57 protein-coding genes and 1 pseudogene (2 of these 58 running past the window's edge) are annotated in these 57671 nt (G+C 33.1%); 48 read left to right on the forward strand and 10 right to left on the reverse strand.

The genetic code is table 11. From position 1 onward, the window contains the following. The 3 genes from Q1W72_RS11880 to Q1W72_RS11890 all read right to left on the reverse strand — a co-directional run. Window positions 1-225: the beginning of a fasciclin domain-containing protein gene (locus Q1W72_RS11880; protein ID WP_302135465.1), read on the reverse strand. Its footprint begins 333 nt before the window's first position; 225 of the gene's 558 nt are visible here — the first part of the coding sequence; it begins with the start codon at window positions 223-225; the stop codon falls past the left edge of the window. A gap of 67 nt (window positions 226-292) precedes the next feature. After that, window positions 293-1525: a hypothetical protein gene (locus tag Q1W72_RS11885; protein WP_302135466.1), complete on the reverse strand. Its 1233-nt coding sequence runs from the start codon at window positions 1523-1525 to the stop codon at window positions 293-295. A gap of 3 nt (window positions 1526-1528) precedes the next feature. Then, entirely contained in the window at window positions 1529-2122 is a 594-nt protein-coding gene (locus tag Q1W72_RS11890) for a Crp/Fnr family transcriptional regulator (protein WP_302135468.1), read from the reverse strand. Window positions 2123-2388: 266 nt separating this feature from the next. Between Q1W72_RS11890 and Q1W72_RS11895 the strand changes: the two genes are divergently transcribed. The 6 genes from Q1W72_RS11895 to Q1W72_RS11920 all read left to right on the forward strand — a co-directional run bounded on the left by Q1W72_RS11895 (window position 2389) and on the right by Q1W72_RS11920 (window position 9539). After that, window positions 2389-4203, forward strand: a complete 1815-nt coding sequence (locus tag Q1W72_RS11895; protein WP_302135470.1) for a hypothetical protein — start codon at window positions 2389-2391, stop codon at window positions 4201-4203. Between the two features lie 128 nt (window positions 4204-4331). Then, window positions 4332-4673 carry a hypothetical protein gene (locus Q1W72_RS11900; RefSeq protein ID WP_121343361.1) on the forward strand — a complete coding sequence of 114 codons (342 nt, stop codon included), beginning with the start codon at window positions 4332-4334 and terminating at the stop codon, window positions 4671-4673. A gap of 136 nt (window positions 4674-4809) precedes the next feature. Continuing rightward, the gene (locus Q1W72_RS11905; protein ID WP_302135472.1) at window positions 4810-5592 is read left to right on the forward strand and encodes an MbnP family protein; all 783 of its coding nucleotides are present in this window, start codon (window positions 4810-4812) and stop codon (window positions 5590-5592) included. Between the two features lie 58 nt (window positions 5593-5650). Next, window positions 5651-6691 carry a cytochrome-c peroxidase gene (locus Q1W72_RS11910; protein WP_302135473.1) on the forward strand — a complete coding sequence of 347 codons (1041 nt, stop codon included), beginning with the start codon at window positions 5651-5653 and terminating at the stop codon, window positions 6689-6691. Between the two features lie 160 nt (window positions 6692-6851). Then, window positions 6852-7811 carry a transporter gene (locus tag Q1W72_RS11915; RefSeq protein WP_302135475.1) on the forward strand — a complete coding sequence of 320 codons (960 nt, stop codon included), beginning with the start codon at window positions 6852-6854 and terminating at the stop codon, window positions 7809-7811. A gap of 204 nt (window positions 7812-8015) precedes the next feature. After that, window positions 8016-9539, forward strand: a complete 1524-nt coding sequence (locus Q1W72_RS11920; RefSeq protein WP_302135477.1) for a DUF4394 domain-containing protein — start codon at window positions 8016-8018, stop codon at window positions 9537-9539. A gap of 158 nt (window positions 9540-9697) precedes the next feature. Here the strand turns inward: Q1W72_RS11920 and lysS are convergent, their stop codons facing one another. Continuing rightward, complete coding sequence (lysS, locus tag Q1W72_RS11925) at window positions 9698-11407, reverse strand: lysine--tRNA ligase (protein ID WP_302135478.1); 1710 nt, start codon at window positions 11405-11407, stop codon at window positions 9698-9700. A gap of 254 nt (window positions 11408-11661) precedes the next feature. Between lysS and Q1W72_RS11930 the strand changes: the two genes are divergently transcribed. Continuing rightward, window positions 11662-12426 carry a hypothetical protein gene (locus tag Q1W72_RS11930; RefSeq protein ID WP_302135480.1) on the forward strand — a complete coding sequence of 255 codons (765 nt, stop codon included), beginning with the start codon at window positions 11662-11664 and terminating at the stop codon, window positions 12424-12426. A 108-nt stretch (window positions 12427-12534) separates the two neighbouring features. Beyond that, window positions 12535-13254: a lipoyl(octanoyl) transferase LipB gene (gene lipB, locus Q1W72_RS11935; protein ID WP_302135482.1), complete on the forward strand. Its 720-nt coding sequence runs from the start codon at window positions 12535-12537 to the stop codon at window positions 13252-13254. Between the two features lie 7 nt (window positions 13255-13261). Here lipB and Q1W72_RS11940 read toward each other — a convergent pair whose 3' ends face one another. After that, window positions 13262-13921, reverse strand: a complete 660-nt coding sequence (locus Q1W72_RS11940) for a ribonuclease HII (protein ID WP_302135484.1) — start codon at window positions 13919-13921, stop codon at window positions 13262-13264. Window positions 13922-14119: 198 nt separating this feature from the next. Between Q1W72_RS11940 and Q1W72_RS11945 the strand changes: the two genes are divergently transcribed. The 4 genes from Q1W72_RS11945 (at window position 14120) to Q1W72_RS11960 (ending at window position 20274) form a co-directional block, all read left to right on the forward strand. Beyond that, window positions 14120-15589 carry a SusC/RagA family TonB-linked outer membrane protein gene (locus tag Q1W72_RS11945; protein ID WP_302135486.1) on the forward strand — a complete coding sequence of 490 codons (1470 nt, stop codon included), beginning with the start codon at window positions 14120-14122 and terminating at the stop codon, window positions 15587-15589. A gap of 50 nt (window positions 15590-15639) precedes the next feature. Next, on the forward strand, window positions 15640-17256 hold the full coding sequence (locus Q1W72_RS11950) for a TonB-dependent receptor (RefSeq protein WP_302135489.1): 1617 nt from the start codon (window positions 15640-15642) through the stop codon (window positions 17254-17256). 17 nt (window positions 17257-17273) lie between these two features. Then, window positions 17274-18731, forward strand: coding sequence for a RagB/SusD family nutrient uptake outer membrane protein (locus tag Q1W72_RS11955; RefSeq protein WP_302135491.1), 1458 nt, complete (start codon window positions 17274-17276; stop codon window positions 18729-18731). Between the two features lie 277 nt (window positions 18732-19008). Continuing rightward, window positions 19009-20274 (forward strand): site-specific integrase, encoded by a 1266-nt coding sequence (locus Q1W72_RS11960; protein ID WP_291100823.1) that lies wholly within the window; start codon window positions 19009-19011, stop codon window positions 20272-20274. 81 nt (window positions 20275-20355) lie between these two features. On the opposite strand, the gene Q1W72_RS11965 is transcribed toward Q1W72_RS11960, so the two are convergent. Next, entirely contained in the window at window positions 20356-20577 is a 222-nt protein-coding gene (locus tag Q1W72_RS11965; RefSeq protein ID WP_139256882.1) for a hypothetical protein, read from the reverse strand. Between the two features lie 386 nt (window positions 20578-20963). Between Q1W72_RS11965 and Q1W72_RS11970 the strand changes: the two genes are divergently transcribed. The 9 genes from Q1W72_RS11970 (at window position 20964) to Q1W72_RS12010 (ending at window position 28314) form a co-directional block, all read left to right on the forward strand. Next, on the forward strand, window positions 20964-21356 hold the full coding sequence (locus Q1W72_RS11970) for a single-stranded DNA-binding protein (RefSeq protein WP_072938866.1): 393 nt from the start codon (window positions 20964-20966) through the stop codon (window positions 21354-21356). A 43-nt stretch (window positions 21357-21399) separates the two neighbouring features. Further along, a complete protein-coding gene (locus tag Q1W72_RS11975; RefSeq protein ID WP_302135497.1) occupies window positions 21400-22473 on the forward strand; it encodes a DUF932 domain-containing protein in 1074 nt (357 codons plus the stop codon). A gap of 53 nt (window positions 22474-22526) precedes the next feature. Then, complete coding sequence (locus Q1W72_RS11980; RefSeq protein WP_302135498.1) at window positions 22527-22730, forward strand: hypothetical protein; 204 nt, start codon at window positions 22527-22529, stop codon at window positions 22728-22730. A gap of 4 nt (window positions 22731-22734) precedes the next feature. Next, on the forward strand, window positions 22735-23337 hold the full coding sequence (locus Q1W72_RS11985; RefSeq protein WP_302135500.1) for a PRTRC system protein E: 603 nt from the start codon (window positions 22735-22737) through the stop codon (window positions 23335-23337). Window positions 23338-23364: 27 nt separating this feature from the next. Next, window positions 23365-23583, forward strand: coding sequence for a PRTRC system protein C (locus Q1W72_RS11990; RefSeq protein ID WP_037438461.1), 219 nt, complete (start codon window positions 23365-23367; stop codon window positions 23581-23583). Between the two features lie 17 nt (window positions 23584-23600). Continuing rightward, complete coding sequence (locus tag Q1W72_RS11995) at window positions 23601-24770, forward strand: hypothetical protein (protein WP_302135510.1); 1170 nt, start codon at window positions 23601-23603, stop codon at window positions 24768-24770. Next, window positions 24767-25486 carry a PRTRC system protein B gene (locus tag Q1W72_RS12000; protein ID WP_302135512.1) on the forward strand — a complete coding sequence of 240 codons (720 nt, stop codon included), beginning with the start codon at window positions 24767-24769 and terminating at the stop codon, window positions 25484-25486. Before Q1W72_RS11995 ends, Q1W72_RS12000 begins: the two co-directional genes overlap by 4 nt. Further along, entirely contained in the window at window positions 25486-26292 is an 807-nt protein-coding gene (locus Q1W72_RS12005; RefSeq protein WP_072938844.1) for a PRTRC system ThiF family protein, read from the forward strand. Before Q1W72_RS12000 ends, Q1W72_RS12005 begins: the two co-directional genes overlap by 1 nt. A 486-nt stretch (window positions 26293-26778) precedes the next feature. Then, window positions 26779-28314: a SulP family inorganic anion transporter gene (locus tag Q1W72_RS12010; RefSeq protein ID WP_073075561.1), complete on the forward strand. Its 1536-nt coding sequence runs from the start codon at window positions 26779-26781 to the stop codon at window positions 28312-28314. Between the two features lie 199 nt (window positions 28315-28513). Here the strand turns inward: Q1W72_RS12010 and Q1W72_RS12015 are convergent. Next, a pseudogene (locus Q1W72_RS12015) lies at window positions 28514-28792 on the reverse strand (transposase); the annotation flags it as partial. 276 nt (window positions 28793-29068) lie between these two features. Here Q1W72_RS12015 and Q1W72_RS12020 point away from each other — a divergent pair. The 19 genes from Q1W72_RS12020 (at window position 29069) to Q1W72_RS12105 (ending at window position 49546) form a co-directional block, all read left to right on the forward strand. Beyond that, window positions 29069-30295: a site-specific integrase gene (locus tag Q1W72_RS12020; protein ID WP_302135517.1), complete on the forward strand. Its 1227-nt coding sequence runs from the start codon at window positions 29069-29071 to the stop codon at window positions 30293-30295. Window positions 30296-30437: 142 nt separating this feature from the next. Then, the gene (locus Q1W72_RS12025) at window positions 30438-31334 is read left to right on the forward strand and encodes an AraC family transcriptional regulator (RefSeq protein ID WP_302135519.1); all 897 of its coding nucleotides are present in this window, start codon (window positions 30438-30440) and stop codon (window positions 31332-31334) included. A 111-nt stretch (window positions 31335-31445) separates the two neighbouring features. Next, window positions 31446-32015, forward strand: coding sequence for a phosphatase PAP2 family protein (locus tag Q1W72_RS12030; RefSeq protein ID WP_302135520.1), 570 nt, complete (start codon window positions 31446-31448; stop codon window positions 32013-32015). A gap of 437 nt (window positions 32016-32452) precedes the next feature. Beyond that, window positions 32453-33508: a glycosyltransferase family 9 protein gene (locus Q1W72_RS12035; protein WP_302135522.1), complete on the forward strand. Its 1056-nt coding sequence runs from the start codon at window positions 32453-32455 to the stop codon at window positions 33506-33508. 105 nt (window positions 33509-33613) lie between these two features. Then, window positions 33614-34279, forward strand: a complete 666-nt coding sequence (locus Q1W72_RS12040; protein ID WP_302135523.1) for an SDR family NAD(P)-dependent oxidoreductase — start codon at window positions 33614-33616, stop codon at window positions 34277-34279. A 46-nt stretch (window positions 34280-34325) separates the two neighbouring features. Further along, window positions 34326-35345 (forward strand): efflux RND transporter periplasmic adaptor subunit, encoded by a 1020-nt coding sequence (locus Q1W72_RS12045; protein ID WP_302135524.1) that lies wholly within the window; start codon window positions 34326-34328, stop codon window positions 35343-35345. A 27-nt stretch (window positions 35346-35372) separates the two neighbouring features. Further along, complete coding sequence (locus Q1W72_RS12050) at window positions 35373-38510, forward strand: efflux RND transporter permease subunit (protein ID WP_302135525.1); 3138 nt, start codon at window positions 35373-35375, stop codon at window positions 38508-38510. Window positions 38511-38611: 101 nt separating this feature from the next. Next, window positions 38612-39892 (forward strand): TolC family protein, encoded by a 1281-nt coding sequence (locus Q1W72_RS12055; protein ID WP_302135526.1) that lies wholly within the window; start codon window positions 38612-38614, stop codon window positions 39890-39892. A 46-nt stretch (window positions 39893-39938) separates the two neighbouring features. After that, complete coding sequence (locus tag Q1W72_RS12060; protein WP_302135528.1) at window positions 39939-40556, forward strand: hypothetical protein; 618 nt, start codon at window positions 39939-39941, stop codon at window positions 40554-40556. 45 nt (window positions 40557-40601) lie between these two features. Beyond that, window positions 40602-41102, forward strand: a complete 501-nt coding sequence (locus tag Q1W72_RS12065; protein WP_302135529.1) for a hypothetical protein — start codon at window positions 40602-40604, stop codon at window positions 41100-41102. A 145-nt stretch (window positions 41103-41247) separates the two neighbouring features. Then, window positions 41248-42012, forward strand: a complete 765-nt coding sequence (locus Q1W72_RS12070) for a patatin-like phospholipase family protein (RefSeq protein WP_302135530.1) — start codon at window positions 41248-41250, stop codon at window positions 42010-42012. 69 nt (window positions 42013-42081) lie between these two features. Further along, window positions 42082-42972 (forward strand): lysophospholipid acyltransferase family protein, encoded by an 891-nt coding sequence (locus tag Q1W72_RS12075; RefSeq protein WP_302135531.1) that lies wholly within the window; start codon window positions 42082-42084, stop codon window positions 42970-42972. Between the two features lie 12 nt (window positions 42973-42984). Then, complete coding sequence (locus Q1W72_RS17035) at window positions 42985-43221, forward strand: FAD-dependent oxidoreductase (RefSeq protein WP_367881660.1); 237 nt, start codon at window positions 42985-42987, stop codon at window positions 43219-43221. A 25-nt stretch (window positions 43222-43246) separates the two neighbouring features. After that, window positions 43247-44245, forward strand: coding sequence for an NAD(P)/FAD-dependent oxidoreductase (locus Q1W72_RS12080; protein ID WP_367881682.1), 999 nt, complete (start codon window positions 43247-43249; stop codon window positions 44243-44245). Between the two features lie 153 nt (window positions 44246-44398). After that, window positions 44399-45217 carry a phospholipase A gene (locus tag Q1W72_RS12085; protein ID WP_302135532.1) on the forward strand — a complete coding sequence of 273 codons (819 nt, stop codon included), beginning with the start codon at window positions 44399-44401 and terminating at the stop codon, window positions 45215-45217. A 55-nt stretch (window positions 45218-45272) separates the two neighbouring features. Beyond that, a complete protein-coding gene (locus Q1W72_RS12090; protein WP_302135533.1) occupies window positions 45273-46121 on the forward strand; it encodes an RteC domain-containing protein in 849 nt (282 codons plus the stop codon). Window positions 46122-46132: 11 nt separating this feature from the next. Next, window positions 46133-46714, forward strand: a complete 582-nt coding sequence (locus tag Q1W72_RS12095) for a TetR/AcrR family transcriptional regulator (protein WP_302135534.1) — start codon at window positions 46133-46135, stop codon at window positions 46712-46714. A gap of 52 nt (window positions 46715-46766) precedes the next feature. After that, window positions 46767-48038, forward strand: coding sequence for a T9SS type A sorting domain-containing protein (locus Q1W72_RS12100; protein WP_302135535.1), 1272 nt, complete (start codon window positions 46767-46769; stop codon window positions 48036-48038). Window positions 48039-48466: 428 nt separating this feature from the next. Beyond that, window positions 48467-49546, forward strand: coding sequence for a serine hydrolase (locus tag Q1W72_RS12105; RefSeq protein ID WP_302135536.1), 1080 nt, complete (start codon window positions 48467-48469; stop codon window positions 49544-49546). Window positions 49547-49983: 437 nt separating this feature from the next. Here Q1W72_RS12105 and Q1W72_RS12110 read toward each other — a convergent pair whose 3' ends face one another. From Q1W72_RS12110 to Q1W72_RS12120, 3 genes are read right to left on the reverse strand one after another with little or no spacing between them, the layout of a single operon-like run. Next, a complete protein-coding gene (locus Q1W72_RS12110) occupies window positions 49984-50577 on the reverse strand; it encodes a glutathione peroxidase (protein WP_302135537.1) in 594 nt (197 codons plus the stop codon). Between the two features lie 11 nt (window positions 50578-50588). Then, window positions 50589-51011 carry an organic hydroperoxide resistance protein gene (locus Q1W72_RS12115; protein WP_302135538.1) on the reverse strand — a complete coding sequence of 141 codons (423 nt, stop codon included), beginning with the start codon at window positions 51009-51011 and terminating at the stop codon, window positions 50589-50591. Between the two features lie 6 nt (window positions 51012-51017). After that, window positions 51018-51449, reverse strand: coding sequence for a MarR family winged helix-turn-helix transcriptional regulator (locus tag Q1W72_RS12120; protein ID WP_302135540.1), 432 nt, complete (start codon window positions 51447-51449; stop codon window positions 51018-51020). 195 nt (window positions 51450-51644) lie between these two features. On the opposite strand from Q1W72_RS12120, the gene Q1W72_RS12125 reads away from it, so the two are divergent. The 8 genes from Q1W72_RS12125 to istA form a co-directional block, all read left to right on the forward strand. Further along, a complete protein-coding gene (locus tag Q1W72_RS12125) occupies window positions 51645-51938 on the forward strand; it encodes a helix-turn-helix domain-containing protein (RefSeq protein ID WP_302135542.1) in 294 nt (97 codons plus the stop codon). Between the two features lie 8 nt (window positions 51939-51946). Further along, a complete protein-coding gene (locus Q1W72_RS12130; RefSeq protein ID WP_302135544.1) occupies window positions 51947-52792 on the forward strand; it encodes a transcriptional regulator in 846 nt (281 codons plus the stop codon). After that, on the forward strand, window positions 52722-53390 hold the full coding sequence (locus Q1W72_RS12135) for an ATPase (protein ID WP_302135546.1): 669 nt from the start codon (window positions 52722-52724) through the stop codon (window positions 53388-53390). The genes Q1W72_RS12130 and Q1W72_RS12135 overlap by 71 nt, the downstream gene beginning before the upstream one ends. A gap of 93 nt (window positions 53391-53483) precedes the next feature. After that, the gene (locus Q1W72_RS12140; protein WP_302135548.1) at window positions 53484-54098 is read left to right on the forward strand and encodes a hypothetical protein; all 615 of its coding nucleotides are present in this window, start codon (window positions 53484-53486) and stop codon (window positions 54096-54098) included. A 171-nt stretch (window positions 54099-54269) separates the two neighbouring features. Next, the gene (locus tag Q1W72_RS12145; RefSeq protein ID WP_302135550.1) at window positions 54270-55295 is read left to right on the forward strand and encodes a CBASS cGAMP-activated phospholipase; all 1026 of its coding nucleotides are present in this window, start codon (window positions 54270-54272) and stop codon (window positions 55293-55295) included. A 1-nt stretch (window position 55296) separates the two neighbouring features. Then, window positions 55297-56295, forward strand: a complete 999-nt coding sequence (locus Q1W72_RS12150) for a CBASS cGAMP synthase (RefSeq protein ID WP_302135552.1) — start codon at window positions 55297-55299, stop codon at window positions 56293-56295. Beyond that, window positions 56295-56705, forward strand: coding sequence for an E2/UBC family protein (locus tag Q1W72_RS12155; RefSeq protein ID WP_302135554.1), 411 nt, complete (start codon window positions 56295-56297; stop codon window positions 56703-56705). Before Q1W72_RS12150 ends, Q1W72_RS12155 begins: the two co-directional genes overlap by 1 nt. A 113-nt stretch (window positions 56706-56818) precedes the next feature. Beyond that, window positions 56819-57671: the 5' portion of an IS21 family transposase gene (gene istA, locus Q1W72_RS12160; RefSeq protein ID WP_158730039.1), read on the forward strand. The gene runs 695 nt beyond the window's last position; 853 of the gene's 1548 nt are visible here — the first part of the coding sequence; the start codon lies at window positions 56819-56821; its stop codon lies beyond the right edge, outside the window.

The raw sequence follows: 57671 nt of genomic DNA on the forward strand, positions 1-57671 counted from the left end.
TAATTCTGCTGCTTTTACGGCTGTTACAAGTGTGGAGTGATCTTTGCTTCCGGAAGCTACCTGAACAATATTTGGATTAGAAGTTTCATCAATCACCGCTGACTGTCCACCACCTTGGGTTGCTGTATTTTCTGTTGTTGATTCAGATGCAGCTTCACTATTTTGTTTGCAGCCAAAAATGGTAAATACACAAACAGCTACTACTAATTGAATTGATTTTTTCATAATTAAGGTTACTTTGGTTTTATATAGCAAAGTACTTAATTATCAAATGTTTATTATATGCGTTCAATCATAAAGGAGGGTTATTTTTAACTTTTTTGATGGAAAAATAGGTAGTAAACCCGATTCCTAAAAGCAAGATTAATGCAACTATAAAAAGAAGTTCATTTACGTACGGAATTATGGTATAACTGAACGATGCAACACCTTGAATGGCTAAAACCAACTCATTTAATAAAACGCCAATGGAAAATAGAACCAGGCCAATTTTTATCTTTTTAGTAATGAAAATCAAATGACTGGCATAGATGTAAAACAACAAGAACAACGTGATTACCGCCAATAAAACCAAGTGTAAATAGGCGATTACAATTGGCCTGAAGCCAAAGGCAAGCTGGCTTAACGATGGGATAGTTGAACCCAATTGCAGTATGAATTTGATGCTTAATGCCAAACAGGAAAAGAGTAAAATGTAGCGCAACAATGGGGCAAAATTTTTCAAATACTCTTTTTGTTTTTGTATTAAAATTAAAAGAAGTTTAAACCAGGCAAAAACCTGAATTATTGCAGCAAAAACTGTGATGACATAAAGCCAAATCGGTAAATCGAGCCAAAGTGTGGATAAAAAATAAGCAGGAATACAAGAAATAGCAAATAGTTTAAAGGAAGTTTCGTAAAAAGGATGTTCTGATTTTTTTAGATTTAAAAAGCCAAAAAATAAACCAATACAAGCAAAGAAAAACCAACCGTTATATTGAAAATGAAGAAAATAATAAATAGATGCTAAATATAAATCCTGTATGACATTTTTACTGGCCATCATGTAAGCCAAGTAAAAAGTGCCGAAAGAGGAAATAATATTAAAAACTACGGCGGCTTTAAACCAGTTTATTGAAGCAAAATCGGTATCCAGTTTTTTTAAATCTTTAATGTAATAATAGCCAAAAACATAGGATACCAGAATCGATGCCGTTGAGAAAAATATGGAAATCATTCCGTATCCCTGAATAATAAAAAAAATCAGCATTCCATAGGAACAAATTAGATTGGCTATGATTATTTTTTGATATTTATTTGCTTGAAAATCAGTGGTTTTTTTTTGAAGATAATATGTCATCAATGTCATCAAAGTATGACTGATCCATCCTGAAAATGCAAAATGAGAATGGGAATGTAAGATGTTTTTTTGATTGAAATAAGGGAATTCAAAACCAATTTTATAACGCATTAAAACGCCAAGTGAGGCAACGATACAAAGATTTAACAAGGAGAATTTAAGCCAAAACTGTATGTTTAATTTCATTTTTTAATAAAATATTTTGTGATTGATGATGTCAACTTTGTTGCAATCATTCATTTTTGAAAAAACGCGAATCACCGTTTCGACTCTTAAACCGGTAAAATTTGCAATTTCCTGACGCGTATAGGGAATCAATACTTTACTGCCATTACATTCTGATTTTCTTTTGTGTGTATTCAAAAAGGCTAGAATTCTAAACTCCGGTTTCTGGTTGATGATCTCTTTTGAAGTATTGGATTTTGAATGAATTTTATTGGCAAGTAAAACCAAAAATGCTTTCTGTATTACGGGATATTCGTCAAGAATTTTCAAAAATTTATCCTTTGATAATTTTATGATAGTGCTGTCCTGAATGCAAATCGCTTTAGATGGATACGGCTGATCAATAAACAAAGGAGGTTCTCCAAAACTTTCTCCTATACAAAAAAGTCCTTGTGTGAACTCTTTTCCTTCGTCATTTGAGTTAAACATTCTCACGCTGCCACCAATGATTTGATAATAAAAATGAGCTATTTCATCTTCCTGAAAAATAACTTCATTTTTTTTGTATTTTTTGGCAACAGCTCCCCATGAAAACAATAAATCGATGTCTATTTGCATAATTAAATTGGAATTAATAATAGTTTATTAGCAATAAAAAAAGGCAAAAATTTGCAACGAATACAAATATAATTTTTATAAAATCAATAGTAATATGATTGAAATCATAAAATATCATCAGAAAAAAGTATTTGTTTAGTGAAAATTCACATAAAAAAATAATGGCTAAAGTATTTCATTAAAGTAGCATAGCATATGATATTTATCAGTTTTTATAGTTTTTTGTTTCTCGACTTTTGTGGTTTATTTATTAAATCATTTTTAGCATGACAAAAAATAATCCGCTTCATACTTTTCATATCCCGGTTATGGGACTTGCTTATACGATTGATAGTCCTATACGAGTGGCGAAGTATGGAATTTCATCTGTGATTTCAATTATGGATGATGAACTTATCGAAAAAATGAATGCTTTTTACAGTAAGAAATTCGATTTGCCGTATCAGGAAATTACCCAAAAAATACATGATTATCGTGCAGAACGCATTACTTCTTATTTGAATTTGGTAGACAAAATCGTAAAAGAAAAATTTGAAAATTTCAAAACGGAACTATCCGAAAGCAAATCATCTTTGGAAAATTACATCGCCATGCTGCCCAACAAATCAGAGATTAAATCAGGTTTGCAAAACTTGATGGAAGACGGTTTTGCTTTCAAAGAAAACATCAAAAATTATCTGGAGAAAAATCTTTATCCGGGCGATATTGATGTCAATATTATGACCAAATTGGATAAGGATAATTTCATCAAAGACGAACAATTACCAATTATTTTTAATGATGCACATGCCGCGCTGCGTGGGTTTGTCAATAGTACATTAGAATCTTCGGTAGTTTTATCGGCGGGGATGAATCCAAGATTATACAGCTATTTCGAAAGTTTTTCAGCTTTCTTTCCAGATTCGAATAATGCATTGAAAAAGAAAATCACGCTGAAAGTAAGCGACTTTCGTTCGGCGATGATTCAAGGGAATTTTCTGGCTAAAAAAGGACTTTGGGTTTCTGAATATCGAATCGAATCCGGACTGAATTGCGGCGGGCATGCTTTTGCTACCGAAGGCTATTTGTTAGGACCGATTCTGGAAGAATTCAAACAGAAAAAAGAGCAATTGATTCAATCAGCGCATGAGTTGATGGTAAAAGCCTTGGGACAAAAAGAAATGCATGTTCCGGAACAGCCTTTGGATTTAAAAATTACCGTTCAAGGCGGAGTTGGAACTGCTGAAGAACACGATTTTCTATTGGACCATTATGATGTGGATTCTGTGGGTTGGGGTTCGCCTTTTTTATTGGTGCCAGAGGCAACTTCAGTTGATCAGCACACCAGAGCATTATTGGCTGGAGCCAAAGAAGATGATTTGTATTTAAGTCATATTTCGCCATTGGGAATTCCTTTCAATACGTTACGAGGAACGACGAATGAAAAATTGAAATTGAAACGAATTGAGGAAAGCAAAGCGGGAAGTTCATGTCCAAAACGATTTTTGGCGCTAAGCAAAGAATACGATGCGAAAGGAATTTGTACATCTTCCAAAAAATTTCAAGATTTGAAACTGGAAGAATTGCTTCTTGAAAAAGATATTTTACCAGCAGAAGTTTTCGAAAAAAAGAAAAACAGTATTACGGAGAAAGCCTGTCTTTGTGTAGGTTTAGCCAATGCTTCGTATCTTGAAAATGACATTAAAATTAAAGGTCAGGCGCAAGGAGTAATCATTTGTCCCGGACCTAATATGGCATATTTTGATCAAGAAGTTTCACTGTCTAAAATGGTGCAGCATATTTATGGAAACGCATCGGTATTGTCGGTCACTAATCGACCAAATCTATTTGTCAAAGAGTTAAAAATGTATTTAGATTATCTGAAGAATGAAATTGTATCCGTTTCTGAAGAAATAACTTTGGGACAAATTAAAAAATGGAATTCATTTAAAAATAATTTGCTGCAAGGAATTGAATATTATGAAGATTTATTCTCAGCAACTCCTTTTTTCGAAAGTTCTAAAAAAGAGATATTTAATCAATTTAATTCCTATAAATTAGAATTATTTGAGATTGAAATCCCCGAATTGAAATTGGCATAAAGCCTCCAAATATTTGTTTTTAAATAGAATGATTTTTACAGGATTATTCTATTTAAAAATATTTTTTTTGCTCAATGATGTTGTAAATTTGCACCGTGAAAAAAATCATATTCATAATTGTATTAATCATGCTAGTAAAGCCCATTCTGCCGGTTTTAGAGTATGTCGTGAATTATGAATACATTTCAAAAGTGCTTTGTATCAATAAGGATAAACCTAAAATGCAATGTAACGGAAAATGTCATTTGATGAAAGAATTGGCCAAAGCTTCTGATGCTGAAAAACCACTTTCTTCGGATAAAAAAGGAACTACTCCAATACTTGATGTACTTATTTTTGAGGAAATTAAATCTTTTGTAATTGTACCCGTTTGTTTTGCCACCAAAGAAAAAATAAACCCATACTATTCTAATTTATACTTTCACTTGAATAGTACTTCTGTTTTTCACCCACCCACTTTCATTTCTTAAATTTTTATGCACGTAGTGTGCTTTTATTAATCCGTTTTTATACAACGGATGAGATTCTGTTTGCTTTTTTTGGAAAAAAATGGTCCAAAAACGGCAGGCAAATCAATACCTATATTTAAAATAAAAAACCTAAGAAATGAAATTTCAATTAAAAAATATACTAGCTGTAATGGCTATCGCAGTTACCTTATTCTCTTGTTCAAATGATGATGATAATGAAATGATTACTGGAAACGGAAATCTTAAATTAGAATTCGATAACGTGTACAAATCGGCTAATTTTGCTATGAATACAAATTATACAAACGCTAATGGTGAAGTCATTGCGGCATCAAAAGCGATGTACATTGTGAGTAATATTGTCTTGACAAAAGCAGACGGAACGACTTTTATCTATCCAAAAAACCAAAGTTATTTTATTGTAGACGAACTGACAACAACAACTTTGACGTTGAATCTTTCCAATATCCCTGCCGGAAATTATACTAAAGTAAAATACGGAATTGGAGTTGATAAAACACAATGGGAGGCAGGAGCAACTGGTCAAGGAGATTTCTTGGCAACAGCCCAAGCGGCCGGAATGATGTGGTCTTGGAGCGCCGGTTATAAGTTTGTGGCTTTCGAAGGAACTTTTACTTCATCTACGGTGCCATCGGCTACGCAATTTAAACTCCATACCGGACAAACCGGAACGGATTATAACTACACTGAAGTTACTTTAGATTTTCCTGAAAATGCTTTGGTGAGAACTACAATTACGCCTCAAGTTCACATTATGGCTGATTTGTCACAACTTATTGATGGAACCAATAAAATCAATTTTTCAGAATCTGCAACCGTGATGGGTGGTGCTAAATTAGCGTTAGTCACCGCTAATATTTCCTCGATGTTTACAATAGACCACGTTCATAACGACTAATTTTCAAACTGATAGCGGTTGGATATCAAAGTCTGACCGCTTTTAAAAAATATAAAAAATGAAAGCAAAATATATCATATTGCTCATTTTTCCGTTGCTGTGGTCTTGTTCTAATGATGAAGGCAATGACTATCAGGATATTCCTTTGGATTTTCAAGTTCCTGCAAATTTCCCGCCTTTGGCATATGATTTAGCGAATAATCCACCTACTGAAAAAGGGTTTGAACTCGGGAAAAAGCTTTTCTATGACGGTCGATTAGCTTCAGATGGAATAGTTTCCTGTGGGTTTTGTCACATTCAAGAAGATGCATTTACGCATCACGGCCACACTTTGAGCCACGGAGTAGATGACGCTATTGGAACGCGAAACACGCCACCAATCCAGAATTTAGCCTATCAGACCACTTTTATGTACGATGGAGCAACATCACATTTAGATTTACAGCCTATCATTCCGTTCACAAGTCCTATCGAAATGAATGGCGATTTTGCCAAAGCCATCACGATGATGAAAAGTGATTCAGAGTACCAAAAGCTATTCAAAGTGGCTTTTTCTGATGGACAAATCAATTCCGAAAACATGCTCAAAGCGTTGGGGCAATTCATGGTGATGATCACTTCCTCTAATTCCCGTTTTGATAAGTATCGCCGTAATGAATCCGGAGGAACGCTCACTCAAGACGAGCAGGACGGTTATGCAATTTTCAACCAGAAATGTTCCAGTTGTCACGCCACGGATTTATTTACCGATAATTCTTTTATAAACAATGGTTTGCCAGTAGATCCCGCGTACAATGATGTTGGTCGTTTCCGTGTTACTGAGTTGCCTCAGGACAAGTATAAATTCAAAGTGCCAAGTCTTCGAAATATAGAAAAAACAGCGCCTTATATGCACGACGGTCGCTTATTTTCATTAGAAGCCGTTTTGGAACATTACAATTCTGGGGTAGTCAATTCAGCTACTTTAGACCCAATTTTAAATAAAAATGGGTCGCTTGGAATTCCTTTAACAGCAACCGAAAAATCAAAAATAATTGCTTTTCTAAAAACACTGACAGACACGCAATACCTAACGGATAAACGCTTTTCCGAATATTAATTTTAGAAGCTATTTCCTGCTGTACACTACAAGTCCTCGCTACAAAAGCCGTTTTTCTATGTCCTGAAAAGAGCTTCCCTTGGTCGCTTTTTCAGGACAAGAAAAACAAGTCTTTTCCGCTCCGGGCTTTCCGTTTCCATCAGGGCTAAAAACAACAAACATGAAAAAATACACACTACTATTGCTACTGCTTTTTCAATTGGCAAACGCCACAGAAAAAGACAGTTTAAACGCCATAAATCCATTTACAAAATACCATTCCTTTCTTGAAGAAGAAGATTTTTGTGATGCCTGCGGCTGCTCAGCCAGCGGAGGAAGCATGGGATTTGCCTCGATGTTAAATACTAATTTCGTCGGAATTCGGTATTTCAATCAACAATACAAATCCATGGATGGTTTGTACAGCAATTCGCCTTGGTACAAAGAAAACTTCAACACTGTTCAGGTTTGGGGCCGAATTCCGGTTAGTGAAACAGTTCAGGTTTCGGCATTAATACCGTATCATTTTCATGAAAGAGAAACGGCAACAGGTAATAAAAGCATCAATGGAATTGGTGACATCACCGTTTTGGCGATGTATCGCTTGTATCAAACCCATAAGGACAGCACTTTTTTGGTACATACGTTGCAATTGGGAGGTGGAATAAAAGCGCCAACCGGAAAGTTCAATGAAGCGAATTCCGGAAGTATAAATCCAAGTTTTCAGGTAGGAACAGGAAGTTGGGATTATCTTTTGGCAATTGAATATGTCGTAAAAAGAAAGCAGTTTGGTTTGAACTCCATGCTGAATTATGTGATAAAAACAGAAAATCAAAAGAGTTACCGTTTTGGAAATCAGATCAATTATGCAGGAACATTTTTTTATTTATACGAGAAAAATAGCTTTTCTATTGTTCCACAACTTGGTTTTGCAGGGGAAGTCTATGAAAGCAATTACCAGCACAATCAAAAATTAAGAAATACAAACGGTGATATTTTTTTTGGGAAAGTTGGTTTCGAAGTAGGGAAGGAAAGACTTTCTTTTGGGGCCAATGCAATGTTGCCTATCAATCAAAACCTTACCGGCGGCAATGTTGAAGCAAATTATCGATGGAGTGTAAATTTTAATTATAGTTTGTAAAACAAAAAAGAGTTTGATAAAATTTTAATTATCGCTATTATGTTCTCAAAATGATCTGAATCTTTTTATACGCTACAATTTGAAGGAGCTTTTTGGTCTTATAATCCGTTTCAATTTAGATAGTTATTTGAAATTTTTTTTCAAAATTTTAAAACCATAATGAAGTACGCTTCGTATGTAATAACATAACTAAATAAATAAACGATGAAAAACAAACAACTTAATTTAGGATTTGCTACCATTTTTGGATTAGCACTGTTATCTTTTACCGCAATTTCATGCAATGATGATAACAATGATATGATAATGCCTGCTGTTATTGCACCGGATGTTAATTTTACGGCATTGGCCAGTAATAATACCATTCTTACATTCAATGCGAGAAATTTAGGAACTCCAACTTCAACTACTCCAATTGTTGGTTTGGCTGCATCAGAGACTATTGTAAGTATTGATTATAGACCTGCAACTGGACAATTGTATGCATTAGGTTCCTCTAGCCGTCTTTACTTTATCAATGAAAAAAGCGGAGTGGCAACGGCACTAGGCGCAGCATCTTTCTCGCCTGTACTTGCGGGAGGAAATGCCTCATTAGATTTTAATCCTACAGTAGATAGAATTCGTTTGGTAACAGATTCAGGTCAAAATTTAAGATTGCATCCAGAATTAGGAACCGTTGTGGTAACTGATGGTATTATTAATGGTGGTGTAAATGCTAAAATTGGTGCTGTAGCATATACCAATAGTATGGCGGGAGCTACCGCAACTATGTTGTATGATATTGATTTTGAACAAGATAAATTATACATGCAAACGCCGCCTAACGATGGAACGCTTCAACTTGTTGGTGACTTAGGAGTTAACTTTCAAGGTGTAGGAGATATGGATATTTTAGCGGATAATTCTACTGCTCTTGCTGTAACAAACAATGCTAATGTATCCACATTATATACAATTGATTTAGCTACAGGAAAAGCCGTTGATGTTGGTAAATTCACTGCTCCGGTAATAAGTTTAGCATTTAAGACTAATCCAATCGCTTATGCAACAACTACTGGAAATATGTTGGTTCGTTTTAATCCTACAAGCGGGAATAATAATTCTGTAGCATTAACTGGTTTAGCTGCAAGCGAAAGTATTGTAGGTTTAGATTTTAGACCGGCAAATGGAGCATTGTATGCAATCTCAAATCAAAGCAGGTTGTTTTCTGTGAATACTGCAAGTGGAGCATTAACAGTAGTTGGTTCAACATTAGTGCCTGGATTATCAGGTACAGCTTTTGGTTTTGATTTTAATCCAACGGTGGACAGAATAAGATTAGTAAGTAATGCAGGTCAAAACCTACGTTTACACCCAGATTTGGGAACAGTAGTAGCAGTTGACGGTAATTTAAATCCTGGAACACCATTTATAACGGGTGCTGCATATACAAATAATATTGCTGGAGCAACTACAACAGCTTTGTTTGTAATTGACTCACAAACGGATATGTTATTCCGTCAAGACCCACCAAATAACGGTACATTAGTTGCTATTGGAAATTTAGGGGTAAATGTTGATGCAGATAGCGGATTTGATATTGGTGGAAATAGTGCTACTGCTTTTGCTTTATTGAAAGTAAACAGTGTTACTTCTGTATACAGTATTAATATGGCAACGGGTGCTGCAACTAAGGTTTCTGATATAAATATTCAAGCTACAGCAATGGCTGTTGGTTTAGGATTTTAATCGTAAGGTTTTATTTGAATTAGTAAGCCGGCTCTAAAAAGAGCCGGCTTTTTTATGTGATTACATCGTATTTAGTATCGTCTGTAATTTTTTAGTTTATTCTATAAAAAAGGAGCTTAAAATGAAGCTCCTTTTTTTAAATATATACTTGAATAAACTTATTCTTTCAATCGACACGCTTTACTATCGCCATTCACGACAACTTCAGTCATTCCTAAAGAAGATAAATTTTTCATGGCTTTGTCCCATTTTTTACCGCTCAATTCTGATTTGATTTTCAAAAGACCAAACTCCATTTGGTTTTCATTGACTTTCAAAAGATCAATAATTAATTTTTCGTCTTCTTCTAATTCAATTTGAACTTGTTTTTTCTCTGGTCGCATTTGCGGGAACAACAACACTTCTTGAATAGAAGCATTATTTGTCAAATACATAATCAATCGATCCATTCCAATTCCCATTCCAGATGTTGGAGGCATCCCGTATTCTAAAGCTCTCAAGAAATCCTCATCGATAATTCCAGTGGCTTCATCATCTCCTTTTTCAGACAATCTCATTTGGTCTTCAAAACGTTCTCTTTGGTCAATTGGGTCGTTTAATTCAGAATATGCGTTCGCAACTTCTTTACCACAAACCATTAATTCAAAACGTTCTGTCAATTCTGGATTGTCACGGTGTTGCTTACACAATGGTGACATTTCCTTTGGATAATCGGTGATGTAAGTAGGTTGAATATAATTTCCTTCGCATTTAGCGCCAAAAATTTCATCAATCAATTTTCCTTTACCCATGGTTTTATCCACGTCAATTCCCATGCCTCTGGCAGCATCAAATAGCTCTGTTTCACTTTTTCCTGAAATATCAAATCCAGTAAAATGTTTGATAGAATCAGTCATTGTAACTCGTGCGTAAGGCGCTTTGAAATTGATGGTATGTTCTCCAAAAGTCACTTCTGAAGTTCCATTTACGGCAATGGCACAATGTTCCAAAAGGTCTTCGGCAAATTTCATCATCCAGTTGTAGTCTTTGTAGGCTACATATATTTCCATGGCAGTAAATTCAGGGTTGTGTGTACGGTCCATTCCTTCGTTACGGAAATTTTTCGAAAACTCATAAACTCCTTCAAAACCACCAACGATCAATCTTTTTAAGTACAACTCATTTGCAATACGCATGTATAAAGGCATGTCTAGCGAGTTGTGGTGCGTGATAAAAGGGCGCGCTGCAGCACCACCGGGAATCGGTTGTAAAACAGGCGTTTCTACCTCTAAATATCCTTTGTCATTAAAGAACGAACGCATTGCATTGAACAATTTTGTTCTTTTAATAAATGTTTCTTTCACGTGATCGTTCACCGTTAAATCCACATAACGACGGCGGTATCTTTGTTCCGGATCAGCAAAAGCATCATGCGTTTTTCCATCGGCATCTGTTTTTACAACAGGAAGTGGTTTTAAAGCTTTAGACAAAACCGTCAATCCATAAATATGAACCGAGATTTCACCCACTTGTGTTTTAAAAACTGTCCCACGAACCCCAATAAAATCACCAATATCCAATAGTTTTTTGAAAACTACATTGTACATTGTTTTTTCTTCATCAGTCGAAATATCATCTCTGGAAACATATACTTGAATACGTCCTTCAGCATCTTTCAATTCTGCAAATGAGGCCTTTCCCATGATACGTTTACCCATCAAACGACCTGCTAAAACAACCTCTTTTCCTTCGTATTTTTCGAAATCAGCAAGGATTTCGCTAGAATATGCGGTTGTGATAAATTCGGCTGCAGGATAAGGTTCGATGCCTAAATTGCGTAATTCTGTAAGTGCTTCTCTACGTAGAGTTTCTTGTTCGGATAATGCCATTATATTCTGATTTTAAGAGCGCAAAGATACTATATAAGTTCTAAAGTTGCAAAGACAGCAATACATAAAGGGTTTTAGTTTTTTGGAGCAGATAATTTTGTTTTTTCAAGACAACTTGTCCCGATATTCGTTCTATCTTTTTTTCTTGTTGAACAAAAAACAAGAAAAAAAGGATGTCTCTCGAAGCTTCGGGACTATCGGGGTTATTCAACTACTTTTTCTTTTTCAAAACAGCGTGAAAAATAGTACAAATCATGTATATTTGGAAACCAATAAATACTCTGAATTACCAAATGAAAATATACGCTTTACTACTTTTAGTATTCTTTTTAACAAGTTGCCAAGTCACAGAAACCATATATTTAAACGAAGACGGAACCGGAAAAATAGAAACGGTATCACTTCGCGATGAACACAGTTATATGCAATTAGCGGGTGAAAACTACTCCAAAGAAGAAATTTTTAGAGATACCACTTATGTTTTTGAAGATTTGATAGCGAAACATTCCGAAACTTTTTCCAGATTGCCAGCATTTGAAAAAGCCATTTTTCAAAAATTTGCTACGGTAAAAGTACATATTAAGAAAAGCTCTTTCGAGAAAGAATTTCGCACAACAATCACTCAAAACTTTAATAAAATAGAGGAAGTCGCAGACTTATACAAAACCGAGGAATATGCAGATGATATAGAAAATAATTACGCATTGGTTGCCGAAGAACATTATTATAGTGTAAATTATGCTTTTGACGGAAGTCTTTTTAAAAGAATAGTAAAAATTACTGATGCAGTTGAGCTAAAAAAACAGCAGGATAAGATTGAAGGATATAAAACGCAAGTTTCTAAATTTAAAATCACGCAACCTTATCTTCTAAAATATCATTTCCCCAGAAAAATAAAATCGGTGTCCAATTCGAATGCAAAAATCAGTGAAGATAGAAAATCATTGGAATTACAATTTCTAATAGCAGATTGTTTAGTAAATCCTGAGAGTACGAATCTGGAAGTTGTTTTAGAGTAACTTATATTGGAAGTTTTTCTTCTCTGTTACTTCTCTTAAAAACTTTGTACCTTTGCAATTCAAAAATAAGTGGACGAAATAGGATTGCTTCGTTCCTAGCAATGACAAATGAATAAAACCATCCAACTTCAAGATTTAGGAGCCAAAGATTACAAGGAAACTTGGGAATACCAAGAGGAATTGTTTAAAGGAATCGTTGACTTGAAAATTCGAAATCGCAGAGAAGAACTCGACTTAGAAACTCCAAATTACTTTCTTTTTGTGGAGCATTCACACGTTTATACTTTGGGTAAAAGTGGTGATTTAAGTAATTTGCTTTTATCTGAAAAGCAATTGGAAACCAAAGGAGCAACTTTCTACAAAATCAATCGTGGCGGCGATATTACCTATCACGGACCGGGGCAAATTGTAGGGTATCCAATTATAGACTTAGAAAATTTTTTTACTGATATTCATAAATACTTGCGTTTTCTGGAAGAGGCCATTATTCTTACTCTTCAGGAATATGGAATTGCTTGCGGCAGAAGCGAAGGTGAAACTGGAGTTTGGTTAGGTGCAGGAACTCCATTTGCAAGAAAAATTTGTGCTATGGGTGTTCGCGCTTCCCGTTGGGTAACCATGCACGGATTTGCTTTAAACGTAAATGCCGATTTAGGTTATTTTGATAATATCATTCCGTGTGGTATTCGCGGTAAAGCGGTGACTTCATTAAATGTAGAACTTGGCGTAGAAAAAGTTAATGAAGAAGAAGTCAAAGAAAAAATCCTGAAACATTTCTCCATTCTTTTTGAAGCGACTTTTGAGAAATCTGCAATCAAAAATCATTAATCTACAATCAAAAATCAAAAGTATACTGTTCCGGCAATAAGCGAAATGTCATTCGGTGGTATTTTGTAACCCCGTAGATTCGAATTGCTTCTCGGTGTTCTTTGGTAGGGTAACCTTTGTTTTGTTTCCAATTGTACATTGGGAATTCCTCATGAATCCGGTTCATATATTCATCACGATATGTTTTTGCCAACACGGAAGCGGCAGCAATACTCATAAATTTTGAATCTCCTTTAATAATACTAGTGTTGGGGATTGAGTTTAGGATTTCAATTTCGGCATCGGTAAAAATCTTTCCTCCGCGATTTTTAATTCCTCCTTTAGGTATTAATGGACTATTTCCGTCTACAATAATAGATTCAGGTTTTGGGTCTAATTTTAGAATGCTCTCCTGCATTGCTTTTATAGATGCATTCAGAATGTTTATTTCATCGATTATTAAAGGTTCCAGATGAGTTACCGCAAATGAAATGCACTCTTGCTCTATAATAGGTCTTAATTTTTCTCTCGCTTTTTCAGACAGTTGTTTGCTGTCGTTTAGTGTACTGTTTTGAAAATCAGAGGGTAAAATTACTGCTGCAGCAGTAACTGGTCCTGCAAGGCAACCACGACCTGCTTCGTCAGTTCCAGTTTCTAAATTTTGTGTTAAAAAAAAGGGGCTTAACATTGTATTAATTTTGACAAAAATATTGATTTGTGAAGTAATATCAAGATATAATTAAGTAAAAAAAACAAAATATAATGGTTTGTGTGTTTTTTAATGAAAAAGACTGATAAAAATAAAATATTTTAATTCTTGTAAATAGTTGGTTTTTTAAGAAATTATTATGATTTTTGTGAAATAACTAATTCAAAATAAATTAATATGAGATTAAAATTTAAATGGATTTTTACGCTATTGTTAGCGTTATCTATGCAGTTTTCTTTCGCACAAGAGAAAACCATTACTGGTGTTGTTTCGGATAATTCAGGATTGCCTTTACCAGGTGTGAGTGTATTAGTGAAAGGAACTAAATCTGGGACTCAAACTGATTTTGATGGTAAGTATTCTATCAAAGCTTCATCAAGCCAGATTCTAATTTTTAGTTATATTGGGATGGAAGCTCAAGAAATTAAAGCTAGCTCATCATCGATTAATGTAAAACTAAAATCCTCTTCGCAAACTCTTGAAGAGGTTGTAGTGGTAGGTTATGGAACTCAAAAGAAAAGAGATGTTAATGGAGCGATTGCAAAAATTGGGGGGGATAAAGTTAAAAATATACCTGTTCAAAGTTTTGATCAAGCATTGTCCGGAGCGGCATCTGGTGTGAACGTTTCTGCTCCAAATGGAGTTTTAGGTAATCAAGCAGTTATCCGTATTAGAGGTATAAACTCTATCAGTTTAAGCTCTTATCCCCTAATCGTAATAGATGGAGTTCCTTCGTGGAATGGAGATAATTTAAATCAAAGTAGTGCGGCGAATAACCCATTGGCAGATATTAATTCAGCAGATATTGAAAGTATTGAAGTTTTAAAAGATGCTTCATCTGCTGCAATTTATGGATCTAGAGCGGCTGCGGGTGTAATATTAATTACGACAAAAAAAGGAAAAGCAGGAAAAGTTGTAGTTAACTTTGATTCTTCAGTAAGCTTTACAAGTGCTTATAATTTGATTGATCTTCTAGATGCAAAACAATTTACTGAAATTAAAAACGAAGGGCTAGCAAATTTTGGGACGCCTGCAAATGGAACAACTAGAGGGTTTTATACCATGACTGATGCTAGTGGAAAATTGGTAGACACTAATTGGTACGATTACGCGTACAGAACGGGTGTTGCATATAATCATAGTATTAATATTTCCGGAGCAACTGAGAATACAAAATATTACTTGTCTGCAGGTCAATTAGAACAGGAAGGTATGTTTATCAATAATGATTTCAGAAGACAAACGGGTCGCTTTTCTCTAGATCATAAAGTAAACAGTTGGATTACTCTTGGAGGGACTTTTAACTATACTAATTCTAGGACTAACGGGCTTAACACTGGATCTGCAAACGGAGCAGCATTTGCTTCATCAGGTGCTGCAAGATTAGCATTTGTTCAAGCTCCTAATGTTGGACCTTTTAATAACGACGGAACTTATAACTTAAGAGCTAACCAAATTGGTTATGGTAATAATTTAACTGCTCTGCAATTTGGAAATGCAAAATATATAATAGATAATAATACTTTTTCAGCTCAAAATGATCATATTATTTCAAATTTTTATATCGGTTTTAAGCTAGCTAAGGGGTTGAATTTTAAATCTCTTTATGGGATAGACAATCTAATTATTGAAAATAAAGATTTTTAGCTCCTTTACAAGGAGATGGATTTACTGACAAGGGTACTGCAACAAATACAATGAATAGATATTCTAGAAAATCTATACAAAACATATTGGACTACAATCTTACTTTAACCGAAAAACATAATTTTAGTGCTTTATTAGGTTCAGAAAGACAATATTCAAAGACGGATGCATGGGGAGCAACTAGAAAAACGGTTTCAGATCCATTTTTCAATGAATATCAAGGTGGATTTAGTACTATTGTTCCAGCAGGAAATTTGCTTGTGGAAAATTATCTTGAATCTTATTTTGGTCGTGTAAATTACGATTTCGACAAAAAATATTATTTCTCTGTAAATGCTAGACGTGATGGTTATTCCGCCTTTGCTCCAGGAAATAAGTGGGGTAATTTTTATGGAGGAGCATTAGGATGGACTTTATCTGAGGAAAATTTTATTAAAAACTCGGCTATTGCTGAAGTCGTAAATTTATTTAAATTTAGAGCAAGCTATGGTGTTGTTGGTAATAATCAAGGAATAGGTAGTTATGCAGCAAGTAGTTTTTTTAACGCTGGACTAAATGGAACAAATCCAACACTGTCTTACGCACAAGCTGGAAATAAAAATCTATCATGGGAAACAAGTAAAAAGACAGATTTTGGTTTGAATTTTGGTTTGTTTAATGATCGAATTTCAGGAGAGTTTGGCTATTATAGAAATAATATTGATGGATTGATTCTTGAAGTGCCACAAGCTGCTTCAACAGGAATTCCAAATAGATCTATTTTAACAAATGTTGGGAGTATGAATAACAAAGGGATTGAAGCTACTTTAAGTGCAAAAATATTCTCAGAAGGAAATTTCAAATGGAATTCAAGTATTAATTTTACAACTCAAAAGAATGTTGTCACTTCTTTAGATGCAAATAATTCAGATATAATAGTAGCAACATCTCTTGAAAACACCAATATTATTAGAGTGGGTGAATCTATAGGTGATTTTTATATTGTTAAAACAGGTGGTGTGAATCCAGCTAATGGAAGAAGAATTTTTTATTATAGAGATGGTACTGCTGTACAATATGATCATTCTTCACCTGTAGCTTCAAGATGGACAAAAGTGAGTGATGGTTCAGTTACACGTGCTGCGAATCAAGCTGCTGATGCAGTAGTTATGGGGCCGGCATTGCCAAAATATTTTGGTGGTTTTTCTAATACATTTATGTACAAGGGGTTTGATTTAAATGTTTCGATGTATTTTTCTGGAGGGAATTATGTGTACAACGGAACAAAAGCTGGTTTACATGATCAAAGAGTTTGGAATAACTCAGCTGATGTATTGACTCGTTGGAAAAACCCTGGTGATGTTACAGAAATACCAAGAATAGTTTTTGGTGATAACGTGTCTAATGGGTCGTCAATGCCAATCTCAGATAATTTAGAAAAAGGGGATTTTATAAAAATCAGAAATATTGCTTTTGGTTATAGTTTGCCTAAAGATTTAATTAATAAAATTGGTCTTACGAATTTTAGATTTTATTTGAGTGTACAAAATGCATTCACATTTACTAAATATTCCGGTTTTGACCCAGAAATTTCTACAAATGGAAATTCGAATGGCTCACCAAGTGTAGATAGAAACTCTGCACCTATGGCCAGAACATTTTCATTTGGTTTAAATCTAAGTTTATAATTTAAAATAAAAGAACAATGAAAAAAATATATTTAATACTATTTTCTGCAATAGTAATATCGTCTTGTAGTGACACCGATGCATTGTCGCCGGTAAATCAAACAAGAATTTCAGAAGCTAATGCCTTTGAAACCCCTGAAAGAGTACAACAAACAGTTTTAGGATTGTATGCTGGTGTAAAAGATGGGCAATTTTACGGAGGACGATATTTTAATTATCAGGATGTTCGTGGCGAAGAATTTAATAATGATAGGTCAAACGGTGTAACCAATCTATTAACATGGAATTTTGGAATTGCTTCTAGTACTTCTGAAGTTAATAATTTATGGAATGCTGGATATTTAGCCATTAACAGATGTAATGTTGTTATTAAGGGTTTGGAAACTTCTCCAATATCTACTGCTTTGAAAACACAATATACAGCAGAAGCTGCGTTTTTAAGAGCTTTATCTTATTACTCATTAGTGACATTGTATGCAAGGCCGTATTGGGATAGTAATGGTGCTACACCAGGTCTTCCGTTAAGGCTTAACGCTGAGACAAGTAGTGGAAACAGTGATTTGGTAAGATCTAGCGTTGCTGAAATTTATGATCAGATTATTATAGATTTAGATTTTGCTGAAAATAATTTGTTAACAGCTAATCTTGCAGATGGTGTAAATTCTTCAGCATATAACAATACTACCAGAGCTCATAGAAATACTGCAATTGCACTAAAAACTAGAGTCTATTTAAGTATGAGGAAATATGATAAAGTGATTTTGGAGGCTAATAAAATTGTTTCAAACACAGCACCATTTTCTGCGACTAGTGGAGTTCCAAATAGATTGGCTCCAGCAATTGCTTCTGTTTTTGCAACACCTGCATTAACCTCTGAAAATATATTCTCATTTGCATTTAGTCCTACTGATATTCCAGGAACTCAAAACTCTCTTGTAAGTTACTATTCTAACACTGCTGGTACAGGAGAATATTCCTTGATATCTACTGGGATTATTTCAAATTTGGGCTGGAAAACAACTGATGCAAGAAGAGCTTTAAACATTGTTAATGGAGGTAAAACATATCTTAATAAATGGACTAAAAGCACTGGGGATCCAGATTATGTAGCAGTTATTCGTTATTCTGAAATTCTTTTAAATCTTGCTGAAGCTATAGTTAGAGATAACAATTCTATTGACGCAAGAGCAGTAGCGCTTTTAAATGCTGTACGTCAAAGATCTGATGCGACAACGGTATTTACTGTTGCATCATTTACGAATGCCCAAGCTTTGTTAGATCAATTAGCAATAGAGAGAAGAATTGAATTGCTTGGAGAAGGTTTTAGATCATTAGATGTTATGAGACTTGGACAAGATTTTGCTGCTAAAGGTACAGCATCAGCTGTTACTTCAACAGATAATCAATACATATGGCCAATTCCATTGAGCGAACTTTTATACAATAAATTGTGTGTGCAAAATGGTACTTATTAAATATTTTCTTTTATTCTAAAAAAATTAGTAAAAAGCAAAAATAAGCAAAACGATTAAAACCGTTGCTATACAATGCTTTCTAAAAGAGTAGTCTTAGTTTGGAACTCGGTGTCTGATACGTTTTGGTCGTGAAAACACGAAGTTAGGTTACTAATTCGTTACCGATTGATAAAGGTAACTATAGAGTTTAACTAATTATATTTCAGTGTTTTGCACTCTTTTTTACATTCCCTTGTAACTCAAAGTAATTTAATTTTAAACATTAAACATTTGAGTTATGGAACAGACGAAAAAATCTACGTTCAAACTGCTTTTCTATCTGAAAAAGAATGAACCGAAAAAGAACGGTAACGCTCCCATTATGGCACGCATTACCATTGATGGAGCAGCTAAGACTTTGGGAACAAAGTTAGAAATTAACTCCAATAATTGGGATTTAAAGTATGGAAGAGTTGAGGGCAAAAGTGTCAAAGCATTGAGCATTAACCAAAAATTGGATAACATACGGGGACGTATCGACACTATTTATGAAGATATGCTGAAACAGGAGGGTTTTGTCACGGCAGAAAAGCTAAAACTCGCATTTCTCGGTGTTGGTGTTATGGACGATTCCTTACTGAAAGTATTTAAAAAGAACAATGAGGATTTTGGAAAAATGGTGGATAAAGGAGAACGCTCCAAAAGCACCTACTACAAATACAAAATTGTCTATAACCACGTCGCAGAATTTATAAAAAGCAGGTATCATCGTGATGATATGGCGTTTCGGGAATTGACCTGTGATTTTATTAGGGAATTTGATTTCTTCCTTAGAATAGACAAAGAATGCAAACATAATACTGTTTGGGTATATACGATGCCACTCTATCGTGTTGCAGAAATAGCTGTCAAGAATAGTCTTATCAGGATAAATCCTTTTGAAGATTATGAAATCTCTATGAAAGAAAATGACCGTAGTTATCTACTTAAAGAACACGTAGAATCCCTTTTATTACACAATCCTTCAAAACAACATTATGAACTTGTAAAGGATCTTTTTGTATTCAGCTGTTTCACAGGGTTATCTTATATCGATATTAAACAACTTAAAAGGACTAATATACAATCCTTTTTTGATGGTCACGATTGGATTATAAGCCGAAGACAAAAATCTGATGTTGCTTCTAATGTAAGACTTATGGAGATACCCAAACGAATTATTGAAAAATACAAAGGTACTACCAGAAATGATTCTATTTTCCCCGTTCCTACAAACAAAATTTGTAACAGTCATATAGACAAGCTTATTCAGGAATTAAAGATTGTTACAGAACAAAAAGTGACCTTTCACACAGCAAGGCATACATTTGGAACGATGTTTTTAACAGAGGGTGTCCCATTGGAAAGCCTCAGTAAAATGATGGGGCACAAAAATATTTCTACGACACAGATTTATGCTAAGATTACCAGCCAAAAGATAAGTAAGGATATGGATCTGGTATCTCATAAATTCTCTGGTATGGAAGCAGCATTTATTGAAATGGAAAACGAAATTATTGTTTGAAATTTATTCTTTACATACAGATTGAAGCAGGATTTAACCATCCTGCTTTTTTTATGCCCATACTTAATCCTCAAAGCACATTTATTTTCCAACGCAAATCTCACTGCTAATAAAAGAGCTTTGATTGGATACTTGATAAAGCATATTGAAAAAATCTCCCGTCACTATTTCTTGATGATATTTTTTAAATACCCTTTCAGTGGCTTCCCTAGCCACCACCAAAAACAATAGTTGTTTAGAAATTCTCCTGAAAGGATGCAGGTTTTGTAACCACATAGACCATTCCCTAAATGCCTTTTCCATTGGCTTCCACATAAGTTTTATTCAAGAAGCCGGTATGCTGTTTTGTCCCATTTCAAGAGCAAAGGTATTTCCGTGTTCTTAACGCAGAAACAAGGTCTTGCCCTCCGGGTTTGCAAAATAATCTCCACCCATTCGGGTCGTATTTTTTTGACAAAACCTTGTTTCTGCTAAACACGAACCTTTTATGCTCGTGAAACGAAACAAAGCATACTCCGGCTCTTTAGACGAATAAAAAAAATGTCAGAAATGAAAAAATACAGCATTGAAAATGGCAAAAAAAGTGAAACGAAACTTCAGCACCTCCTCTCATTGCCGAATAAATTAAGGCAAAAAAAATCAAGGCAAAAAAATCAAACAAAAATTCAATAACGTAAAAATCGAAAATCATGAACATCACAGGAAGATTGACAAGGGATGCGGAAGTACGCACAACCTCACAGGACAAACAAGTAGTAAATTTTTCAGTAGCCATCAATGACAGCTACAAAAACAAATCGGGCGAACGCATAGAGCAAACAACCTATTTCGACTGCTCTTATTGGATAACTCCAAAAGTAGCCAAGCTACTCACAAAAGGCACATTGGTAGAACTATCGGGAAGAGTAAGCACGAGAGCGTGGACAGGTAATGACGGAGAATTAAGAGCAGGACTTAATTTTCATACCTCACAAATCAAACTGCACGGAGGTAGCAGGAAAGCCGAAACCGTACAGGCTACTGCACAAACCAAAAACAACAAGGTTACAGCACAGGAAACAGCGGACGACCTCCCATTCTAACAACTAGTATTCAATCATTTTTAACATCAAAATTTTAAGTATTATGGCACATAATATCAATTTTAACGAGAGAACAGGACATTATTCATTCTTTAGCGTACAACAAAAAGCGTGGCACAGTTTGGGGCAAATCGTGGAGCAATACCCAACAAGCGAGGAAGCTATCAAATACGCAGGGTTAGATTACGAAGTCGTAAAATCCCCATTATTTACCAAAGGTTCGGGCATTATTGAAACGACTAACGGTATAGAAATAGGCAGTAGCGAATTGGAAGTGCCTAACTATTTCGCCAACATCCGTACCGATAACAATGCAGTATTGGGCGTAGTGGGTAGAGATTACCACATTGTACAAAATCGTGAAGCCTTTAATTTCTTCGATGCTATCGTAGGCGGTGGCGAGGGTATTCTCTATGAAACCGCAGGAGCATTGGGCAACGGAGAACGCATATTTATCACGGCAAAATTGCCCGACTATATCCGTGTAGGCAATGGCGATGATGTAACGGAAAAGTACATTTTCCTGACTACTTCGCACGATGGTAGCGGAAGTATCACAGCCGCATTTACGCCTATCCGTATCGTTTGTCAAAACACCCTTAACGCTTCGTTACGGAATATGACCAATGTAGTCCGTATCAAACACACTTCGGGAGCAAAACAGCGTATAGAGAACGCTCACAAGATTATGGGACTTGCCGACACATTGAGCAATCAATTAGAGGGAATTTTCAATGAGTGGGCAAAGGTAAAGGTAACAGACCGAGAGGTAAGAAAGCTAATCCAATTGGCACTTTGCCCGAATAAAGAAACTTTGGATTTAATCAAAAAAGGTGCGGAAGATGAAATTTCAACCGTGTTCAAAAATACCGTTGAGGACGCATTTGCTTATGCAATGATAAGCGACACACAACAAATGGACACAACAAAAGGCACATTGTTTGGAGCGTACAACGCTGTTACAGGCTACTATCAGAACGTAAGAAATTACAAAAATGACGAAGCCAAGTTGCAAAGCATCGTATTGGGTGGTACTGCCCAACTCAAATCACAAAAAGCATTTGACCTATGTACGGTATTTGCTTTGGACGGAGCAGAAATTCTAAATCTTAATTAAAGAACCCACAGGCTACCGCCTTAAATGGTGGTAGCTTAATATAAACAAGGGATATGAAAGTAAACGATTTAAACGGTTGTCCAATAGAGATAACAGATTTAAAAGAAGCAATAAAAATAGCAAGGAGGTACAAGGAATACCGCCACGAAGACAAGAATTTTTCGGAGTTCGACAAAAGACAAAATGCCTATTGGTCGGATATGTACGAGAAACTGACAGTAATCAAAGAACAATTATCAAACACATTAAAATTATAGAACAATGAACACAAATTTTTTCAATCAGATACAGCAGTTGGACTTTACAGGAGTATTGCAACTGAACATTTCAAAAGGAATAGAAAGCAACCTAATAGTAACGGTAATGCTCAACAACGAACAATGCGGAGATAATGCCAAAAACGGTATTCCTCCATTGACATTCAACGCCACACCGCAGGAGTTTGACGAGGGATTTTTTGAGCAGATAACCGCACCTATCAAAACCGTTTCGGGCTTAATGGTAGATATGGAAAAATTCCTAAAACAATTGGAAGAAGTCAAACGCCAATCGGCTATGGAAAAAGAAAAAGCCGACAAGCAAAAGAAAGAACAGGAAGCCAAAGACAAGAAGTTTAAAGACGGAATGGCAAAGGCTGACGAACTCGAAAAAGAGGGCAAGTTCCGTGAAGCGTGGATAAAAGTTCCCGATATGACGGAGTTCCCTGAAAAAGCGGACGAGATACGCAAACGCAAAACATTATTATCTGACAAGTTTGCCACACCGAACCTTTTCGGAGCAATGGAAGAAGCAACACCTGAACCGTCACAATTGGAAGAGGTTACTGCCGATTACCCCATAGATGAAGAAGATGAAGAAGAATAAAAGTATTAATTCAAAAATCGAAAAATTATGTTATTAGCAACTCAATTAGAACGAGTTTTTATACTCAAAGATAAAGGACAGGACATCAGATTGACCGACCCCGAACCACGTTGGAGCGTGGAGGCAGTAATGAATTTTTACGCCAATATGTACCCTATTTTGACTACTGCAAAAGTATCTGCACCGCAAATCAAAGATGATGCAGTAGAGTACAAATTTGAGAGCGTAATGGGTACGAAAGGTTAAACCAAAATAGTAAAACGATGAATTATGCAACACAACATTATATCGGGAGTTATCAGACTACCCGAACAGAAACGACAACGGCAGTTACACCGACAGTTGGGCGAGTTCGCAAATTGGCTACAAAGACCAAAGGACGCAAACCAAGTGCAGAAAGACAAGCAGAAATCCGTACCAATAGCAATGCTACCAATGGTATTCTAAAGTGTACGTTTCTGCCTAAACTGAAAACGGCACAATCCGTACAGGCTTGTCAGAAAACGGAGAAGGATTTTTACAATTCCCTTTCCCGACTTGCCGAACATTACAGTATTGAACCAATGCAGACAAAAGATTTTGGTTTTCCCTACAATATGGTATTAGCAATGTGGGATATGGAAACCAAAGTAAAACGTGCCAACATCAATTGGGATAGTTTCAAATTGGTACAGAATAGTAAAAAAACATTTTTTGTAAGCAAGGAAAGGCACAATGTGGGTACAACCTTGTATTATATTCCCATTATGCCACTCTTTCAAATGCTCAATGACCCAAAGCGTAAAAAGACCGCACAGCTACTTATATTGGTATGCAGTTATCTGTATCATATTGCCGATGTACCCTATTACAGACAGGAAGACAGCTATTTGTATTGGCTATATGAAATGCAAAAAGACTGGATAGAACAGGACGATGAAACGGACGAATCCGAAACGTATAAAAGTGAGTTAAGAAATGCAGAATATATTGGCGACAGGATAGAACAGAAACTATTTAACCGTATCAATCTAAAGATATTTAAACAGCGTTTGAGCCGATTTAAAAGCCTTGATACGTTCGACAAGGAATGTTGGCAGGTGGCTTGCAATACGTTTGCCCTTTATACTGAATATCCGAACGCAACTATTTTCAGAAATGCACCAAGACCCGAACAAGACCCTTATAATGATGATGATGATGAAAACGAAACTATCGGAATGGAAAAGTATATATCTTTTATTGCCGATACCAAAGGTTGGCTGTATGAAAGCCTTTCGGATAACATCAACAACGAGTTTAACGAGTATGGGGCAATGGAAGAACCAACCATTAGCAAACAATTTGACGGAAGCGAAATAACAGCAACCAATCTTGATTTTGAGAACCGTTTGTTTGCTTTATTGAACGATTTATGTGGGTTGCTATATGACTATAAAACAACAGAAAAATGAACAACGTAAATAACATAGCCGAGAATTTCGGAACATTGTACCATCCAAAATCCGCTTTGGTTTTCTATGAAACCGCAGGAACAGAAACCGATATGTATGTGGAACATTTTGATATGGATAGCAACGGAACGCCTATAAATGCCCACCCATTGACAGTAAAAGAAGCCAACATATTGGCAAAGGCTTTACAGACCGATGAAGAAAAAAGCACAGCCTTTTTAAAGCCAAAGGGAATTTTACCGACTAACATTCTGCATATCAATCCAAGTGAAAAAGGTACGGTACTTTGGTGCACCAAAGCACAGCAACGGCAACTATATTTTGTAAACGGTTTGGGCGTACCTAACGGCAAAGCACAAGTACCACCAATGCTTTGGTTAGCAAGTAAAAGCAGTCTTATGGTATTTGCTTTGACAAATGACAGAAGACCAACCGAGAAAACGCTACTGCATTACGCACCTTTCTTCAATATTTACGAAAAGGGCAATGTATGTATGGGTACTGTTAGTATTGATATTAAAAATTCGGCTTCGGTTGAAGAATTTATACAGGCGTGGGAACATTATTTTTTCAATTCCTATTTCAGCCATTCATTATGCGAAAACGTGACAAGAAAAAATATTGTAACCCTTTGGAAAGACCTAATCAATACAGATAAACCCTTTCCTAAAGAGGTATTGAAAAAGAATAATAAAACCCTTAAAAATCTATTGTGATGAATACTACAAAAACAGCAGTCCATTTTACGGACAATTATTTACTCAATCCTACCAACCCGATTTCGGTAAACCTTATCGGAGCAGGTGGTACAGGCTCAAAGGTATTGACCGCTTTAATGGAAATAAACGAGAGCTTAATAGCGTTAGGACACTCAGGGTTGCAAGTTCGCCTTTGGGACGATGACAGTATTACCACCGCCAATTTAGGCAGACAGCGTTTTGCAGAAAGTGAAACAGGATTATACAAATCCGTTGCTTTAATCAATCGTTGCAACCGTTGGGCAGGTACAAATTGGAAAGCCGAAACGGTAAAATTTGAAAAGGACAACTTTGGCAGACTACCCGAAAAAGCAAGGGCTACTATTACCATTACTTGTGTGGACAATGTACAGGCGAGGTTCGGCGTTGCTGAAATTCTTAAAGAAATAAGCTACCGCAGACACTACCAAGACGAACCAAAATATTGGTTAGACTTTGGAAACAGTCAAGATACGGGGCAAGTAATACTATCTACTATTGGAGCCATAAAGCAACCTCATTCAGAGAAATACGAAACGGTGGCAAGTCTGCCATTTGTTACCGATGAATTTGGCGAATTGCTGAAGCAATCCGAACAAGAGGACAACACGCCAAGTTGCTCACTTGCCGAAGCATTGGAACACCAAGATTTGTTTATCAATTCATCATTGGCACAAATGGGTTGTTCCTTATTGTGGAATTTATTCCGCAGAGGAATGACCGAATACAAAGGATTTTTTCACAATCTGAAAGATTTTCGCACCCACCCGATAAAAGTCGCCTGACCTGACCCCGATTACTCTATCAGGACGGGCGGCAAAAATGCAATTCCTAACTACGGTCGGAAACGCATTTTTGCATTTAAAAAGGTGCAACCACTTTGTTAAAAATCTTCCATTTCATTCTTTCATTTCCCTATTTTTCCAAACAGGTTGCGAGATATTTTCGTGGGATATTCAGTATCCCTTTTTTAGTTTTGAATTGACATCTTTTCTTTCCAAACTGCGACCAAAGAAAAGATTCTGTGTTGTAAAACAAATTTTTTTAGTTTTATTTCGTGTTAAATTGTGTACAATAACTATAAATTGTACTTTTGCACCACTCAATGAAAAGAACAGTACAAATATCATCCCAAGTTACTCCGCCTTGATCTTAGGCTAACTGTTATATTTCCCAATTTTAATTTATTGGTTTCTCTGTCGTACCCGAAGGTTTTACTTGCGTGTACCTACTTTTCTATTTACATTTTACAACTTTAAACATAAATCTTTATGCAGAAAATTATCAATTTGTTTGATTTCAAACAGAAAATTAATTACAAAAATGAAATTCTTGCGGGTCTTGCAGTGGCTATGACCATGATACCTGAGTCTTTATCCTTTGCTATTCTGGCAGGGCTTTCGCCTTTGACAGGGCTTTATGCAGCGTTTTTAATGGGCATTGTTACTGCAATCTTGGGAGGCAGACCCGGAATGGTTTCCGGAGGTGCTGGAGCAACGGTAGTCGTACTTATTGCACTGGCTGCATCACATGGTGTGGAATATCTTTTTGCTGCGGTTATATTAGCAGGTCTACTGCAATTTTCAGTAGGAATTTTTAAGCTGGGTAAATTTGTCCGCTTGATTCCACAACCGGTAATGTATGGTTTCTTAAACGGTCTTGCAGTAATCATTTTTATGGCACAGGTAGCTCAATTTAAAGTTGTTGAAAACGGGATAGAAGGTTGGATGCAGGGACCGGCGCTTTATCTAATGGCTGGATTGACATTATTAACTATAGCTATCGTATTTATATTGCCAAAATTTACAAAGGCGGTTCCAGCATCTTTAGTAGCAATAATAGTTGTCTTTGGTATTGTATATTTTTTCGGCATTGATACTAAAAAAGTAATTGATATCGCCTCTGTAGGAGGTTCTTTACCTTCATTTCATATCCCTGCTATTCCTTTTAGTCTGGAAACATTGAAAATTATTTTCCCTTATGCCTTGGTAATGGCAGGAGTTGGATTGATTGAAAGTCTGTTAACGCTTAATATGGTTGATGAAATAACCAGCACAAAAGGACAATCTAACCGTGAGGCTGCCGCACAGGGCATAGCCAATATCACCAACGGTTTCTTCGGAGGAATGGGTGGATGTGCAATGGTTGCTCAGACTTTAGTGAATATCGGAGCTGGAGGAAGAGCCAGACTTTCTGCAATAGTTGCCGCTATAGCAATCTTATTGATCATTCTGGTTGCAGGTCCTGTAATCGAGCAAATTCCAATGGCGGCATTAGTCGGGGTAATGATGATGGTAGCTATAGGCACATTTGAGTGGGTCAGCTTTCGAATTATTAATAAAATGCCTCGACACGACATTTTTATTGGTATGCTGGTAGCAGTTATAACTGTACTATTACACAACTTAGCTTTAGCCGTTTTGATAGGTGTAGTTATTTCAGCTCTTGTATTTGCCTGGGAAAGTGCCAAACGAATACGTGCAAGAAAGTATGTAGATGAAGATGGTGTAAAGCATTACGAAATTTTTGGCCCGCTGTTCTTTGGCTCAGCTATGGCATTTACAGAAAAATTTGATGTTGTAAACGATCCCGATGAGGTGATAATAGATTTCAAGGAAAGCAAAGTTGTAGATATGTCCGCAATTGAAGCCTTGAATAAAATTACAGAGAAGTATCACAAGGAAGGTAAAAAATTACATTTACGTCATTTAAGCCAAGATTGCAGACAGTTACTTAAAAATGCTGAAACAGTTATAGATGTGAATATTATAGAAGATCCTACCTACAAAGTAATGACTAATAAGTAACATTGGTATAATTAAGTCTACATCGAAAGCTATCAGATTTTTTTCTATAGTTTTCGATGTTTTTTTATGAATTTAAGCCTTTTACTTTTATACTGAGGTTAAATACTAGATTTGAATAAACGCAAAAATGGTTCGGAGGTTATAAGCTAAAGCTAGCCTCTAAAATAAATTATCGGTAAAGAATTAAGCTTCCCCTTGTTTATTCCGTTACTTCCTGAAACGGAATGATTTGATACTGGTGTTCTGACTTATAATAAGAATTGTTTTTCCATAAGATAAAAGTCAATTCTAGCAGTTTTCTTTGGATGGCAACTATAGCCTTCATTTTGATACCATGTTTTGAAACCAATCTTAAGAAAATATCTCTGAACCTTTCATCAGTCCTAATTGCAGCTAATGCTGGAAAGTGCATTACCTTTCTTAAATTCCTATTACCCCGCTTGGAGATTCGAGGTTTGGATTTCACTGAGGTTCCAGATATCTTTTCTCCGCCAGTAGAAATACAAATGGTTACAAAACCCACTAAATTCAACGATTTAGTGGGTTTTCTCATTTCTAGGATTATCAAATTATTCATTTAATCTCAAAGTTTTGGTGTCTTTCGAGGTGTCACTAAATTATAAAAATTTAAGTGACACCTCTTACAGAAAACCACCAGTACAACAAGGTGTTCAACAACATATTCAAAATATGTACATCTTGTCTGTAATTATTAGAAATTTTAAATTTAATAATAACTAAAAGGTTACCACTTATGAACACTACTGTATCAGTTCTCTTTTACATCAAGAGATCAAAAGCCAACAACGAGGGCATTTGCCCTATTTATGCAAGAATAACAATCCAAGCCAAACGATTTGAGTTTAGTACTAACAAGTATGTAAATCCAGAGAAATGGTCATCAGAAGGCACCAAAGTTAAGGGTACTAATGAAGAAGCTAGAACAATAAATAGCCATCTGGATTATTTAAAAAATCAAGTTTTAGAAGCTGAAAAAAGATTATTCAAAAAAGACATCAAAGTTACTTCCGAAAATTTGAAGAATGAATTGTTTGGAACTACTGAAACTAAACGTATGCTCGTTCCCATTTTCGAAGATCACAACAACAAAATCAAAGAACTTGTCGGGAAAGAATATGCACCAGGAACATTAGAACGTTACAAAACTTCGTTGAGTCATACTAAAGAATTTTTACAATGGAAATATAAAGTTTCCGATATCGAGATAAACAAAATAGATCACGCTTTTGTAACCGATTACGAATTTTGGTTAAGAAGCGTTCGAAACTGTGCCAATAACACGGCAGTCAAATACATCAAAAATTTCAATAAAATAATAAAGCTTTGTCTGGCCAATGACTGGATAGACAAAAATCCGTTTGCAAACTATAAATCGAAAGTCAAAGAAGTCGAAAGAGTTTATCTTTCTGAAGGAGAAATCCAATCAATCATTGAAAAAGATTTTAAAACAGAAAGATTATCACTAGTTCGCGATATCTTCCTTTTTAGCTGCTTTACTGGCTTGGCTTACATTGATGTCAAAAACTTAACAAAGTCGCATATAAGCATCGGTATTGATGGCGAGAAGTGGATATTTACGCACAGGCAGAAAACCGAAACGGCTTCTAAAATCCCAATCCTTCCGGTAACACAAATGATTATTGATAAATATGGAGACCATCCAAAAAGTAATAATGAAGATAGACTACTCCCAATTTTGACAAACCAAAAAATGAATGCCTATTTAAAAGAAATAGCTGGCGTTTGCGAGATTGATAAAGAGTTAACCTTTCATATTGCTCGACATACTTTTGCAACAACAGTTACTCTCACAAATGGAGTGCCAATTGAAAGTGTTAGCAAAATGCTGGGTCATAAAAACTTGAGAACTACTCAACACTACGCAAAAGTTTTAGATAAAAAAGTAAGTGAGGATATGAAAATATTAAAAGATAAGTTTTCAATCGAAAAAATAGCGTAAATCATTGATAAAAATATATCAAAATGATTCAAAAAATGATAATTATATGGTTGATTTTATAAAAGAAAAGTGACTTTTAGTCACTTTTCTTTTATAACTGATTGAGATTAACTAGCTTTACAACATTATAATACTCATTAAATTGGATAAAAGCACTATTAAAAAATACACTATTAATGATATTCTAAAAATTTTAGATGATAATCCTCAATCTGAAGGATTGCATGTGTATTCAAACAAAGAGATTATTACAGAAAATCTATTTTTTCACCCATTTAGGTCAGATAATTTTGTTATACTAATAGTTGTTTCAGGTAAATTAAGTCTTCAATTAAACCTCATAAATTATACGCTTGAGGCAAATGATTTTATAATTGTTTCTCCTAAAATGGTTACACATGTTTTAGACATCCATCAAGGAATACAAGTAATCGCAATAAGCTTTACAACTGATTTTGCAATAAAGAGGAATGTTAATAAAAATAGTATTGATGCATTCGCTTTTTTTACATCTAAAATAATTCCGAAACTTTCTTTTACTAAGCCAGAGATGGAATCTTTTCTATTTCTAGTAAACTTTTTACAGAAAAAAAATATTGAAAATAAAAATGACTTCTTTGGTAACGAAATGATTACTCATACATTCAGTTTATTAATGTTTGAAATAGCATCAATATACAAGAAAAAGTATTCAGAAATCAAAATAGAGGTTTCTCGTAAAGAAGAGCTTATGATGAAATTTTTAAAAATTCTTGAAAATAATTTTAAAAGAGAACGTAGTGTACAGTTTTATGCCGATAACCTTTTTGTCACTACCGGACATTTAACTAAAGTATTAAAAGATGTTGCAGGAAAAACAGCAGGTGAATTAATTGATGATGCTGTAATTATGGAAGCTAGAATTTTATTAGCAAATCCATCCTTAACAATCTCCCAAATAGCAGATGAATTACAATTCAGTGATCAATCCTTTTTTGGGAAATTTTTTAAAAAAAAGATAGGAACTTCTCCTTCTGAATATCGTAAAGGTAAAACTTAATTTTTTATAATATGATCGATTTTGACCAAAAAGTGATTAAAAAAGCTCTTTTCTAAATATTGGTTAACATTTAATTTTGGTAGAATTATGTTGCTAAAAAAATAAAAATGTATGTTAGAAAAGATTAAAGAACTCGATACTAATTTATTCCTTTATTTAAACGGAATGCACAATCTTTTTTTTGATAAAATAATGTATTGGGCTAGTGATAAATTGTTTTGGCTACCATTCTATTTACTAATAGTTTTCATAATCATAAAACAACATAAAAAGCAAAGCATTTCAATTTTTATTACAATAGGTTTTTTAATAACATTTTGTGACCAAACGGCATCACATATTATTAAAAATATAGTCAAAAGACTGAGACCATCACATGAACCAACTTTGCAAAAGTTTATTCACTTGAGTAAAGCAGGACCTGGTGGTCAATATGGTTTCATCTCTTCACATTCAGCTAATGCTTTTGGTTTAGCTACTTTTCTTATTCTACTATTACCAAATAAATATAATTGGTTAAAAGGCATTTTATTATTTTGGGCGATTTTAGTTGCCTATAGCCGAATTTATAATGGCGTACACTATCCTACTGATGTAATTGTAGCCATGTTTTTGGGAATAATATATGGTTATCTTGCTAAAATAATATTAGTAAAATACAATCTATTAAATAAAAGCTAAAATTTATAGTAAGACGATTGTAATCTTTTTCACAATCAAAATTTATTATATTGAATAAAACTCTTTATTTAATGCTTTTCAGACCTCATCTATTAGGCTTAAGATTCACTTTCACATATAAAACTTAATCATTACTCAACGAGTCATAGTTTATAAAATCATTTAATAAAATCTAACTCAATCACTTGAATAATTTAAAAAATTAATTAAGTGATAATACTGTTATGCGTTATGATGTTTTTCAAAATCAGAATATTTTTTAGTTAACTACCAGTCAAAATTTACTCTTCAAATTTGTTTAAAAACCTTTTTTTGACCAACTACTGCCACAAATAGACCTTTTAAAAAGGCTAACTCATTACCAACTTTGCAAACGTGATTGTTAATTCAAGAAATAGCTTAAATGAGGCTAATCACTCTAATTCTTAAATAAAAAAATGGATTTTTTAAAAAAAACAAACATAATTAGAAGAAATCTAACACATAGAATGACCAAGAACATTGGTAATTCTAGTACAACTAATTTTATCCCAATTAATAATAGAGAAGATATAAAAAGAATACTAATCTGTAGACCTAATCAGAGATTAGGTAACCAATTATTAATGACTCCACTTGTACAAGAAGTAATTAACACGTTTCCAAATAGCAAAATTGATTTATTTGTAAAAGGGAATTTAGCACCAATAATATTTAAAAATTATTCCAACATTAATAAAATAATCCAATTACCCAAAAAGCCGTTTAAAAACTTAATTCAATATGTTTTCGTGTGGTTATCTATTAGAAAAAAGAAATATAATATTGTAATTAATGTCGATAAAGGATCATCATCAGGTAGACTTTCAACCAAATTTGCTAATTCAACGTACAAGTTTTTTGATGATGAAAATGAATATTCCAAATTAAAATATAAAGATTATAAACATTTAGCTAAACATCCTGTATATAGCTTAAGGTTTTTTTTGTCAACGATTGGAATATCCAACAATGTAGAAATGGCAATTCCATCATTAGACCTCAAATTAAATTCTGAAGAGATTACCGAAGGCAAAAAAATGCTAAATCAACTTATTGTAAATAAAGAACAAAAAACAATTTGCTTGTTTACTTACGCAACTGGAAATAAATGCTATTCAGAATTGTGGTGGATGGAATTACTTGAAAAATTGAAAAAAGAATTCAAAAATCTTAATATCATAGAAGTTTTACCTGTTGAAAACGTTTCCCAAATTGCTTTCAAAATACCTACATTTTATAGTAAAGATATTCGTCAAATAGGGTCATTAATTGCAAATACTGATGTTTTTATTAGCGCCGATAGCGGAATTATGCACTTAGCAAGTTCAGTACAAACACCAACGGTCGGATTATTTTCGGTTACAGATATGGATAAATACCAACCATATAATAAAAATAGCTTAGCGTTAAATACCAACATCCTTAGCACAAATGAAATTATCAAAAAAATAGAAACAATTACCCGAAATTAACTAACGAAATAAATACCCTCTTTCTGACCAATTCCACCCTTTTGTAGACCTTTCTTAATCCCCTATCTATATCAATATTTGTATAATCATTTAACTATATCAATAATGAGTAAAAAACTATATCATAAAAATACTTTTGTAATCGATGGAACAAATCAACTAGGTAGAGAAATTGTCCGATCATTTCTTCAAGAAGGTGCAACAGTAATTGTTCCATCTGATAGTGCAAACAAAATTGATATTCTAAAAAAGCATGTTAAGGAAATTAAAACAGGACATTTAATTACGTTTCTAACCGACTTACATAACTTCAACAAAGCATCAGATGTTTCAGATATTCTAAGAGAAATATACGGGCAAATTGACTTAACAGTTGCTGTAATGGAAAACGAAGATGAAGCTAATCCGTTTTTAAATGAAATTAAGATCAGTGAAATACAAAAAACAGTACAAGACAATATAACAACTTGTTTAATCTGCTCACAAATTTTCCTAAATCATTTAGATAATCAAAAATGTGTTTTCATTACAATTACAAAGGAAAGTGATGGATTTAAAGTCAATCCTGTTAGTAAACTACTTTCAAATATTCAGAACTGTATCGCCCAAATGATAGGCGAAGAAACCAACAAAATAAAAGCGCGCTATTTCCATCTCTTCATCGATAAAAATAAAGATTCAGCTTTAAATTCAGAATTGATCGGACAGCAAATCATCAAAACATATCTAAACAATGATAATGCTGCAAGCGAAACCATCATACATATATAAGTAAATACCAATAATAATCAATATCTAATTTTAAATAATTATGACTATGTTCAAGAAAAACATTTTAACCATTCTGGTAGCCTCAATAATAGTAAGCAGTTGTGGTAAGAATAAAGAGGAAACCACAGCAGCTATTGTTCCAAAAGTGAATGTAAAAGATTTAGTTTCAGAAAAACAACCAGAAATTTTAAGTTACAGTGGCACAATCGAAGCAGACAATACTGTTGCATTAGGTTTTTCGGTTCCTGGCAGAATTGTTAGTGTAAATGTTCAGGAAGGACAGCATATTACAACAGGACAATTATTGGCAACCATCGAAACAACTACCTACAAAAATGCTTTTGATATAGCAAACGCTGGTTTAGAACAAGCTAATGATAATTATAAAAGATTGAATGAACTATACACTAAAGGAAGTTTGCCAGAACGCGATTTTATTGCTGTAAAAGTAGCTGTAGCACAAGCAATTGCCAATAAAAATTTAGCTGCAAAAAATTTAGCCGACACCAAACTTTATGCACCTTTTACAGGAATTATAACAACTAAATCTACCGAAAAAGGAGCATCTGCTGCACCAGGAATTCCAGTTTTTACAATCATGAAAACAGATAAAGTATATGCTACAGTAGCCATTGCCGAATCTGAAATAGCCAAATTTAAAATTGGAACAGCTGCCAAAGTAAAAATTGCTTCTATCAATGAAACATTTGAAGGTAAAATATCAATTCTAAATCCAAGTGCCGATTTAACAACCAGAACATTTGAAGCCAAAGTATTGCTTAACAACCAAAAAGGAAACTTACTGCCAGGAATGATAAGTGACATAAAAATTGAAACTGGTAGTACTATTGATGCAATTACAATACCTGCTGATGCAATTGTTAGAGATGCTGATGATATTATATATGCTTTTGTGGTTGAAAATAATCGAGCAATAAGAAAAAGAGTTAGCTTAGGAAACTTCAGAGGTGAGGAAGTCATTGTAATAGATGGTTTAAAATCTGGAGATAAAGTAATTATCTCTGGACAACGAAAATTAAAAGACGGTCAAACAGTTTCCCTTTAATTAATTATATACGGATTACAATAACAGATGAAAAAAGTAAAAATAAATTTTATCGAGGCGGCAATGAAATACCGTCAGGTAACTATTGTCATGACTATTATATTGATGCTGGTTGGTGTAATGGCTTTGCTCAATATGCCGCGTAGCGAAGACCCAAAAATAACTGTTCGTAGCGGTTTAGTAATTGCTGCTTTTCCTGGAGCCGATGAACTGCAGGTTGAGAAACAAGTTACAAACAAAATAGAACAATACTTATTCAGTTTTGAAGAAGTTCGCAAAGAGAAAACAAAATCTGAAACTATAGACGGTCAAGTTGTTATCACATGCGAGTTAAACGAAAATGTAAAAGACACCAAACGCTTTTGGGCAACATTACAACATGGATTAAACACCACGTTTAGACAGCAAAACACGCTTCCTGCCGGAATGATTGGTCCATTGGTAAATAGTGATTTTGGAGATGTTGTAGCACAAATGATTACAGTTTCTGCTCCGGGAAGAAGCTATGCAGAAATAGAAAAATACCTTGACAAATTAGAAGATGGTTTAAAAACAATTCCTGAAACATCTAAGATTAAACGCTACGGTGGTCAAAAACAGCAAATATATGTAACAATCCAAGATGAAAAATTAAAACAATATGGTTTTGATTTCTCTCAAATTGCGCGCGTACTTCAAATGCAGAATGTTACTAATTACTCTGGTGGAATTACACTTGAAGCTAGTGAAATTCCTGTAATTACAAAAAGTCAGTATAAAAATGAAGCCGAAATAGGAAACCAAATTATTTTTAGTAGTCCAGATGGAAAAATAGTTCGATTAAATGATGTGGCAACCATAGAACGCCGATACGAAGAACCTTCTAGCTATATTAAAGTAGGCAATCAAAAAGTAATGATGCTTACCGTAGAAATGCAACCGGGCAAAAATATTGTCCAGTTTGGAGATGTGGTAAAAGAAAAAATTGCAGAGGTAAAAAAAGAGCTTCCTCAAGATGTAAAAGTAAATACAATTGTTGACCAACCAGAAGTTGTTAGAGAAAGTATAAGCCATTTTATGTTAGAATTTGCCATAGCCATTTTATCTGTAATAGCGGTTGTTATAATTCTACTTCCTTTTAGAGTTGCAATGGTTTCTGCAGTTGCATGTCCTATTGCAATTATAATAACTTTTGGAATATTGAATATGATGGGCATTGAAATACACCAGGTTACATTGGCGGCATTAATTATTGTTTTAGGAATGGTAGTAGATAATGCTATTGTTGTGGTAGATAATTATATCGAAAAATTAGACGAAGGTGTCGATCCTTGGACAGCAGCATGGGAAAGTGCAACACAATTGTTAGTGCCAATTTTTTCTGCTACAGCAGCTATTATCTTTGCATTTGTTCCATTAGCATTTTTCTTAAATGGTGTTCCAAAAGAGTTTGTTCAATCGCTTCCGGTGGCTGTTGCGGTATCACTATTTACTTCTTTTCTAGTAGCAATATTGTTAACGCCTTACATGTGTTATGTATTTATTAAAAAAGGATTGAAACATAAAGTAAGTGAAAAACCTTTAAAAAGAAATGCACTAGATGTATTGCAAGATAAATTTAACACTGGCTTGGAATTTAGTTTTAGATGGCCAAAAGCAACACTAGTAGTTGGAGTTCTTTCTGTTGTAATAGCATTATTCATAGCCACTGGGCTTGAACAGGAACTCTTTCCAACAGCAGAACGAAATCAATTTAATATTGAAGTATGGTTGCCAAAAGGAAAAAGTCTTGAACAAACCGATAAAGTTGTTAAAAGCATAGAAAACGAAATTAAATCCGATAAAAGAATAGTAAACATAGCAAGTTTTATAGGAACAGGTTCGCCTCGTTTCCAATCAACTTATGCACCAGAACCACCTCGTCGAAATTTTGCACAAATATTTATTACAACCACCGGAAAAGAAGCAACACAAGAACTAGCTGATGAATATCTTAAAAAATTCGATGGATTTATACCTGATGGTTATATCAGAGTAAGACAATTATCGATGAAAGAAAGCCCTGCTCCTGTTGAGGTTCGAGTTATTGGAGAAGATTTGAATGATCAAAAAAGAGTTGCCAAACAAGTTTCAGAAATTTTAGAAAAAGCCAAAGGTACCAATTGGATCAGAACTACCTATCAAGATGATTATTATGGCGTTAAAGTTTCTCTGAAAGAAGATGTAGCCAACCGACTTGGAGTTACCAATAGTATTGTTACTCAAACATTGGGAGCTGGATTAAAAGGATACCCAGTAACTACACTTTATGAAGGCGATAAACCGGTGGATATATTAGTACGATTGGATGTAAAAAACCGTTCCGATTTTAGTGCGCTTGAAAATATTTATGTGAGCACAATCTACGGAACAAAAGTTCCACTCAAAGATGTAGCCGATATACAACCAGCATGGCATACCGGAGTTATTGCTCATAGAAATGGTTTACGAACGCTAACAGTTCAATCTGAAGCTCAATTGGGAGTAAAAGCGGCAAAAATAGTTAGCGAAATACAACCCGAAATTGAAAAAATAAAACTGCCTGACGGTATAAAAATCGCTTACGGTGGTGAGTTTGAAAACACTAATGAAACAGCTCCGGGTATGATGGTTTCATTAAGCTTTAGTTTGGTTTTGATATTCTTGACCTTATTATTTCAATTTAAAAACTTCAAGAAAGTCTTAATTGTATTATCAACATTTCCGTTGAGTTTATTGGGCGCGTTCCTTGGTTTAAAAATAACAGGAAACCCAATGGGATTTACAGCATTTATGGGAATTATAAGTCTAATCGGTATTGTAGTAAGAAACGGAATTATTCTAGTGGATTATGCAGATGAATTAAATCATGTTCACGGTTACAGTATAAAAGCCGCAGCAATGGCAGCAGGTAAAAGACGTATGCGACCAATATTTCTTACTTCAGTTGCAGCAGCAATTGGTGTTATTCCAATGATTTTAGGAAAATCACCTTTATGGGCACCATTAGGAAGCGTTTTGGCAGTTGGATTAGTAGTTTCAATGATTATGACACTTTTTGTAGTGCCAATTCTGTACTATAAATTTATTAAACCCGAACCAGTTGTCGAAGAACTTCCGCATCCAGATCTTGACGAAGAAATATTATACAAACCTGTACATCCTTAAAAAATAATAAAGCTATTAAACTGCTGTCTTTCATATTGATTATTGATTGGTTTTGGGTTGGTAAAGCAGCAGTTTTAATAGTGATATAAACATAAAAAATTATGAGCATTAAAATATATTTAACTACAATCTTTTGCCTTGCGCTAAGCGTATTGTCTCAAGATATTGTTGCACAAGAAAAAACAATTTCTCTTGACGAAGCCAAAAAAATGGCTTTAGAAAATAATAATAACATAAAAAAAGCACAACAAAACATTGATGCAGCAAGTGCCGCAAACGCATCTGCAAAAACCGCCGACAAACCTAGTTTAAGTGCAGGTTTAATGGGATTATACGTAGCAAAACCATTAAGTGTTTTAATTCCAGAATATAATGCAAATGCCACATTAGGATTAACTCAAGTAGTTTATGCAGGTGGTAAAATTAGTAATGCTAAAAAGTTAACTTCATCACTTGTAGAATTACAAAATCAGCAAAAAGTACTGACTACGAGTGAAGTATTACTAAATACAGAAACAGCTTATTGGCAATTAGTCAATATAAACGAAAAGAAAATAGTAGCTCAAGAGTATATAAAACTTTTAACGGCGCTTTACACCGATTTAAACAACTCCTTTCAAGCTGGATTGATTTATAAAAATGACGTTTTACGAGTGCAAGTTCAATTGAACGAAGCCGAATTAAACTTAACAAAAGCCAACGACGGTTTAACCATGTCTAAATTAAATTTAGCACAGATTATAGGACTAAAAAATACTGATTTTATAGTTGCCGACAAATCTTCAAATGATTTTAGCGCAGCAGCTTTTTCTAATTTTAGCGAAGCATCAGAAAAGCGTCCAGAAATTGCAATACTGAAAAAAGCGGTTGAAGTACAAGAATTTCAAGGTAAAATCTTAGAAGGAGATAGACGACCATCTGTTGCTTTAAGTGCAAACGGATTGTACGCAGTAGGCGAAAAAATTAATGTTTCCAATGGAAAAAATGATATGGCATCCTTTTATGGTTTAGTGAGTATCAATGTTCCAATATTGGATTGGGGAGGAAGAAAACAAAAAGTTAAAGAGCAAAACTTTAAAACTCAAGCTCAAAAATTTGAATTAATTGAAGCAAAAGAACAAATTACTTTAGAAATCCAAAATGCTTACTTACAATTAAATCAATCCATTCAGCGAACTGAATTAGCCAAAAAATCATTTCAGCAAGCAGAAGAAAATTTGAGATTAAACAATGACCGTTTTAAAGCGGGAACTGTAATAGGAAAAGACGTCTTAGAAGCTCAAGTACTATGGCAACTGGCCTACTCTAATACTATAGATGCTAAAGCAGAATACAAGATTAACGAAGCAAAATATAGAAAAGCAATTGGTGAATTGAAATAAAAACAAATTTCCATATAAACAATTTAATAATTTAAATTCAAAGAAAATGAAAACAAACAATGAAATTCAAAAACCAATCTTAGTAAAGATTGCCGATCAATTACTAAAAGACCAACAAGAATTGGATTATTTAGCGGTTCAGTTATCTCTTGGAAAATCAGAAGTCAAAAAAGAGTTTGAAAAAACTAAATTAAAAATGAAAAACAGCCTGCATGAATTCAGAGTAGAATTAAATTCTGAAATCGATCAGGAATATGCTTTTCTTGATAGTTCTCTAACTGATTTAGAAAATGAATTAGACGAAGGAGAGGCAAAAACCAAAGAAATGTTTTTAAAACAAAAGAAAAATATTTTGAAAAAACTGGAAGCTGTTAAAATTGAAATTGAAAGCAACCCTAGCGTTTTAAAAGTAGCTGACTTTTTCACTTCAGCATCAATTATAACAAAACTTCAATTAGAGATTTTAGAAAAAAACTTTGATAAAAAGAAAGTGGAACTAACAGCAGAGTATAATGAAGAAATGATAACAGCTCAAGAAAAAATAAACTCCATCATCTCAAAATTAAAAGAGAAGCAAGAGGATGCAAATTTGAAATGGGAAAATTTTAAAGATGAGATTCATATTTCTTATGAACATTTAAGAAAAGCCATTCAAGTTTTGTAAAATCTAGAATTAAAAAAAATAGCAACAACTTTAAAATTAAATATTATGAAAAAAATAAAATTTTTTACAATTGTTAGTTTGATGATTTGTGCATTATTTTTAAATAGCTGCGGTAAAAAATCTAAAGAGCACACAGAAGACGCAAAAGAAAACATTAAGGAAGCAAACACAGAGCTAAATGAAGCAGCTAATGATGCCTCAGAAGAAGTAAAAGCTAAAGCAACAGCAGATTGGCAAAAATTTAAAACAGAATCCGAAAGCGAAATTGTCGATATGGAAAATCAGGCAAAAGTGCTCAGAAAAAAAATTGCAGAAGCAAGTACTAATGAAAAAATAAAATTAAACAAAGATTTAGATAAGTTAAATCAAAAAATTGCTGATCAAAAAGAAAAATTAGCCAAAAAAAATGTAGAGTTCGAAGCAGAAGTTTCAAAAGTAAACGACAGTATAACTGCTAAAAACGAAACTTTCAAACGCGAATTTAAACACGATAGTAAAGAACTTTCAACTTCTTTAAAAGACTTTTTTAAAGATAATGTAAAATAGTAATGACTTAGATAATAAAAAGGCATCTTTTTATAAAATTGCTGCCTTTTTATTATTGTATTTGATTGATTTAAATAAAAACATTTTGGTTGACAAATTAAACTTACAATCTAAAAGAACTGATTATAAATAAGTAATATTTAAAATGAATAAAATAGGATTAGCATTGTCAGGTGGAGGAATTAAAGGTATAGCGCATCTTGGTGTTTTACAATATTTAACCGAGTTAGACATAAAACCGTCAATAATTTCAGGAACAAGCGCAGGATCACTCGTGGGCGTTTTCTATGCTGCTGGATACAGCCCTGAAGAAATATTCAAAATTGCAAAAGCTGAAAAATTTTTCAATTATTCAAATTTGTTGGTTAGAAATGGTGGTTTGTTTACACCTGATGTTTTTGAAAAAATTACAAAAAAATACATTACACACGATAAACTTGAACTATTAGAAATTCCAACCTATGTAACTGCTACCGATCTAACTAATGCTAAATTACATGTTTTTAGCACGGGATCATTATCTACTGCTGTAAAAGCGTCTTGTTGTGTACCGTTAGTTTTTCATCCAGTATTTCATGAAGGTGTTTATCTTTCAGACGGTGGTATTTTAAACAATTTCCCAACCGATATTATTGAAAATAAATGTGATAAAACTATCGGTATAAATGTGAGTGCTATAAATAAAATAGAAGGTAAAATGGGATACAAAAGAATGATTGAAAGAACACTTCACATTTCATTGAACAATAGTATTGATAGCAAAATGAATAAATGTAATGTCTACATTGAACCTCCTAACATGGGAGATTATGGAACTTTTGAGTTTAAAAAAATAGATGAAATTTATCAAATAGGTTATAACCACGCAAAATTTCTTAAATCAGAACTAATAAACCTAATAGAAGAATAATCTTCATTTATAATGTATTGAAAATTACCTTATTTCAACTTTATCATAACATAATATAATTTTTACCAAATGATTTTTACTTTCCTTTATCCTTTTTCTCTAATTCCTTTAAGGATTTCATATCTTATTTCGGACTATTTTTACTATTTACTGTATTATATTATCAGATACCGTAGAAAAGTAGTATCCGAAAATATAAAAAAAGCATTTAGCTACTTATCTGAAAAAGAACAAATCGTTATTGAGAAACAATTCTATAAAAATTTTTGCGACAATTTTATAGAAACCATAAAATTACTATCCCTCTCCCAAAAAGAGTTGCAATCTCATATTACAGCAGATTATTCTGAACTTGAAAAAATTATTTCAGAAAAGAGAAATTGTCACATTTATTTAGGTCATCAATTCAACTGGGAATGGGCAAATACACACATTGCTTCCGTTTTAAAAAACACAAATATTATTGTAGCATATAAACCCATCCGAAATCATTCTATTAATAATTTAATGTTGAAAATAAGAAGTCGTTTTGGCTCCAAAATGGTTGCTTCTAAAAATATAAAAAAAGAAATGGAAGAATTTTCTAACAAACAACATATTTTAATTTTGGTTGCAGATCAAAATCCAAAAATTCCAGAAAGAAGTTTTTGGACCTCTTTTTTATCCCAAAAAACTGCATTTTTGAGTGGTACAGAACTTTATACAGCTTCAAATAAAACAACATCTTTTTTTGCAAATATTATAAAAGTAAAAAGAGGTCATTATAAATTTATCATAACACCACTTTTTGATTTTTCAAAACCTTATAAAATAGGTATAATAACCCATCTTTTTACTGAAAAACTTGAAAACGCAATTCTTGCAAATCCCGAAAATTATCTATGGAGTCATAAACGCTGGAAACTTACTTACAAAAGCGAATATAAAAAAAGATGGATTAGCGATTTACAATACCATTAAAACAATTTTAATATGAAAAAACACATAGTTATTATAGGAGGTGGATTCGCAGGTATTAACCTAGCAAATTCAATAGCAAATATCAATCTTTTTGATATTAAGTTAGTGGATAAAAACAATTATAATTTTTTTCCTCCACTAATATATCAAGTTGCCACAGGCTTTTTAGAAACATCATCTATCGCTTATCCTTTTCGAAAAATATTTAAAGAAAAAAAACATTCGTTTTTGGTTAGGAGAATTCCTTGAAGTACTACCCAATGAAAATAAGTTAATACTATCTAACAGCGAATTTACTTACGATTATTTAGTTTTTGCAACAGGAACAGAAACTAATTATTTCGGAATGGAAAATGTAAAGAAAAATGCTATCCTAATGAAAACATTGGACGACGCATTAAATATGAGAAATATATTATTGCAGCGAATTGAAAAAGCAGCTATAACGAAGAACAAAGCCGAAAAGAAAAAATTATTAACAATGGTTGTCGCAGGTGGAGGTCCTACAGATGTAGAAGTTTCTGGAATATTTGCAGAAATGAGCAAAACAATTATCCAAAAAGAATATCCTGAACTTGCCAACCTAGGTCAAACAGAAATCTATTTGATAGATGGCGGAAAAGCTCTTTTAGCTCCAATGAGTGAAAAATCACAAAAATATACCTATCAATCATTAGAGCAGTTGGAAGTTCAAATAAAACTAAACACTCAAGTAATAGATTATGATGGAGAAAAAGTGAGTTTTAAAGATGGTACTTATATTAAAACCAAAAATCTTATTTGGGCAGCAGGTGTTTCAGCAATGATTTTCAAGGGCATTCCTATAGAATGTTACGGAAAAGGTAAAAGACTAATCGTAGATGAACACAACAAAATTAAAGGAACAGATAATATTTATGCTATTGGAGATACATGTATAATGGAATCAATTGACAAAAAATTTCCTTTAGGCCATCCACAAGTGGCACAAGTAGCAATACAGCAAGGTAAAAATTTGGCTTATAATTTAATTGCTTTAAACTCTAATAAAACTCAGAAATCATTTATCTATAATGACAAAGGTTCAATGGCAATAATTGGAAGAGCGAAAGCAGTTGCTGATATTCCAAATAGTAAAATACACTTCAATGGCTTTTTAGCGTGGATAATGTGGCTGTTCATCCATATCATGTCACTTATTAATTATAGAAACCGATTAAAAACACTATACAACTGGTCTGTTGCATATTTCACAAAAGATCAATCGCTTAGAATGATTGTTAGACCTAAATAAAATTATAATGAGAAATGAAAATGAAGAATTTATAGGTTATTTAATAAAAAAAATTAAAGTATCAATTACTGTTGCAATTATTTGTTTTATAGTTTTTTTGACACTTTTAATTTCATATTCCTTTCTGTAGTATAAATATCAATTCAATCTAAAATGAAAAAGACAGTCTTAATTGTAATGACTTTATTATTGGGAAATATTAGTATCTGGGCACAATCTAAAACAAGAGATTCTATAAATAACTTGCTAAAAAATACACCTCAGTTTTCTATTTTTAAAGACAATTATTTTATTACTGGAGTTTCATTAAACGAACCTTCAGGTTCTAATAATTCAGATGCCAAATTGCAAATCAGCATTAAAGAGCGAATAACAAACGCAACATTACCTTTTGATACATTTCTATATTTTACCTATACTCAAAAATTATTTTGGGATGTTTATAGTGATTCGAGTCCGTTTTCTGATTCTAATTACAATCCTACTTTGGGTATAGGAAAATTTTATTTAAATAAGCACAAATTATTAAACCTAGTAGGCATTGGTATTGAGCACGAATCAAATGGTAAAGACAGTATAGATTCTCGTTCCTGGAACAAATTAAGTTTTTATTATAGAATGGCACTTCCAGCATCAACTACAATATCAATAAATGCATGGATTCCTTTTGCTTACAAAAGTGATAATCCAGATTTGATGAAATATATGGGATACTTTGAAGCCAATTTAACGAAGAAATCAAGGAATGGTCGATTCATAGTCGAAATTACGACAAAAAAAGGTGCTTCTTGGGATAAAAAAGGCTCATTACAAACACAATTATATTATCGAATTGGTAAAAGAAACAATCAATATCTATCCTTGCAACATTATACCGGTTATGCTGAAAGTTTGTTGCATTATTCCGAAAAAACAAACAGCATTCGTTTTGGGATAGTATTAAGACCTTCTAATTTTTTTTTGCATGAATAAAACTAGTTAATTAAAATGCCCTTACAATTTCATGTTCAATAAAAAAGTCTAATAAATGAATTCCAAAAGTAATCAACTACTAATCGACCTAAATGAGCAACTGCAATTTATAGACATCGAAATTGACGATAAAATAAAAAGATGTGAGAAAGCGATTGAGATTATAATTAAAGGTATTGAAAAGCTCAAAAAATTATTTAGTAAGGAAAATTTTAAAAATCAAGAACAGGAAATTAATTTTTTTAAAAACATCAAACCAAAGTTTACATCTAAACTAATTTTTTATAATGCTGTTTACAAAATTGAAACTAAAAAACCTTATGGAGGAGAACGAATTGTTAAAAAATATTTTAATAACGAATTAGATAAACTAAAACGATACTTCGACAACAATCTAGATTTTTATAAATATTACAGAACCGGAAACTGTTATCTTGATTATAAATATTTTATTAGAGGAACATTTGATATTAAATTAACACTAGACAGTTTTTATTTTGAAGTCGATCATGATTTTTCAACTTCGCATGATTTCAAAGTTGCAAAAATTTTGGCTCACGATTTAATTCAGGTTTATTTAGAAGATGAACTTGCCAATTTAGGAAGAAGATTACCTAAAGAAAAAGTACAACACAACCATAACGGAAAACAATGCTGGACTGGTTCTAAAGTAGCTTTAATAGAACTAATATATGCGCTACATTCAGAAGGAATATTTAACAATGGTACTTCTGATTTAAAAAGCGTTACTGAGTATTTTGAAACAATTTTTGAAATTGACTTGGGGCAATATAGAAGAACATTTCTTGAAATTCGGGTTCGAAAATCAGATAGAACAAAGTTCCTAAACTCATTAAAAAACAAACTGATTACTAGAATGGATAAAATAGATGATGACTACTAATTTTTTTAATTATGGATAAAGATAAAATTATTTTTAAAACAGCTCAGCTAATAAAAAAATACGGAATAAAAAGTCTTACAATAGATGATATCACCTTTTTCTTAGCGACTTCAAAAAGTGCAATATATACTCATTTTCAAAATAAAGAAGAGCTCATTAAAGAAAGTCTTAATTTTATAAATGTTGATTTTGAAACAAAAATCAACACGTTATTTAAAAAAAAAGAAAATCCAATTAAAAAACTTATTGAGATATATTATGCAACTATAGATTTTATAATAGATTTTCACGATATCTTTTTCTTTGATTTAAAAAAAAACCCAATTAGCGATGAAATCATTAAAGGGTACCAAATAAATTTTAAATCAAACATTATTTTACCACTACTACATGAAGCTAAAACTTCAAATTATCTAATAAAAGAGATCAATATTGAAGAGGCTTTAGAGCAATATGTTAAATTTATCAATCACTATTTTGTTGTTTTTAAAGCAGAAGACAACATGATCATAAAAAAGCAAATTGTTATATATCTTAATAAATACCTTACTGAGGAACATAAAAAAGATTATAACTACTTACTTTTAGAATAAGTATAGATTAAACCTATTATAAGAAGTATCATCTAATAAAAAACAAAAAGTTATGAAATTAGTTTATACAATTTTAGCATTTTCATGTATAATAATTAATTCATTTGGTCAATATAGCGATCCAAATTATCCAAAACCAACAAGTGGTTATGGCGCAGACGGAGCTCATACGGTTGGTGTTATTTCATTTGCTAATCCAAATTATCCTGCAAAAAATATTGAAATATATTACCCTTCAGATGTTGCAATAAAAGTTTCCACAATATTTTATAGTCACGCTTTTGGAGGAAATATATCTGCGAACATTAGTGGAATGCTCAATTTTGTGGCAAAGAAAGGATATGCAATTGTGTACGTACCATATCAAACCACTGGTGTAACTGTTTCTGACCGTTATGACAATTTGTTAAAAGGATTTCGCAAAGCTGCAAGAGACTATCCTGCAATCATCGATACAACCAAAGTTGGGTTTCTCGGACATTCTTTTGGTGGTGGTGCATCAATAGGAAATGCATATAAATGTTTTACCGAAAACAATTGGGGACAAAATGGAAGATTTATTTATACACTAGCACCTTGGTACGCCTATAATATCTCTCAAACAGAACTTCAATCATTCCCATCAAACACAAAGCTGTTGTCCGAAATATTTGATGACGATGTTATCAATGACCATCGTATGGCAATAGATATTTATAATAACATAAACATTTCGCCAGCTGAAAAAGATTTTACTCTTTTAAAATCAGACACCGTTAATGGATACACCTATTTAGCCGACCATAATGTTCCAAACTCAGCATCAGCTTTTAATGCATTAGATTATTATGCCTATTACAGACTTTTAGATGCCTTATGCGATTACACTTTCAATGGAAACTTAGCTGGGAAAGATGTGGCACTTGGTAACGGAAGTATTGCTCAAGTGACAATGCCAACTGGACTTCAAAGTTTGGTTCAAACCGACAACCCTTTAGTAGTTTATCCTGAAAGCAACTACCAATTTCCTTGTAGTGATGTTCAAAATTTACGTTCAAGTTATTGTCCAACAATTTTAGATAATGAAGATTTTGATAGCTTTAAGAATAGTTTAAACATATATCCTAATCCATCAACTTCTACTTTTACTATTACTATGAAAAATAATAGTATACAGAAAATTGAAGTAATTAATGAGTTAGGACAAATTATTTTTAGAAAAGAAAATATCAAAAACAATCAATATCAATTAGACATTAGAAACAACATTGATGGAATCTATTTTTTAAAAGTAACAGATGAAGAAAAAGAAATTTTATACAGAAAAATAATGTTGAAAAAATAATGCAGTGAAAATTTACTATGACTCGCTGTCTGTCACATAAAATTATTCGCTTTGTCTTAAATGATCATTTTTATCCTATCTTTATTTTCTCCAAATGAAGGAAACTCAATCACAAAGTCGCAACGAAATTTAGTGACGAAACATTATCAGTTATGAATTAGCTTTTTTTTAAATACTTAAAAAAGCCACTCTAAAATAATAACATTTACAAGAAATCTTTCACAACTTGTGATTGAGTTGTGATTTAAAACCATTCAAAACATACAAATTTGCTCCATAACAATCAAAATGTTTTGTAAATGGAATTTTAGTTAGAGTATCCTTGGAAAGGTATAGAACCAACTGACAACAATTATTACTGTAATAAATTATAGTTAATATTATATATAATAAAGCAATCTTTTGATTTTTCCGTAAACAAATATTAAATGAAATATTTAAAATTAATCCCATTACCCTTTTTTATCCTTATTGTTGGATTTAAAAAAGTAGAATTTTCTAATCAAACTGCTAAACAAATTTCCGAAGAGCCAATGTATTTTCCTTCTAATACAGATGGCATTTGGAAAACAAAACCAATGTCTGAATTGGGCTGGAACGTTAATTCAGTATCAGCATTAAAAGAATATCTTGCGCAAAAAAATACTAAATCGTTTATTATTTTAGTAAATGGAAAAATTGTAATGGAAGAGTATTTTGATGGGCATACACCTACAACAACCTGGGAATGGAACAGTGCAGGGAAAACATTAATCGGAGCAACTACAGGAATTGCCCAACAGGAAAAATTGCTTAATATAAATAATAAAGTATCTCAATATTTAGGGAAGGGATGGACAGTTGAACCCGTTGAAAAAGAAAATTTAATTACCATTAAACATTTAATTTCTATGACAACAGGTATAAAAACTACTCAACTTGTTGCAAAACGAAAACTAAAATATGATGCTGATGCAGGTAATAAATGGTCTTATAATGATGTTTTTCAAAAACAAATGGATGTAATTTCCGCCGCAAGCAATGAAGACTTTGAAAACTATTTTAATACCAAATTAAAAAACAAATTGGGAATGGATGGTTATTGGAGAAACGGTCTATTTTTTAAAATTTATCACAGTACTACCCGAAGTATGGCAAGATTTGGATTAATGGCGCTGAACAAAGGAAAATGGCACAATGAACAAATTGTAAACGAGGAGTTTTTTAACGAAAGTATTACTAGCTCACAAAACATCAATCCTTCCTATGGCTATTTTTGGTGGTTAAATGGCAAAACTAGTTATATGGTTCCTGGCGGACAAAAAGTATATAATGGCAAATTAGTATCCAATGCTCCGGCAGATATGTATGCAGCAATGGGAGCAGCAGACAATCGTATTTATGTAATTCCTAGTAAAAAAATGGTAATTGTCAGAATGGGGAAATCATCAGATCGCAATAATCGTAACTTTGCAGTTTCTGGGTTTGATAATGATTTATGGGCAAAAATAAACGCTGTAATAAAGTAAAATAGTAGAAAATGAACATAAACGAAAATTGGTTGCAGTTGAAATTATAGAATCCCAAAGCATAATAATAATTAAAGTAACAAATGAGTTAAGTAAATCATATTCCAAAAAGAAAATATCAAAGACTGTCAATATCAATTAGACATTAGAAATAACATTTGTTACATCTGTTTTTAAAAGAAACAGAAATTAAGGAAATAATGCAATTGATGAGTATTTATTCGGGTTTTCCATCGGCAATTAACAGAACAACCGTATTGAAAGAAGTATTAAATAAATAACACCAACCACTAGATTATCACACACAATAGCTAATTTTAATAAACTAGAATTATATGCCTCCCACGAAAAACAAATTGCCTCTTTTGCGATGTTAAATAACTTAATTTTAGGAGTCTCAACAATAGATTTTGACGTCTGTTAGTATTCCCATGTAATTACTTTTCTAATGCTTCCAAAAAATCCTTATCTAAAGGTGAGACAGAAGGTCCGAAATAATGCGTCAGCATACCTTTTTTATCAATGACATATTTCCCAAAATTCCAATCAGGTGCATGGTCACACCAGCCGTTTGCCTCGCTATTTGTGAGCCATTGGAAAACAGGTTGTTGTTGTTCCGTTGTTTTCAGTACCACACCTTTTTCGGCAAGTGGAAAAGTAACACCATAATTCAGTTGGCAGAATGAAGCAATTTCTTTATCGTCAGCTTTCTCTTGTTCCCTAAAATCATTTGAAGGGAACGCAACAATGGCGAGTTTGTCACCTAACTTTTCATGCAACGATTGCAATTCGGCATATTGTCCTGTATAGCCGCAGTTAGAAGCCGTATTTACGATTAAAATTTTCTTGCCAGAAAAGGTTGAAAAATCAAGGTTTTTCCCATTATTCAAGGTGACCTGTTGTGCATAAAACGGCTCTTTAGGAGTAGCTTTTTGTTCGTTATTTAAAACGGTTCCGTTTTTACCAAATTTTGCCATTTTTCGAAGAATTGGATATAAAAAACGTAGTGTTTTTTGTTTGAATGAAGCCATGATTTTAAATTTTAATTATTTGTTGCGGTTATTTTTACTTCAACATTATTTCGGGTGGCATTAGAATAAGGACAAATCTGATGAGCCTTTTCTGCCAATTGTTGTGCTTCCTCAATAGTTACTTCGGAAATGTTTATCGCAAGTTCCACAGCAAGTCCGAAACCTCCGTTTTCCAATTGTCCTATACTTACTTTTGCAGTAACAGAAGTTTCTCCTGTTTGCACTTTTGATTGTTTGATAACAAGGTTTAGTGCACTATCAAAACATGCGGAATAACCAGCCGCAAAAAGTTGTTCTGGGTTGGTGAAATCGTTACTTGTTCCGCCCAACTCTTTAGGCATTCTTACTTGCAAATCCAAAACTCCGTTATCAGATTTTACATGTCCGTTTCTTCCTCCTGTTGCCGTTGCAACAGCTGTGTATAATGTTTTCATTTTTGATTATTTTTTTGTTCTTTTTAAAATTTTATTAACTATAAGTTTTAATGTTTCCGCTTCTTTAACGGAAATATCCAATTGTCCAGCCATTTTTGCCGGAATACATTCTGCTTTTTCTTTTATAGTAGATCCTTTCTTGGTTAATGAAATTTCTACAATTCGTTCATCAACTAAACTCCTCTTTCTATTGACCAATTCTTTTTGTTCCAGCCTTTTCAATAAAGGCGTCAGCGTTCCACTGTCTAATAATAGTTTCTCGCCAATCTGATTAACGGTTTGTTTATCTTTTTCCCATAATACTAGTAAGACCAAATATTGAGGATAAGTAATATCCAATTCGTCCAAAAGTGGTTTGTATATCTGTGTGATTTCCCTTGACGCGGCATACAACAGAAAACAGATTTGATTTTCTAATCGTAAAACTTCTACTTCCATTTATTTTCTCTTTTTGCAAAGGTATGTATTAATTTTAATTAAATTGTACACAATTTAATTTTTAACAATTTAATTAAAGTGAATCATATCCGAAAATAAAATTTACAAAAAATCTTTCACAACTTGTGATTGAGTTGTGAATTAAAACCCTTCAAAACATACAAATTTGCTCCATAACAATCAAAATCTACAGTTATGGCAATCGAAGTTATCACCCGCGAAGACTTAAACGAATTTCGCATACTCCTACTTTCTGATTTAAGCACAATGTTTAATTCAAAACCACAACAGCAAAAACAATGGCTCAAATCCAACGAAGTCAGAAAACTATTAAACATTTCTTCCGGCACTTTACAAAACCTACGAGTAAATGGTACACTAACTTACACTAAAATTGGAGGAATTCTCTATTACTCCAGTAATGATTTAGAAAAGGTTATTGAAACCAATAAAGTTGAAGCAACTCCTAATTTATTCAATCGTAAATAACCCAAAAGATGAATTATATTAAACATCTAACAGGATTTTTCGAGAAGGTTGCAATTGACAAAACACTCAATCCAACTCACGTAAGTTTGTATGTTGCATTGTTCCAATTCTGGAATTGCAACCGCTTCAAAAATCCAATCAGTATTTCTCGTGATGAGGTAATGAGAATTAGCAAAATCAGCTCCAAAGCAACCTATCATAAATGCTTAAAGAATTTACATTCATTAGGCTACATCAATTACGAGCCATCTTACAATCCATTCAAAGGAAGCCACGTTTATCTATTCAATTTCTCAGATGATCTAAAACCAATTCCAAAAAGCGAAAAAATAACATTACCAAAAAATGAACCTGTTTTTGAACTAGTCAATGAACAAGTAGTGAACAAGCTTTATACTGGTAGTGGTACAAGTAATGAAACAGGTACTGAACAAGCTCTAGTATCTTATATAAACAATACAAACATACCAAACATTTCAAACGATTTAAAGATTGTAAACTTGGACGAGCAAGCAAAAAAAAATGAAATTGATGATGAGTTTTTAAAAATTGTTGATGAAGAGAAAAAAGAAAAAAGTTCCGCCAAAAAAGAAAAAGAGAATGTGCCAACAATCGAAAATATCAAAACCTATTTTCTCGAACAACACTTTCCTGAACTAGAAGCTATTAAATTTTTCAATTACTTCTCCAGCAATGGTTGGTTAGTCGGTGGCAAAACCCCGATGGTCAATTGGCAAGCAGCAGCACAAAATTGGATATTAAACGCACCTAAATTCATTTCAAATGAACAACAATCCAACAGAGCAAAAAACCTCAACACAGGAACAGATAAAGATTATTCAGAGCCATTATAGTTATACTGAAGTAATTGTTTGGTTAGAAAAAAAAGGCATTGAATTATTCGGAAATCATTTCAAAATTCTTGAAAGCGATTATCCCATAATTTACAAACTCATTGCTTATTTTTTAAAAGACGAAGCTACTTGTTTTCAATACGGTATTAATCTCAACAAAGGAATTTTACTTTCTGGCCCAGTCGGATGTGGTAAAACATCACTAATAAACTTGATGAAATATCTAACACCTACTGAGCATAAATTTTTCGTAAAACCGTGTCGAGATATAAGTTTTGAATTTATTCAGGATGGCTATGAAGTTATCCACAAATACAGCAAAGGCAAACTATATGAATCAGAACCCAAAACAATCTGCTTCGATGATCTAGGAACAGAGAACAATCTCAAATATTATGGAAACGAATGTAACGTAATGGCAGAAATTCTATTAAGTCGATATGATATTTTCACAGCTAAAAAAATCCAAACGCATATAACTACAAACCTTTCGGCTAGTGAAATTGAAACCCATTACGGAAACCGTGTCCGTAGTCGAATGAGGGAATTATGCAATTTAATAGCCTATGATAGAAGTTCAATAGACAAACGGAAATAAATTGCATAATCACGAACACCAAAAAAAACAATAGACAAAGCGTGAGTAAATGTTCAATTTAATTGCTTACGACAAAACCATAAAAGACAAGCGATGAACCAAATAACCAACTTCTGGAACCATTTCAAAGAAAACAACTTCGTTTTTCTATTGTTAAACGAAATACCCAAAGACGAACTCAAAGTACATTTCGATAAGTTAATCAATCTACTCCATCAATACAATAAAGACATTGATTTAATCATAAAAAACAAAAATAAAGGTGCAGAACTAATCATTACAGCAAATGGCAATCCTTATCTTTTCAAAGAAGTAGAATTACTAGTACATCTCGCTCCAGTGGTAGAACGTTGGAAGATTGCAGCATTTCTCCAACCAGAAACCAATCTAATCAAATATGAAAACAGCACAGACAAACCGCTTGAATATTACGGCATCAATTTACGAATTAGTGAAATGTATTTTATTCCACTAGAGAACCAGGAAAAAGAAACCGATTTAGGTATTAAAGTATTCATCAAAAACTACATCATCCACAAAGACAATCCAAGACTTCGAGAAGCAGTTTACTTGCATATTGAGCATTTAATTGGCGAAAAATCATTTGCCAATGATATCGCATTTATTGAGATAGGGCAATTAACTAATTGCAAAAATGACTTAATCGAATTATATCAATTGTCAAATATTATTACTAAAAAAATATAATATATTTAAATTCTGCCAAAATGTAATCTTAACTTTCAAAAGGTTAATTTGGCATAGAGAAACTGACAACAAAACTGACAATTTGTCTAAAAATCAAATATTTAAGAATAACTAGTAAACATTAACATTCTAGGAATGATTTTTGACTTTTTAACATATTATTTGTAATATATGGAAAAGGAATTTAAGATTTTATCAATAGATGGCGGAGGAATCAAAGGTTTATATTCTGCGAAAATATTAGAACAATTTGAAGAAAAATTCAATTGTTCAATCTCGGATTATTTTGATATGATTTGTGGAACCTCTACAGGAGGATTGATTGCACTTGCGCTATCATTGAAAATTCCAGCTTCGGAAATTTGCAAATTTTATGAAGAAGAAGGACCAAAAATCTTTCCAAGTTTCAATAAAGTAAAGTTCGGAAAAACTAAAATTAGTAGAGGTACATTAAAACAAGTTCTATATGGAGGTAAATTCTCCGATAAACCCTTAAAAAGAGCATTAGAAAACATCTTCAAGGATAGTAAAATTGGAGATAGTAATAATTTATTATGTATTCCAAGTTATACTATTACCGAAGCCAGACCTTTTGTTTTCAAATTTGACCATAAAGAAGGAAACCTTGACAGAGATAATGGTGCTTCAATGGTTGATGTTGCATTAGCTACATCGGCAGCACCAACTTATTTTCCTATGGCTGAAATAAAATATTACGATAACAAACAGTTTATTGATGGCGGAGTTTGGGGCAATAATCCAACACTAGTTGGTTTATTAGAAGCACTAGATTATTTCGTTGGCAAAAATAAAGAATTTGATAAATTGAAGATATTATCGGTAAGTAGTCTCTCATTAACTGGAGGCAAAAAGACTGGTTTAAAAAGGAATAGATCATTTTTAGATTGGAGGGATGAATTATTTGAAACATCACTAACCGGACAAAGTTATTTTTCACATTATTTTATGGAAAAAATACAAAACCTTTCAGATATATCTATTGATTATGTTCGAATTCCAACTTCTGAAATATCGAGTGACCAAGAAAGTTTGATTCAGCTTGATGTTGCTACAAAAAAGGCTTTAGACTTAATTAAAGGAAAGGGAAAAGATATGGCAGATATATTTAAGAAAAAACCTGAAGTCGTAGATTTCTTTAAAAATAAAAAATTATATAACACAACTAAAAAACAATAAAATGGCTGATTTAAATGAAACATTTGTTAGTTTTAATAACAACATTAAACTTTCTGAAAAAAGAAAAAAAGAGTTAAGAACATCTAGAAATGCAGTTCGAGAGGATATTCGAAAATATTTTGATGACAATAGAGACAAGCACACAGTAAAATTTAAAGGCCAAGGTTCGTTCTCAATGAATACGTCTATTCTTCCATTGAGCGGCGAATATGATGTTGATGATGGCGTTTATATTTTTGGCAAAGAAGAAGATAGACCTACACCATCACAAGCGCATGGTTGGATTTTGAAAGCGGTTGAAAATAGAACTAATCAAAATAGTATTGATAAAAATACTTGTGTTAGAGTTCAATATGCTGCTCAATATCATATAGACTTACCAATTTACTATAAAACAACAGATAATGATAACGAATATTTCTTCGATAGTTCTGATGTGCCAGAATTAGCTCATAAAGACAAAGGATGGATACCAAGTGATCCTTATGCTTTTAGATTATGGTTTGAAGAAAAAGCAAAAGGTAAAGAACAATTAAAAAGAATAGTACGCTATTTAAAGGCTTGGACTGATAACAAACACCACTTAAATTTACCTAGTGGCATGATATTTACAATTTTGGCGGTTAACAATTATGTATCAAAAGATAGAGACGATGAAGCATTTTTAGAAACTTTAAAATCTATTCAATTAGCAATTGATTCTTCAAAAAACTTTTGGGCTAGATATGAATGTTTCAGACCTACTGTTGATACTACTGAAAATTTGTTGGTTAAATATTCATCTGAAACTAAAAAGAAAAATTTTCTTGACGCTTTAGATAGTTTGATAACTTCTGGAAAACAAGCTGTAGAAGCAAAAAGTAAAAAAGATGCTTGCGCTAAATGGCAAAAGCATTTAGGAGACAGATTTCCGTGTTCAACCATTGAAGAAAAAGATGAAGATGTGGCAAAAGCATTTTCTTCACCTGACCAATTACGATACGATAACAAATCTGCTTAATGATTGACTACGAATTACTTTTAAAAGAATTTAAAAAAATTGAAAATTGTAAAAATTTAGAAAATGAAGAATTAAAAACGCTCGATTATAAATTTTATAAAGACAGTATTGTTTGGGAAATTCAAACGGAATTAACATTTAATAATAAAAATATTGATGTTGTTTTCTATTTGAGTTTTCCAAACGATTTTCCTTTTGTAACCCCCAAAATCTTTATCAGTAAGGAAAGCTACCATGATTTAAAATACATACCACACATTAACGAAGATTTAAGCATTTGTATTTTTGATGAAGGACTAAATTTAATTTTACCAAAAAATAATTTTGTTGGTTTGGTTGAATTGGAAAAACCAGTCAAATTGACCATCCTATTCCAGTGCAAATTGACCACCAGTTTCGGAGCAAACTGACCACCACTTTCCAGTTCAAATTGACCACCTAATTTTGGGGTACAATTGATCATCAAAAACTACTTACTTTTTCATGTTGTTAGCACCATACATTCGTTAAAAAAAGACGGATTATGGCAAACAAAATAACAGACATGAGTAAAATTAGAAAAGCAATTAAGTTCTACTGTAACGGAAAAAGTAAGTTATTCATAAGTAAGTACTTATCTCTTTCTAGAAATACGGTAAAGAAGTATATTTCTTTATTTGAAGTGCTAGGATTAAGTTTTGAAGTAATTAGTGAAAAAACTGATGCTGAGTTAGAACTTTTGTTCTCACACACTACCGTGGAATCAATCAGTCCCAAACTGCAGCTTCTTTATGATTTTTTTCCTAAAATGGAACGCGAACTAAAAAAAGTTGGCGTTACCATACAGCACATGTGGGAGCAATATATTGTCCTAAATCCTAATGGTTACCGAAGCTCGCAATTTGGACATCATTATAAAATATGGAGCAAACGAGTCAATCCAGTGATGCACATGAATCACAAAGCGGGTGATAAAATGTATGTGGATTATGCTGGAAAAACACTCTCCATCATTGATAAAGACACGGGAGAAATTAAAGAAGTACAATTTTTTGTAGCCATATTAGGAGCCAGTCAATACACCTATGCCGAAGCTTCCATGAGCCAACAAAAGGAAGATTTTGTTACATCGGTAGAAAATGCTATGCGTTTTTTTGAAGGTACTCCTGCGGCAATTGTTCCGGATAATTTAAAATCTGCAGTGATAAAAAGCAGTCGTTTTGAACCCACCATTAATGAAACCTTGGCTGATTTAGCCGAACATTACCAAACTACAATCTTGCCTGCCAGGGCTTATAAACCCCGAGACAAATCATTGGTTGAAGGAGCTGTTAAGATCTTGTATCGAAGGATTTATGTAAATCTAAAAGAAACTAAATTCTTTTCTCTGGAAGAAT

The organism is Flavobacterium sp. ZE23DGlu08 (assembly GCF_030505335.1).
In the GTDB taxonomy this organism is placed as follows: domain Bacteria; phylum Bacteroidota; class Bacteroidia; order Flavobacteriales; family Flavobacteriaceae; genus Flavobacterium; species Flavobacterium algoritolerans.

Excerpts from the sequence above, each read along its gene's own strand:
- Q1W72_RS11930 (WP_302135480.1), top strand. The coding sequence starts at position 11,662 with ATGTATATTTGGAAACCAATAAATACTCTGAATTACCAAATGAAAATA.
- Q1W72_RS11910 (WP_302135473.1), top strand. The coding sequence starts at position 5,651 with ATGAAAGCAAAATATATCATATTGCTCATTTTTCCGTTGCTGTGGTCT.
- Q1W72_RS11945 (WP_302135486.1), top strand. The coding sequence starts at position 14,120 with ATGAGATTAAAATTTAAATGGATTTTTACGCTATTGTTAGCGTTATCT.
- Q1W72_RS12125 (WP_302135542.1), top strand. The coding sequence starts at position 51,645 with ATGGCAATCGAAGTTATCACCCGCGAAGACTTAAACGAATTTCGCATA.
- Q1W72_RS12135 (WP_302135546.1), top strand. The coding sequence starts at position 52,722 with ATGAACAACAATCCAACAGAGCAAAAAACCTCAACACAGGAACAGATA.
- Q1W72_RS12150 (WP_302135552.1), top strand. The coding sequence starts at position 55,297 with ATGGCTGATTTAAATGAAACATTTGTTAGTTTTAATAACAACATTAAA.
- Q1W72_RS11900 (WP_121343361.1), top strand. The coding sequence starts at position 4,332 with ATGCTAGTAAAGCCCATTCTGCCGGTTTTAGAGTATGTCGTGAATTAT.
- Q1W72_RS11990 (WP_037438461.1), top strand. The coding sequence starts at position 23,365 with ATGTTATTAGCAACTCAATTAGAACGAGTTTTTATACTCAAAGATAAA.
- Q1W72_RS12060 (WP_302135528.1), top strand. The coding sequence starts at position 39,939 with ATGAAAACAAACAATGAAATTCAAAAACCAATCTTAGTAAAGATTGCC.
- Q1W72_RS12115 (WP_302135538.1), bottom strand. The coding sequence starts at position 51,011 with ATGAAAACATTATACACAGCTGTTGCAACGGCAACAGGAGGAAGAAAC.
- Q1W72_RS11985 (WP_302135500.1), top strand. The coding sequence starts at position 22,735 with ATGAACACAAATTTTTTCAATCAGATACAGCAGTTGGACTTTACAGGA.
- Q1W72_RS11940 (WP_302135484.1), bottom strand. The coding sequence starts at position 13,921 with ATGTTAAGCCCCTTTTTTTTAACACAAAATTTAGAAACTGGAACTGAC.
- Q1W72_RS12095 (WP_302135534.1), top strand. The coding sequence starts at position 46,133 with ATGGATAAAGATAAAATTATTTTTAAAACAGCTCAGCTAATAAAAAAA.
- lipB (WP_302135482.1), top strand. The coding sequence starts at position 12,535 with ATGAATAAAACCATCCAACTTCAAGATTTAGGAGCCAAAGATTACAAG.
- Q1W72_RS12110 (WP_302135537.1), bottom strand. The coding sequence starts at position 50,577 with ATGGCTTCATTCAAACAAAAAACACTACGTTTTTTATATCCAATTCTT.
- Q1W72_RS12140 (WP_302135548.1), top strand. The coding sequence starts at position 53,484 with ATGAACCAAATAACCAACTTCTGGAACCATTTCAAAGAAAACAACTTC.
- Q1W72_RS11905 (WP_302135472.1), top strand. The coding sequence starts at position 4,810 with ATGAAATTTCAATTAAAAAATATACTAGCTGTAATGGCTATCGCAGTT.
- Q1W72_RS12065 (WP_302135529.1), top strand. The coding sequence starts at position 40,602 with ATGAAAAAAATAAAATTTTTTACAATTGTTAGTTTGATGATTTGTGCA.
- Q1W72_RS11970 (WP_072938866.1), top strand. The coding sequence starts at position 20,964 with ATGAACATCACAGGAAGATTGACAAGGGATGCGGAAGTACGCACAACC.
- Q1W72_RS12030 (WP_302135520.1), top strand. The coding sequence starts at position 31,446 with ATGTTAGAAAAGATTAAAGAACTCGATACTAATTTATTCCTTTATTTA.
- Q1W72_RS11980 (WP_302135498.1), top strand. The coding sequence starts at position 22,527 with ATGAAAGTAAACGATTTAAACGGTTGTCCAATAGAGATAACAGATTTA.
- Q1W72_RS12045 (WP_302135524.1), top strand. The coding sequence starts at position 34,326 with ATGTTCAAGAAAAACATTTTAACCATTCTGGTAGCCTCAATAATAGTA.
- Q1W72_RS12035 (WP_302135522.1), top strand. The coding sequence starts at position 32,453 with ATGGATTTTTTAAAAAAAACAAACATAATTAGAAGAAATCTAACACAT.
- Q1W72_RS12085 (WP_302135532.1), top strand. The coding sequence starts at position 44,399 with ATGAAAAAGACAGTCTTAATTGTAATGACTTTATTATTGGGAAATATT.
- Q1W72_RS12055 (WP_302135526.1), top strand. The coding sequence starts at position 38,612 with ATGAGCATTAAAATATATTTAACTACAATCTTTTGCCTTGCGCTAAGC.
- lysS (WP_302135478.1), bottom strand. The coding sequence starts at position 11,407 with ATGGCATTATCCGAACAAGAAACTCTACGTAGAGAAGCACTTACAGAA.
- Q1W72_RS12100 (WP_302135535.1), top strand. The coding sequence starts at position 46,767 with ATGAAATTAGTTTATACAATTTTAGCATTTTCATGTATAATAATTAAT.
- Q1W72_RS11920 (WP_302135477.1), top strand. The coding sequence starts at position 8,016 with ATGAAAAACAAACAACTTAATTTAGGATTTGCTACCATTTTTGGATTA.
- Q1W72_RS17035 (WP_367881660.1), top strand. The coding sequence starts at position 42,985 with ATGAAAAAACACATAGTTATTATAGGAGGTGGATTCGCAGGTATTAAC.
- Q1W72_RS11975 (WP_302135497.1), top strand. The coding sequence starts at position 21,400 with ATGGCACATAATATCAATTTTAACGAGAGAACAGGACATTATTCATTC.
- Q1W72_RS12130 (WP_302135544.1), top strand. The coding sequence starts at position 51,947 with ATGAATTATATTAAACATCTAACAGGATTTTTCGAGAAGGTTGCAATT.
- Q1W72_RS11965 (WP_139256882.1), bottom strand. The coding sequence starts at position 20,577 with ATGGAAAAGGCATTTAGGGAATGGTCTATGTGGTTACAAAACCTGCAT.
- Q1W72_RS12145 (WP_302135550.1), top strand. The coding sequence starts at position 54,270 with ATGGAAAAGGAATTTAAGATTTTATCAATAGATGGCGGAGGAATCAAA.
- Q1W72_RS12120 (WP_302135540.1), bottom strand. The coding sequence starts at position 51,449 with ATGGAAGTAGAAGTTTTACGATTAGAAAATCAAATCTGTTTTCTGTTG.
- Q1W72_RS11995 (WP_302135510.1), top strand. The coding sequence starts at position 23,601 with ATGAATTATGCAACACAACATTATATCGGGAGTTATCAGACTACCCGA.
- Q1W72_RS12040 (WP_302135523.1), top strand. The coding sequence starts at position 33,614 with ATGAGTAAAAAACTATATCATAAAAATACTTTTGTAATCGATGGAACA.
- Q1W72_RS12090 (WP_302135533.1), top strand. The coding sequence starts at position 45,273 with ATGAATTCCAAAAGTAATCAACTACTAATCGACCTAAATGAGCAACTG.
- Q1W72_RS11950 (WP_302135489.1), top strand. The coding sequence starts at position 15,640 with ATGAATAGATATTCTAGAAAATCTATACAAAACATATTGGACTACAAT.
- Q1W72_RS11885 (WP_302135466.1), bottom strand. The coding sequence starts at position 1,525 with ATGAAATTAAACATACAGTTTTGGCTTAAATTCTCCTTGTTAAATCTT.
- Q1W72_RS11955 (WP_302135491.1), top strand. The coding sequence starts at position 17,274 with ATGAAAAAAATATATTTAATACTATTTTCTGCAATAGTAATATCGTCT.
- Q1W72_RS12005 (WP_072938844.1), top strand. The coding sequence starts at position 25,486 with ATGAATACTACAAAAACAGCAGTCCATTTTACGGACAATTATTTACTC.
- Q1W72_RS11960 (WP_291100823.1), top strand. The coding sequence starts at position 19,009 with ATGGAACAGACGAAAAAATCTACGTTCAAACTGCTTTTCTATCTGAAA.
- Q1W72_RS12050 (WP_302135525.1), top strand. The coding sequence starts at position 35,373 with ATGAAAAAAGTAAAAATAAATTTTATCGAGGCGGCAATGAAATACCGT.
- Q1W72_RS12155 (WP_302135554.1), top strand. The coding sequence starts at position 56,295 with ATGATTGACTACGAATTACTTTTAAAAGAATTTAAAAAAATTGAAAAT.
- Q1W72_RS12105 (WP_302135536.1), top strand. The coding sequence starts at position 48,467 with ATGAAATATTTAAAATTAATCCCATTACCCTTTTTTATCCTTATTGTT.
- Q1W72_RS12000 (WP_302135512.1), top strand. The coding sequence starts at position 24,767 with ATGAACAACGTAAATAACATAGCCGAGAATTTCGGAACATTGTACCAT.
- Q1W72_RS12020 (WP_302135517.1), top strand. The coding sequence starts at position 29,069 with ATGAACACTACTGTATCAGTTCTCTTTTACATCAAGAGATCAAAAGCC.
- Q1W72_RS12010 (WP_073075561.1), top strand. The coding sequence starts at position 26,779 with ATGCAGAAAATTATCAATTTGTTTGATTTCAAACAGAAAATTAATTAC.
- Q1W72_RS11890 (WP_302135468.1), bottom strand. The coding sequence starts at position 2,122 with ATGCAAATAGACATCGATTTATTGTTTTCATGGGGAGCTGTTGCCAAA.
- Q1W72_RS12070 (WP_302135530.1), top strand. The coding sequence starts at position 41,248 with ATGAATAAAATAGGATTAGCATTGTCAGGTGGAGGAATTAAAGGTATA.
- Q1W72_RS11895 (WP_302135470.1), top strand. The coding sequence starts at position 2,389 with ATGACAAAAAATAATCCGCTTCATACTTTTCATATCCCGGTTATGGGA.
- Q1W72_RS12075 (WP_302135531.1), top strand. The coding sequence starts at position 42,082 with ATGATTTTTACTTTCCTTTATCCTTTTTCTCTAATTCCTTTAAGGATT.
- Q1W72_RS11915 (WP_302135475.1), top strand. The coding sequence starts at position 6,852 with ATGAAAAAATACACACTACTATTGCTACTGCTTTTTCAATTGGCAAAC.